The organism is Actinoallomurus spadix, assembly GCF_024055725.1.
In the GTDB taxonomy this organism is placed as follows: Bacteria; Actinomycetota; Actinomycetes; order Streptosporangiales; family Streptosporangiaceae; genus Actinoallomurus; species Actinoallomurus spadix.
Map to the genome: position 1 here is coordinate 114,277 of NZ_JAMXMX010000009.1, position 56,226 is coordinate 170,502.

53 protein-coding genes (2 of these 53 cut by a window edge) are annotated in these 56,226 nt (G+C 71.7%); 24 read left to right on the forward strand and 29 right to left on the reverse strand.

Annotated features, from left to right (window positions below):
- The 3 genes in view from NE235_RS15645 to NE235_RS15655 are tightly spaced (at most 54 nt apart) and all read right to left on the reverse strand, a layout consistent with a single transcriptional unit that may run on beyond the window.
- Positions 1-413, reverse strand: the 5' end (the start) of a protein-coding gene (locus NE235_RS15645; RefSeq protein WP_252803375.1) for an acyl-CoA dehydrogenase family protein. It extends 757 nt beyond the left edge of the window; 413 of the gene's 1,170 nt are visible here — the first part of the coding sequence; the start codon lies at positions 411-413; the stop codon falls past the left edge of the window.
- An 8-nt stretch (positions 414-421) separates the two neighbouring features.
- Complete coding sequence (locus NE235_RS15650) at positions 422-1,015, reverse strand: TetR/AcrR family transcriptional regulator (protein ID WP_252803377.1); 594 nt, start codon at positions 1,013-1,015, stop codon at positions 422-424.
- Between the two features lie 54 nt (positions 1,016-1,069).
- A complete protein-coding gene (locus NE235_RS15655) occupies positions 1,070-2,071 on the reverse strand; it encodes a hypothetical protein (RefSeq protein ID WP_252803379.1) in 1,002 nt (333 codons plus the stop codon).
- 99 nt (positions 2,072-2,170) lie between these two features.
- Here NE235_RS15655 and NE235_RS15660 point away from each other — a divergent pair, with 99 nt between their 5' ends.
- Both NE235_RS15660 and NE235_RS15665 read left to right on the forward strand, forming a co-directional pair.
- A complete protein-coding gene (locus tag NE235_RS15660; RefSeq protein WP_252803381.1) occupies positions 2,171-2,758 on the forward strand; it encodes a TetR/AcrR family transcriptional regulator in 588 nt (195 codons plus the stop codon).
- A gap of 434 nt (positions 2,759-3,192) precedes the next feature.
- Complete coding sequence (locus tag NE235_RS15665) at positions 3,193-3,951, forward strand: hypothetical protein (protein ID WP_252803383.1); 759 nt, start codon at positions 3,193-3,195, stop codon at positions 3,949-3,951.
- A gap of 91 nt (positions 3,952-4,042) precedes the next feature.
- Here the strand turns inward: NE235_RS15665 and dapF are convergent, their stop codons facing one another.
- Entirely contained in the window at positions 4,043-4,858 is an 816-nt protein-coding gene (dapF, locus tag NE235_RS15670; RefSeq protein WP_252803385.1) for a diaminopimelate epimerase, read from the reverse strand.
- Positions 4,846-5,745 (reverse strand): tRNA (adenosine(37)-N6)-dimethylallyltransferase MiaA, encoded by a 900-nt coding sequence (miaA, locus tag NE235_RS15675; protein ID WP_252803741.1) that lies wholly within the window; start codon positions 5,743-5,745, stop codon positions 4,846-4,848. The genes dapF and miaA overlap by 13 nt, the downstream gene beginning before the upstream one ends.
- 171 nt (positions 5,746-5,916) lie before the next feature.
- On the opposite strand from miaA, the gene NE235_RS15680 reads away from it, so the two are divergent.
- Positions 5,917-6,147, forward strand: coding sequence for an antitoxin (locus NE235_RS15680; RefSeq protein ID WP_252803387.1), 231 nt, complete (start codon positions 5,917-5,919; stop codon positions 6,145-6,147).
- On the opposite strand, the gene NE235_RS15685 is transcribed toward NE235_RS15680, so the two are convergent.
- Positions 6,142-6,819: a class III extradiol ring-cleavage dioxygenase family protein gene (locus tag NE235_RS15685; protein ID WP_252803389.1), complete on the reverse strand. Its 678-nt coding sequence runs from the start codon at positions 6,817-6,819 to the stop codon at positions 6,142-6,144. The genes NE235_RS15680 and NE235_RS15685 overlap by 6 nt on opposite strands.
- Positions 6,820-6,841: 22 nt before the next feature.
- The gene (miaB, locus tag NE235_RS15690; protein WP_252803390.1) at positions 6,842-8,338 is read right to left on the reverse strand and encodes a tRNA (N6-isopentenyl adenosine(37)-C2)-methylthiotransferase MiaB; all 1,497 of its coding nucleotides are present in this window, start codon (positions 8,336-8,338) and stop codon (positions 6,842-6,844) included.
- 189 nt (positions 8,339-8,527) lie between these two features.
- Between miaB and NE235_RS15695 the strand changes: the two genes are divergently transcribed.
- The 5 genes from NE235_RS15695 (at position 8,528) to NE235_RS15715 (ending at position 14,199) form a co-directional block, all read left to right on the forward strand.
- Positions 8,528-9,307 (forward strand): amino acid ABC transporter ATP-binding protein, encoded by a 780-nt coding sequence (locus NE235_RS15695; protein WP_252803393.1) that lies wholly within the window; start codon positions 8,528-8,530, stop codon positions 9,305-9,307.
- An 83-nt stretch (positions 9,308-9,390) separates the two neighbouring features.
- Complete coding sequence (locus NE235_RS15700; RefSeq protein ID WP_252803395.1) at positions 9,391-10,245, forward strand: glutamate ABC transporter substrate-binding protein; 855 nt, start codon at positions 9,391-9,393, stop codon at positions 10,243-10,245.
- Positions 10,246-10,317: 72 nt separating this feature from the next.
- Complete coding sequence (locus tag NE235_RS15705; RefSeq protein ID WP_252803397.1) at positions 10,318-11,007, forward strand: amino acid ABC transporter permease; 690 nt, start codon at positions 10,318-10,320, stop codon at positions 11,005-11,007.
- Positions 11,004-11,960: an amino acid ABC transporter permease gene (locus NE235_RS15710; RefSeq protein ID WP_252803399.1), complete on the forward strand. Its 957-nt coding sequence runs from the start codon at positions 11,004-11,006 to the stop codon at positions 11,958-11,960. The genes NE235_RS15705 and NE235_RS15710 overlap by 4 nt, the downstream gene beginning before the upstream one ends.
- Positions 11,961-12,195: 235 nt before the next feature.
- Positions 12,196-14,199: a S9 family peptidase gene (locus tag NE235_RS15715; protein ID WP_252803402.1), complete on the forward strand. Its 2,004-nt coding sequence runs from the start codon at positions 12,196-12,198 to the stop codon at positions 14,197-14,199.
- A gap of 30 nt (positions 14,200-14,229) precedes the next feature.
- Here the strand turns inward: NE235_RS15715 and rny are convergent, their stop codons facing one another.
- Together rny and NE235_RS15725 are read right to left on the reverse strand one after the other, a co-directional pair.
- Positions 14,230-15,801 (reverse strand): ribonuclease Y, encoded by a 1,572-nt coding sequence (gene rny, locus NE235_RS15720; protein ID WP_406567591.1) that lies wholly within the window; start codon positions 15,799-15,801, stop codon positions 14,230-14,232.
- 457 nt (positions 15,802-16,258) lie between these two features.
- Positions 16,259-17,035: a helix-turn-helix domain-containing protein gene (locus NE235_RS15725; RefSeq protein ID WP_252803406.1), complete on the reverse strand. Its 777-nt coding sequence runs from the start codon at positions 17,033-17,035 to the stop codon at positions 16,259-16,261.
- A 35-nt stretch (positions 17,036-17,070) separates the two neighbouring features.
- Here NE235_RS15725 and NE235_RS15730 point away from each other — a divergent pair, with 35 nt between their 5' ends.
- The gene (locus NE235_RS15730; RefSeq protein ID WP_252803408.1) at positions 17,071-17,517 is read left to right on the forward strand and encodes a VOC family protein; all 447 of its coding nucleotides are present in this window, start codon (positions 17,071-17,073) and stop codon (positions 17,515-17,517) included.
- Positions 17,518-18,133: 616 nt separating this feature from the next.
- Here NE235_RS15730 and NE235_RS38185 read toward each other — a convergent pair.
- The gene (locus NE235_RS38185; protein ID WP_308206086.1) at positions 18,134-18,871 is read right to left on the reverse strand and encodes a regulatory protein RecX; all 738 of its coding nucleotides are present in this window, start codon (positions 18,869-18,871) and stop codon (positions 18,134-18,136) included.
- A gap of 42 nt (positions 18,872-18,913) precedes the next feature.
- On the reverse strand, positions 18,914-21,346 hold the full coding sequence (gene recA / locus NE235_RS15740) for an intein-containing recombinase RecA (protein WP_252803410.1): 2,433 nt from the start codon (positions 21,344-21,346) through the stop codon (positions 18,914-18,916).
- A gap of 206 nt (positions 21,347-21,552) precedes the next feature.
- On the opposite strand from recA, the gene NE235_RS15745 reads away from it, so the two are divergent.
- The 4 genes from NE235_RS15745 to NE235_RS15760 all read left to right on the forward strand — a co-directional run bounded on the left by NE235_RS15745 (position 21,553) and on the right by NE235_RS15760 (position 24,580).
- Positions 21,553-22,413 (forward strand): ATP-grasp domain-containing protein, encoded by an 861-nt coding sequence (locus NE235_RS15745; RefSeq protein WP_252803412.1) that lies wholly within the window; start codon positions 21,553-21,555, stop codon positions 22,411-22,413.
- A 92-nt stretch (positions 22,414-22,505) separates the two neighbouring features.
- Complete coding sequence (locus NE235_RS15750) at positions 22,506-22,874, forward strand: hypothetical protein (RefSeq protein WP_252803414.1); 369 nt, start codon at positions 22,506-22,508, stop codon at positions 22,872-22,874.
- A gap of 3 nt (positions 22,875-22,877) precedes the next feature.
- Entirely contained in the window at positions 22,878-24,083 is a 1,206-nt protein-coding gene (locus NE235_RS15755) for a glutathionylspermidine synthase family protein (protein WP_252803416.1), read from the forward strand.
- A 47-nt stretch (positions 24,084-24,130) separates the two neighbouring features.
- Positions 24,131-24,580: a DUF350 domain-containing protein gene (locus NE235_RS15760; protein WP_252803418.1), complete on the forward strand. Its 450-nt coding sequence runs from the start codon at positions 24,131-24,133 to the stop codon at positions 24,578-24,580.
- A gap of 97 nt (positions 24,581-24,677) precedes the next feature.
- On the opposite strand, the gene NE235_RS15765 is transcribed toward NE235_RS15760, so the two are convergent.
- Together NE235_RS15765 and NE235_RS15770 are read right to left on the reverse strand one after the other, a co-directional pair.
- The gene (locus NE235_RS15765; protein WP_252803420.1) at positions 24,678-25,097 is read right to left on the reverse strand and encodes a rhodanese-like domain-containing protein; all 420 of its coding nucleotides are present in this window, start codon (positions 25,095-25,097) and stop codon (positions 24,678-24,680) included.
- Positions 25,094-25,288 carry a DUF3046 domain-containing protein gene (locus NE235_RS15770; RefSeq protein WP_252803423.1) on the reverse strand — a complete coding sequence of 65 codons (195 nt, stop codon included), beginning with the start codon at positions 25,286-25,288 and terminating at the stop codon, positions 25,094-25,096. Before NE235_RS15770 ends, NE235_RS15765 begins: the two co-directional genes overlap by 4 nt.
- Positions 25,289-25,356: 68 nt before the next feature.
- Between NE235_RS15770 and NE235_RS15775 the strand changes: the two genes are divergently transcribed.
- Positions 25,357-29,841, forward strand: a complete 4,485-nt coding sequence (locus NE235_RS15775) for an ATP-dependent helicase (protein ID WP_252803425.1) — start codon at positions 25,357-25,359, stop codon at positions 29,839-29,841.
- Between the two features lie 187 nt (positions 29,842-30,028).
- On the opposite strand, the gene NE235_RS15780 is transcribed toward NE235_RS15775, so the two are convergent.
- Both NE235_RS15780 and NE235_RS15785 read right to left on the reverse strand, forming a co-directional pair.
- Positions 30,029-30,370: a hypothetical protein gene (locus NE235_RS15780; protein ID WP_252803427.1), complete on the reverse strand. Its 342-nt coding sequence runs from the start codon at positions 30,368-30,370 to the stop codon at positions 30,029-30,031.
- Between the two features lie 225 nt (positions 30,371-30,595).
- On the reverse strand, positions 30,596-31,396 hold the full coding sequence (locus tag NE235_RS15785) for an alpha/beta fold hydrolase (RefSeq protein WP_252803429.1): 801 nt from the start codon (positions 31,394-31,396) through the stop codon (positions 30,596-30,598).
- A 368-nt stretch (positions 31,397-31,764) separates the two neighbouring features.
- Between NE235_RS15785 and NE235_RS15790 the strand changes: the two genes are divergently transcribed.
- The 3 genes from NE235_RS15790 to NE235_RS15800 all read left to right on the forward strand — a co-directional run bounded on the left by NE235_RS15790 (position 31,765) and on the right by NE235_RS15800 (position 32,832).
- Positions 31,765-32,097 (forward strand): DUF6247 family protein, encoded by a 333-nt coding sequence (locus NE235_RS15790; protein ID WP_252803430.1) that lies wholly within the window; start codon positions 31,765-31,767, stop codon positions 32,095-32,097.
- The gene (locus tag NE235_RS15795; protein ID WP_252803432.1) at positions 32,098-32,343 is read left to right on the forward strand and encodes a hypothetical protein; all 246 of its coding nucleotides are present in this window, start codon (positions 32,098-32,100) and stop codon (positions 32,341-32,343) included.
- 186 nt (positions 32,344-32,529) lie between these two features.
- Positions 32,530-32,832 carry a TetR family transcriptional regulator C-terminal domain-containing protein gene (locus NE235_RS15800; protein ID WP_252803434.1) on the forward strand — a complete coding sequence of 101 codons (303 nt, stop codon included), beginning with the start codon at positions 32,530-32,532 and terminating at the stop codon, positions 32,830-32,832.
- A gap of 51 nt (positions 32,833-32,883) precedes the next feature.
- Here NE235_RS15800 and NE235_RS15805 read toward each other — a convergent pair whose 3' ends face one another.
- A complete protein-coding gene (locus tag NE235_RS15805) occupies positions 32,884-34,611 on the reverse strand; it encodes a serine/threonine protein kinase (protein WP_252803436.1) in 1,728 nt (575 codons plus the stop codon).
- 143 nt (positions 34,612-34,754) lie between these two features.
- Positions 34,755-35,942, reverse strand: a complete 1,188-nt coding sequence (locus NE235_RS15810; RefSeq protein WP_252803439.1) for an ROK family transcriptional regulator — start codon at positions 35,940-35,942, stop codon at positions 34,755-34,757.
- 216 nt (positions 35,943-36,158) lie between these two features.
- On the opposite strand from NE235_RS15810, the gene NE235_RS15815 reads away from it, so the two are divergent.
- The 6 genes from NE235_RS15815 to NE235_RS15840 all read left to right on the forward strand — a co-directional run bounded on the left by NE235_RS15815 (position 36,159) and on the right by NE235_RS15840 (position 42,104).
- Entirely contained in the window at positions 36,159-37,445 is a 1,287-nt protein-coding gene (locus tag NE235_RS15815; protein WP_252803441.1) for an extracellular solute-binding protein, read from the forward strand.
- Between the two features lie 13 nt (positions 37,446-37,458).
- Positions 37,459-38,430 carry a carbohydrate ABC transporter permease gene (locus NE235_RS15820; protein WP_252803443.1) on the forward strand — a complete coding sequence of 324 codons (972 nt, stop codon included), beginning with the start codon at positions 37,459-37,461 and terminating at the stop codon, positions 38,428-38,430.
- Complete coding sequence (locus tag NE235_RS15825; RefSeq protein ID WP_252803445.1) at positions 38,427-39,269, forward strand: carbohydrate ABC transporter permease; 843 nt, start codon at positions 38,427-38,429, stop codon at positions 39,267-39,269. Before NE235_RS15820 ends, NE235_RS15825 begins: the two co-directional genes overlap by 4 nt.
- Entirely contained in the window at positions 39,269-40,729 is a 1,461-nt protein-coding gene (locus tag NE235_RS15830) for a glycoside hydrolase family 3 protein (RefSeq protein WP_252803447.1), read from the forward strand. Before NE235_RS15825 ends, NE235_RS15830 begins: the two co-directional genes overlap by 1 nt.
- Before the next feature lie 107 nt (positions 40,730-40,836).
- On the forward strand, positions 40,837-41,304 hold the full coding sequence (locus NE235_RS15835) for an RrF2 family transcriptional regulator (RefSeq protein WP_252803449.1): 468 nt from the start codon (positions 40,837-40,839) through the stop codon (positions 41,302-41,304).
- 5 nt (positions 41,305-41,309) lie between these two features.
- Entirely contained in the window at positions 41,310-42,104 is a 795-nt protein-coding gene (locus NE235_RS15840) for a DNA-formamidopyrimidine glycosylase family protein (RefSeq protein WP_252803451.1), read from the forward strand.
- A gap of 70 nt (positions 42,105-42,174) precedes the next feature.
- Here the strand turns inward: NE235_RS15840 and NE235_RS15845 are convergent, their stop codons facing one another.
- The 12 genes from NE235_RS15845 to NE235_RS15900 form a co-directional block, all read right to left on the reverse strand.
- Entirely contained in the window at positions 42,175-42,642 is a 468-nt protein-coding gene (locus NE235_RS15845) for a Dps family protein (RefSeq protein WP_252803453.1), read from the reverse strand.
- Between the two features lie 245 nt (positions 42,643-42,887).
- Positions 42,888-43,259 carry a helix-turn-helix domain-containing protein gene (locus tag NE235_RS15850; RefSeq protein WP_252803455.1) on the reverse strand — a complete coding sequence of 124 codons (372 nt, stop codon included), beginning with the start codon at positions 43,257-43,259 and terminating at the stop codon, positions 42,888-42,890.
- A gap of 111 nt (positions 43,260-43,370) precedes the next feature.
- Entirely contained in the window at positions 43,371-44,645 is a 1,275-nt protein-coding gene (locus NE235_RS15855; protein WP_252803457.1) for a CinA family nicotinamide mononucleotide deamidase-related protein, read from the reverse strand.
- Positions 44,617-45,225 (reverse strand): CDP-diacylglycerol--glycerol-3-phosphate 3-phosphatidyltransferase, encoded by a 609-nt coding sequence (gene pgsA / locus NE235_RS15860; RefSeq protein WP_252803459.1) that lies wholly within the window; start codon positions 45,223-45,225, stop codon positions 44,617-44,619. Before pgsA ends, NE235_RS15855 begins: the two co-directional genes overlap by 29 nt.
- Complete coding sequence (gene rimO / locus NE235_RS15865; RefSeq protein ID WP_252803461.1) at positions 45,222-46,664, reverse strand: 30S ribosomal protein S12 methylthiotransferase RimO; 1,443 nt, start codon at positions 46,662-46,664, stop codon at positions 45,222-45,224. The genes pgsA and rimO overlap by 4 nt, the downstream gene beginning before the upstream one ends.
- A 106-nt stretch (positions 46,665-46,770) precedes the next feature.
- Positions 46,771-47,508 (reverse strand): helix-turn-helix domain-containing protein, encoded by a 738-nt coding sequence (locus tag NE235_RS38190; protein WP_252803463.1) that lies wholly within the window; start codon positions 47,506-47,508, stop codon positions 46,771-46,773.
- A gap of 142 nt (positions 47,509-47,650) precedes the next feature.
- On the reverse strand, positions 47,651-50,230 hold the full coding sequence (locus tag NE235_RS15875) for an FtsK/SpoIIIE family DNA translocase (protein WP_252803465.1): 2,580 nt from the start codon (positions 50,228-50,230) through the stop codon (positions 47,651-47,653).
- Between the two features lie 192 nt (positions 50,231-50,422).
- Positions 50,423-52,102, reverse strand: coding sequence for a ribonuclease J (locus tag NE235_RS15880; RefSeq protein ID WP_252803466.1), 1,680 nt, complete (start codon positions 52,100-52,102; stop codon positions 50,423-50,425).
- Positions 52,103-52,217: 115 nt separating this feature from the next.
- Positions 52,218-53,156: a 4-hydroxy-tetrahydrodipicolinate synthase gene (gene dapA / locus NE235_RS15885; RefSeq protein WP_252803468.1), complete on the reverse strand. Its 939-nt coding sequence runs from the start codon at positions 53,154-53,156 to the stop codon at positions 52,218-52,220.
- Between the two features lie 413 nt (positions 53,157-53,569).
- The gene (locus NE235_RS15890) at positions 53,570-53,761 is read right to left on the reverse strand and encodes a hypothetical protein (RefSeq protein WP_252803471.1); all 192 of its coding nucleotides are present in this window, start codon (positions 53,759-53,761) and stop codon (positions 53,570-53,572) included.
- A 331-nt stretch (positions 53,762-54,092) separates the two neighbouring features.
- Positions 54,093-55,109: a glycoside hydrolase family 18 protein gene (locus NE235_RS15895; protein WP_252803473.1), complete on the reverse strand. Its 1,017-nt coding sequence runs from the start codon at positions 55,107-55,109 to the stop codon at positions 54,093-54,095.
- A 112-nt stretch (positions 55,110-55,221) separates the two neighbouring features.
- Positions 55,222-55,683: a MarR family winged helix-turn-helix transcriptional regulator gene (locus NE235_RS15900; RefSeq protein ID WP_252803475.1), complete on the reverse strand. Its 462-nt coding sequence runs from the start codon at positions 55,681-55,683 to the stop codon at positions 55,222-55,224.
- A 94-nt stretch (positions 55,684-55,777) separates the two neighbouring features.
- Between NE235_RS15900 and NE235_RS15905 the strand changes: the two genes are divergently transcribed.
- A protein-coding gene (locus tag NE235_RS15905; protein WP_252803477.1) for an alpha/beta fold hydrolase crosses the window boundary here: on the forward strand, positions 55,778-56,226 show its 5' portion. 379 nt of this gene lie beyond the right edge of the window; only the first 449 of its 828 coding nucleotides appear in the window; it begins with the start codon at positions 55,778-55,780; the stop codon falls past the right edge of the window.

Consider the following 56,226-nt stretch of genomic DNA (forward strand, 5'->3'; position numbering starts at 1 on the left):
CGGCCGGCGGCCAGGTCCGAGCCGGAACCGGGCTCGGAGAACCCCTGGCACCAGATCTCCTCGCCGGACAGCAGCGGCTTGAGGTACCGCTGCTTCTGCTCGTCGGTGCCCCAGGCGATGATCGTGGGACCGGCCATGTTCAGGCCGATGACCCCCGGGTGATTGGGCGCGTCGGCGCGGGACGCCTCCTCCAGATAGATCGCCTGGTACGTCGGGGACAGGCCCCGCCCGCCGTACTCCTCCGGCCAGGTGATCCCGACATAGCCGGCGTCGTAGAGCCGCCCGCCCCACGCGCGCAGCGCCTCGAAGTCGCCGCGGCCTCCCTCGACCGCGCGCTGCGGCGCGTTCTCCTGCAGCCACGAGCGGAGCTCCGCGCGGAACGCGGCCTCCTCGGGTGTGTCGCGAAAGTCCACGCTGCCTCCTACAGGCCGATCGCCCGGCAGTAGAGCCGGGTGAGCTGTTCGACGTCGCCGTCGTCGTGGGGACGGCCGAGGACGTACCAGGTGTACGCCGTCCGGCCGATCATCGTCGCGAGCGCGACCGCCGCCGTGCGCGGGTCGACGTCGCCGGGAACGACCCCGGCCCGCTGCCACTCGCGGATGGCGCGCTCCTGACGGTCGTAGAAGACCCCCCAGGCCCGCAGATAGGTCTCGCGCATCGCGGGCGAGAACGTCGCGACCTGCTCGAACACCGCCATCAGCGGAGCGTTCTCCCGGTACGCGCGGAGGTAGGCGCGGTTGGCGCTCGCGATGCGCGCGGCCGGGCCGTCCCCGTTGAGGGGCTCGGCCCGCATCACGGCGAGCAGGCCGGCCAGCATCTCGTCGATCAGCTCGGCGAAGATCGCGTCCTTGTCGGCGAAGTGGGTGTAGAAGCTGCCGTACGCGACGCCGGCCCGCTCACAGATCTCACTGATCTTGGCGTCGAGAAAACCGCGCTCCTCGAACACCTGCCGGGCGGCGGTCAGCAACGCCGCCCGGGTGCGCTCGGCCCGAGCCTGGCGCTTCACGGGGGTCATGGCGGCCATCGTAACCGAAACCGATTCGGCAATCGACGAATCGCCTTTTCCCCTTCATCGCCGCTCGGGCACCGGCGTCCCCGGTGCGGACACATCGCTTCGGGCGACGTCGTGGAGACCGGCCCGCCGAGCCCGCGAAGCGCCCAGGCCGAGCAGCAACAACCCGATCCCGGCCCACGCGATCAGGACGATGAGCGGCCCGCCCGCCCGCGCGCCGTCGAAGAACGCGACCGAGCGCAGCAGCGTGCCGCCCGCTCCCGCCGGCATTCCCTGGCCGATCGATCCCCACGGCCGGGGCAGCAGCTCCGGAGCCGAGGTCACGCCCGACAACGGGTTGGCCAGGAGCATCATCACGGCTCCGCCGACGCCGAGCCCGCGCCCGCCGATGGCCGCCCCCAGGCCGACGACGGTGCCGGACACGGCGAGCACGGTCAGGCCGAGGACCCCCGCGATGGCGAGATACGCCCCGGGCACGATCGACAGCCAGCCGCCGACGATGACGGCCGTGACGGCTCCGCCACCGGCGGCGAACAGCAACAGCCCGGCCGGCCGCTCCCACGCCGCCCCGATCAAAAGCGTGAGGAGGACGCCGCCCACGAGGCTCGACATGACCAGTGGCAGCACGAGTGCCCCGAAGGCGGCGCCGCGCGGATCGTCGGCGTCCGCCGGCACGACATCCTGTGGGGCCTGCACTGGCCGCCCGGACATCCGCTGCGACAGTTGCGTCAGCAACTGGGCCACCGCCGGGCTCGCGGCCGACGCGACGAGCACGCGCGGACCGGCCGGGCCGGCGACGATCGCGCCGTACGCCTCGCGGTCGGCGAGGGCCCGGCGGGCGGCCGCCTCGTCCGGCCGCCGCCGTACCTCGAACGCCCCATGCCGCTCGGCGTCGAGCCGCCGCGCGACCGCGGCGGCCGCAGGTCCGGGACCCGCGACGACGATCGGGACGTGCCGGGGCGCGACACGCGCGGCAGGCCACGTGAACGCCGTCACCATGACGGCCTGCACGCCCACCGCCAGCAGGGCCAGCAACACCGTACGGAGCTGGATCCTCATCGACCACTCCAAAAAAGCGAATGTCCGTTCTCTTTCATGTCACGCTGGCACCGGCGCTCTGGATTGTCAAGAACGAGCGTTCGTTTTATTGTGAGCCTCATGCCCAAGGTCAGCGAGGAGCACCTCGAACAGCGTCGGCGGCAGATCCTTGACGCCGCTCGGCGGTGCTTCGACCGCAAGGGGTTCCACCAGACGTCCATGCAGGACGTCTTCACGGAGTCGGGGCTGTCGGCCGGTGCCGTCTACCGCTACTTCAGGAGCAAAGAGGACATCGTCCGCGCCATCGGGGTGGAGAACCAGCGCATCGTCACCGGACTGTTGGAGGAGATGCTCAACGAGGACACCCTCCCCAAACTGGAGGACGTGATCGGCCGGTTCGCCGAGCGCGTCGAGTCCCTGCTCGGGAGCGACGGCCCGCTCCGGCTCGCCCCCGCCGGCTGGGTGGAGGCGATGTACAACCCGGCGCTCGGACCGACCGTCCGGGACCTGTTCACCGACACCCGCACCTGGTGGACCAAACTCGCCGAGCGGATGCGCGACGTGGGCCGCCTGCCCGCCGACGCCGACCCCCGGGCCGTCGGCGCCACCCTGTTCTGCCTCGTGCCCGGCTTCGTCATCCAGAGGCTCCTCCTCCAGGACGTCGACGCCGCCACCCTCCGCGCCGGAATCCGCGCCCTGACCAACTGACGAGCCCCTCCCCGACTGGACCACCAAGATTTCCGCTGACCCGCCCACCCCGCCGCCGCCCCTGCCACATCACCGTCTGAACATAGGCGAGGTGACGCTCTCAGGCATGCCCCGTATCGAACCGGCCCGAGGCCGGAAACGGCAATACGGCCAGGGCGCCGTGGGGCGGTCGAGGTGGACTCGGCCTTCGGCGAGCCGCGCTGCACTCGACCGCGCCCTGACCGACGCGGCGCGCCGGCCCTGAGCCGGGGCCCTGAGCCGGGGCCCTGAGCCGGGGCCCTGAGCCAGGAGGCCGCGGATTCCGGGCCCGATCGCGCTCGGCCATGATCGGGTGGCAGATCGTCAACGGTTCCGGCAAGGGCCGTCAGGCGCGGCCGCAGGGCGGCGTGGATGTGATGGCGTCGATCTCTGAGACGAACCCACAAGGAGCTCAGATGATCAGATTGACCGGCCGGGGCGCCGCCGCGGTCACGACGGCGGTTCTCGCGGTCAGTGGCCTCGGGGCCGCAGGGCAGACGTCCGCACGGGCGCAGACGAACCCGCGGGCCGCCACGCTGTCCGCCGACCTCACCTGCAACATCGGCGACCTCGGGCAGACGGCCGCCGTTCTCGACGGCTGGCTGACCCCGCCCGGGAACAGCTACGACGCGCCGGCACGCTTCTGGCTGCACATCTCGAACCTGAACCTGCAGGCGCCCTTCCCGATCGACTCCTGGAACGGCACCGCCTGGGTCGACGTCAGCGGCACCGAGAACACGACCTTCCAGGTGAGCGGCTCCGGGGGCGCGGTCCCGGAGCAGGGGGCGCTCACCGGCGACCTGGCCGGCGACTGGGCGCCGGCCGTGGCCGGGACGCACTTCCTGAGGGTCGGCGGTATCGAGGTCACCGTCAACAGCGCGCAGGCCGGCACCGTCGTCGTGCAGTGCGTGCCGAACGGCAGACCGAGGGCCGAGGTCCTCCAGGTCGCCGCTCCGTACCGGGGATCATGGGCCCGCCCACCGGTTCGGGGCTTCCGTCCCGGACCGTGGTACCGCCCGGGCATGATCCTCCATCGTCCCGTGTGGGATCGGCCGGGCTGGCAGCGTCCCGGCTGGCATCGTCCCGGCTGGCACAGCCCGCCGGTGTACCACCGGCCGGTCGGCCCGGGAGGCGGCTGGCATCGCCCCGGCTTCCCGATTCACCACGGCGGCTGATCGCGCCACCCTGAGGGTTCAGAGCCCCGCCGTCCGCATGCGCGGCCGGCGGAGGCTTTGGAACGGGCCCGAGGCCGGAACGGCGATACGGTCAGCGCGCGATGAGGCGGTCGAGGTGGACGTCGCCTTCGGCGAGGAGGACGGCGGGACCGCGCAGGAAGCTGGTCGTGCCGTCCAGGATGACGGTGAGGACGCCGCCCGGGACGGCGACCTCCCAGGTGCCGGTCGTGCGGCCTTCGGCGTGGGCGGCGGCGACGGCCGTGGCGACCGTGCCCGTACCGCAGGAGCGCGTCTCGCCCACTCCCCGCTCGTGGACCCGCATCTCCACCCGGCCGTCGCCGACCGGCCGGAAAAGCTCGACGTTGACGCCGTCGGGGAAGGCCGCCGCGTCGACGTCGGGGGCGTGCTCCAGGTCGAGGCCGGCGACCGGCTCGTCGATCAGGCAGGCCAGGTGCGGGTTGCCCATGGAGACGCGCAGGCCGGCGTACGACCGGCCGGACAGCGCCGCGTGTCCCTCCCCCAGGATCCGCGGAGCGCCCATGTCCACCGACACGTCGCCGGTCGCGCCCAGGCTCACCGCGCGCACGCCCGACCTGGTCCCGATCGTGAAGTCGCCGGGTGCGGCGAGGCCGGCGTCGACGAGGTAGCGGGCGAAGACCCGGACGCCGTTGCCGCACATCTCCGCGACGCTGCCGTCGGCGTTGCGGTAGTCCATGAACCACTCGGCGCCGAGGTCGTCGTGGCCCAGCGCCTTGGCGCGCACGACGCGCAGCACGCCGTCGGCGCCGATGCCGGCGCGCCGGTCGCAGAGGGCGGCGACCAGGGACGGGGTCAGGTCGAGGGAGCCGTCGGGGTCCGGCACGATCACGAAGTCGTTCTCGGTGCCGTGTCCCTTCACGAAGCGCATGGGCCGATCGTATCGAGCGCGGTCTCCACGGGCGCGTCGTAGGGGATCCATCGCACGCGGGGGTCGCGGCGGAACCAGGACTCCTGGCGGCGGGCGAACCGCCGGGTGGCCCGGATCGTCTCCTGCTTCGCCTCCTCCTCGGTCCACTCCCCCGCCAGGAAGCGGAGCACCTGGGCGTAGCCGAGTGCGCGGCTGGCCGTGAGCCCGTCGCGCAGCCCGTACGGCTCCAGCCCGCGGACCTCGTCGACGAACCCGGCCTTCCACATCCGCTCGACGCGTACGGCGATGCGCTCGTCGAGCTCGGGACGGGGGACGGTGAGTCCCAGCTGTACCGAGTCGCCGGTGTCGGCGTAGGACGGCATGGAGGCGGTGAAGGGCCGGCCCGTCATCTCGATCACTTCGAGCGCCCGGACGATCCGGCGGCCGTTGCTGGGCAGGATCGAGGCGGCGGCGGCCGGGTCGAGGCCGGCCAGACGGGCGTGCAGCGCGGCGGTCCCGTGCTCGGCGAGCTCGCCCTCCAGCCGTGCCCGCAGCTCCGGGTCCGTGCCGGGGAACTCCAGGTCGTCCAGGACCGCGCGGACGTACAGGCCGGACCCGCCGACCAGCAGCGGCGTCCGCCCGCGGCCGCGGACCTCCGCGACGGTGCGGCGGGCCAGTTCCTGGTACTCGGCGACGCTGGCCGTGCGGGTGACGTCCCACACGTCGAGCAGGTGGTGCGGTACGCCGCGCCACTCCGGCTCGGCGAGCTTGGCGGTGCCGATGTCCATGCCCCGGTAGAGCTGCATCGAGTCGGCGTTGACGACCTCACCGCCGAGACGCAGGGCGAGTTCGACCGCGAGATCGGACTTGCCCGCGGCGGTCGGGCCCACGACGGCGATCACCTTCATTTCCCCCACCGGTCAATTCTGCCGTTTCCCCCGAGGTGCCGCCGCCACTCGCCCGCTCCGGCCGGGCGCGAGGCCGGGCGGGGTACGCACGAGCGGGTTTTCCCGCCGGAAACGGGGCAGAGGGCCGGTAGAGGGTGCCGGCGGACGGCATCCCCGTATGAGGAGGCGCGGATGTCCTTCAAGGACAAGGTCAAGGATCTGCTGGGCCAGCACGGCGACAAGGTCGACAAGGTCATCGAGAAGGCCGGCGACATGGTCGACCGCAAGACCGGCGGGAAGTACGAGCGTCAGGTCGACACGGCGCAGGAGCAGGCCCGCAAGTACGCGGAGCGGGCCGGTGGCGAACACGAGCCCGAGACGCGTGAGGGAGGCGCCGATCCCCAGGGCGGCCGGCCGTCATAGCGCGCGGCGGGTCCAGCTCGCGACGAGGTACCCGACGCCGTACGGCGCCGTGTCGGCCAGCAGTTCGGCGTCGTAGGCCGCGTCTCCCGCCGCTCCGGCCAGCACCTGCCACGGCGCGCGCCCGGCCGCCCGCAGTTCGGCGGCGAGGCCGGGGGCGAGTCCCGCGAGTGCGGCACGGTTCGCGCCGGCCAGCGCGGCGGCCACCGCCGCGTCGAAGCCGGCGGCCCGCGGATCGAGGTAGCCGGGAGCCGCCGCCGTACGGCACGCCGACCCGTCGCCCATCACCAGCAGCGCGACCGCGGGGGCCAGGTCCGCCAGGTCGGCGCCCAGCCGGAGGCAGGCGGCGGGCGAGGCGTCCTCCGCGACGCCCTGGAACAGCGCCGGCCGGTCGCCGATCAGCCACCGTCCGATCGTCAGGGACAGGGGCAGCACCGGCTCACCCTGCCCCAGAGTCAGGTCGACGCCGTACGGCCGCAGGCTCCCCGCCGCGCCGGGCCCGAAGTCGCGGGTGGCCGACCCGGAGCCGACCACGATCAGCAGGTCGGCGGGAGCGAGCCGGCGTACGGCGGCGTCGCAGGCCGCCCGCACCGCGTCGAGTTCGGCGGCCGCGCCGCTCGCGACCTCCGGCACCAGCAGCGGCGGGTGCGGGCACACCGCCGCGGCGGTCAGCACGCCGCCGCCCCGGACGGTGCGGTCACGGGCAGGAGGAGACCGGGGGCGCCGCGGGCCGGCCGATGCCCGGCATGCCCAGCGAGACGCCCTTCTGCGCGGGCGCGGCCGTGCGCCGCTCCCAGGCGTCGCCCGCCCGGGTGCGCCGGAGATCGCGGACCGGTCCGTCCGCGACCAGGTGGTGCGGCGCGGCGTAGGTGACCTCGACGGTGACCATGTCGCCCGGCCGGGGGACCTTCGCGTCGTCCTCGCCGAGAGCGAAGTGGACGAGCCGGTTGTCGGGCGCCCGCCCGGACAGGCGGTGCGTGCGCTGGTCCTTGCGGCCCTCGCCCTCGGCGACGAGGACTTCGAGGGTGCGGCCGAGCTGCTTCTTGTTCTCCGCCCAGGAGATCTCCTCCTGCAGGGCGATCAGCCGTTCGTACCGCTCCTGCACGACCTCCTTGGGCACCTGGTCGGCCATGTCCGCCGCCGGTGTGCCGGGCCGCTTGGAGTACTGGAAGGTGAAGGCCCCGGAGAAGCGCGCCTCGCGGACCACGTGCAGCGTCTGCTCGAAGTCCTCCTCGGTCTCCCCCGGGAAGCCCACGATGATGTCCGTGGTGATCGCGGCGTCCGGGATCGCGGCGCGGACCCGCTCGATGATGCCGAGGTAGCGCTCCTGCCGGTAGGAGCGCCGCATGGCCTTCAGCACCCGGTCGGAACCGGACTGCAGCGGCATGTGGAGTGAGGGCATGACGTTCGGCGTCTCGGCCATCGCGGCGATGACGTCGTCGGTGAAGTCGCGCGGGTGCGGCGAGGTGAACCGGACCCGCTCCAGCCCGTCGATCTCCCCGCAGGAGCGCAGCAGCTTGGCGAACGCGCCGCGGTCGCCGAACTCGGCGCCGTAGGAGTTGACGTTCTGCCCCAGGAGGGTGATCTCACAGACGCCCTCGGCGACCAGCGTCTCGACCTCGGCGAGGATCTCACCGGGGCGGCGGTCCTTCTCCTTGCCACGCAGCGACGGCACGATGCAGAACGTGCACGTGTTGTTGCACCCGACCGAGATCGACACCCACGCGGCGTACGGGGACTCGCGGCGGGTCGGCAGCGTGCTCGGGAACGTCTCGAGCGCTTCCTTGATCTCGACCTGCGCCTCATCCTGGACGCGGGCGCGCTCGAGCAGGACCGGCAGCGAGCCGATGTTGTGGGTGCCGAAGACGACGTCGACCCAGGGCGCCCGCTTGACGATCGTGTCGCGGTCCTTCTGCGCCAGGCAGCCGCCGACCGCGATCTGCATGCCGGCGTGGCCCTCCTTCACCGGCCGCAGGTGGCCGAGGTTGCCGTACAGCCGGTTGTCGGCGTTCTCCCGTACGGCGCACGTGTTGAACACGACGACGTCGGGCGTCGCGCCGTCGTCGGCGCGGGCGTAGCCGGCGTCCTCCAGCAGCCCGGCGAGCCGCTCGGAGTCGTGCACGTTCATCTGGCAGCCGTACGTGCGGATCTCGTACGTGCGGGGCCGGTCGTCGAATGTCGTGGGCGCGCTCATCTCAGACGTAAGAGTACGCGCGCCGCGCGCCGGACGAGGACTCCGCGCCGAGCGCGCCGGTCAACGGGCACAAGATCGACTTCCCGGAGTGGCACCGCTCCAGCGGCGGGCAAGTGCCCGCCGCAACGTGACCGGATCGGTACCTCATCTCGGCTTTCTCTCCAGAGTGTTGACGTACGCTTTGCGCACATGACGGACGGCAAGGAGGCCCGGGAGGCCGAGGTGAGTGGCGGCGGACCTCTCGTCGTGCTCGAGAACGTGAACAAGTTCTACGGCGACCACCATGTCCTCAAGGACATCGACCTCACGATCCATCGGGGCGAGGTCGTGGTCGTGATCGGCCCGTCGGGCGGCGGCAAGTCGACGCTGTGCCGCACGATCAACCGGCTGGAGCCCATCGACGGCGGCACCATCCGCATCGACGGCAAGCCCCTGCCCGAGGAGGGCAAGGCGCTCGCGCAGCTGCGCGCCGACGTGGGGATGGTCTTCCAGTCGTTCAACCTGTTCGCCCACAAGACGATCCTGCAGAACGTCACGCTCGGCCCGATCAAGGTCCGCAAGGCGGACAAGACCGAGGCGGAGCAGCGCGCGATGGAGCTCCTCGAGCGGGTGGGCATCGCCTCGCAAGCCGAGAAGTACCCCGCGCAGCTGTCCGGCGGGCAGCAGCAGCGCGCCGCGATCGCCCGGGCGCTCGCGATGCGTCCCAAGGTGATGCTGTTCGACGAGCCGACCTCGGCCCTCGACCCGGAGATGGTCAAGGAGGTCCTCGACGTCATGATCAACCTGGCGGCCGAGGGCATGACGATGGTCGTGGTGACCCACGAGATGGGGTTCGCCCGCGCGTCGGCCAACAAGGTGGTGTTCATGGCGGACGGCCAGATCGTCGAGGAGAACACCCCCGGAGAGTTCTTCACCAACGCGCGGAGCGACCGCGCCAAGGACTTCCTGTCCAAGATCCTTACGCACTGACCGTGACCGGTCCGGCGTTTCAAGGTTCAGCCGAACCGAGGAACCGCGGCGCGCGGTCCTCCACGACACAGGGGATGAAAAGGATGCGAGTACGTCATTTCGGGGTCGTCGCCGCCGCGCTCGCGGTGGCCGGGATGGGCATCTCCGGGTGTGCCGCCAAGAAGAACACGACGGTGGCCGACAAGGCCAAGGACGGCAAGAAGATCGTCATCGGCGTGAAGTACGACCAGCCCGCGCTCGGCATGAAGACCGGCAGCGGGGTCGAGGGCTTCGACATCGACGTCGCCAAGTACATCGCCAAGAAGCTCGGCGTGAAGGACGACAGCAAGATCGAGTTCAAGGAGGCCCGGTCGGCCAACCGGGAGACCTTCCTGCAGAACGGCACGGTCGACATGGTGATCGCCACGTACTCGATCACCGACGCCCGTAAGCCGAAGGTCACCTTCGGCGGCCCGTACGTCGTCACCCACCAGGACCTGATGGTCCGGGCGAACGACAACTCGATCACGAGCCTGCAGTCGCTCAAGGGAAAGAAGCTGTGCGCGGTGTCCGGGTCGAACTCCTGGAAGAACATCACCGAGGGCACCAATAAGCTGAACGCCAAGGTCGCCGCGGTCACCGTCCCGGCCCAGGGCTACGAGGAGTGCATCACCAAGCTCAAGGGCGGCTCGGTCGACGCGGTCTCCACCGACGCGACCATCCTCGGCGGCTTCGCCGTCCGTGAAGGCTCCCCGGTCAAGGTCGTCAACGCGCCGTTCACCGACGAGAAGTACGGCGTCGGCCTGAAGAAGGGCGACACCAAGACCTGCAACGCCGTGAACGACGCCATCAAGTCGATGTACTCCGACGGCACCGCCAAGCAGCTGTGGGAGAAGTGGTTCGCCAAGGCGAACCTCCCGTTCGACGCGACCGCCCCCGCCCCGGAAGGCTGCAGCTGAGCCGCAGGTACGGGACCGGCGCCGGTGAGCCGCACGGCTCGCCGGCGCCGCTCGTAAGAGCGTAGGAGTGAGATGAACTGGAACGTACTCCTCGACTTCAGCCCGTTGGCGGACAACAGCGACAAGCTGCTCTCGGCGTTCTGGGCGAACATCCGGATCTCCGTGACGGTCGGCATCCTGTCCCTGGTGCTCGGCACGCTGATCACCGCGATGCGCGTCTCGCCCGTCCGGGTGCTGCGGGTGGCCGGCGCGTTTTACGTCAACACGCTGCGGAACACCCCGCTCACGCTGGTGCTGCTGTTCTGCAGCCTGGGGCTCAGTGACACGCTGAAGTTCAGGATCTCCCACACGCCGAGCATCAACTTCTTCTGGCTGGCGGTCCTCGGCATGTCGGTCTACACGGCGGCCTTCGTGGCCGAGTCCCTGCGGGCCGGCATCAACACGGTGCCGATGGGGCAGGCGGAGGCGGCGCGGGCGATCGGGCTCACCTTCACCCAGTCGCTGCGCATGGTGATCATGCCGCAGGCGTTCCGCGCCGTCATCGCGCCGCTCGGCAGCGTCATGATCGCGATGATCAAGAACACGACGGTGGTCCTGGTCGCCAGCTACTACGAGGCGGCGTCGCTGATGAAGGACATGTTCGAGCAGTACGGCGCGACCCTGCCGATCTTCATCGGTTTCGCGGTCGGCTTCATGTGCCTCACCCTGCCGACGGGCTTCTTCTTCAACTGGCTGGCCAAGCGGATGGCGGTGGTTCGATGAGCACCGTGACGGAGACCAAGCCGGCGCCCCCGCGCGCCGCGAAGCGGCAGGCGTCCGTCCTGTTCGACGCGCCGGGTCCCAAGGCTCGGATGCGGCACAACATCCTGACGCTGATCTCGGCGATCGTCATCCTCGCGATCATCTACGTCGTCGTCGCGCGGTTCGACAAGGAGGGCCAGCTCCAGGGCAAGCTGTGGAAGCCGTTCATCGAGGTATCGACCTGGTCGGACTACATCCTCCCCGGCATCGGCGGCACGCTGAAGGCGGCGCTCGCCGGCGCCGTCCTGGCACTGCTCTTCGGAGTGCTGTTCGGGCTCGGGCGCATGTCCGACCACCGGTGGATCAGGATCCCGGCCGGCGCGGTCGTCGAGTTCTTCCGCGCCATCCCGCTGCTGATCCTCATCTTCTTCGTCTTCAGCGGCCCGCCCACGATCGCCAACGCGCTGAACCGCGAGTTCCCCGAGGTGACCGCCTTCACCGCGCTGGTCATCTCGCTGATGCTCTACAACGGCTCCGTGCTGGCGGAGATCTTCCGGGCGGGCATCAACGCGGTGCCCCGCGGCCAGTCGGAGGCGGCCTACGCGATCGGCCTGCGCAAGAGCGGCGTGATGCGGCTCATCCTCATCCCGCAGGCCACGACCGCGATGATGCCCGCGATCGTCAGCCAGCTCGTCGTCCTGCTGAAGGACTCGGCGCTGGGCTGGATCATCTCCTATGAGGACCTGCTGAACACCGGGTACCGCCAGATCCCCACCCAGTACGGCAACCTCATCCCGGCCGCCATCGTCATCGCGCTGATCTACATCGCGATGAACCTCGCGCTCAGCTACCTGGCCACGTGGCTGGAGAAGCGCAGCCGGCGCAGCCGTAAGAGCGCCGCCAAGCCGATCGACGTGAGCACGGTGCCCGGCGCGGGCCTGACCGGCGAGGCCCCGGGAATGCCCTCCGCCTGACCGGCGAGGCCTCCCGGGGGCCCCTCCGCCTGACGGCGAGGCTCCCCTGAGGTCGTCGGCCTGACCCGCGAGGTGCCCCGGGACGCCCTTCGCGTGGCCCGGCGAGAGCCCGGAACGGGCCGGTGGAAATCCACCGGCCCGTTTCGTGTTTCCCCGGCCACACCCGGCGATGTTCAGGCGGGTCAAGTATCGGGTCGAGGTCCCATCGGCGTCCTGTTTGCGAGACGATTCCGATATGACCGCTCGCGCTACCGCCCCCTATGGATCCTGGTCCTCTCCGATCTCCGCCGCCGACGTGGCCCGCGCGCGCCTGCGACTCAGTTACCCCACCATCCACGGTGATCGCGTGTGGTGGCAGGAGACCCGTCCGGAGAAGGGCGGCCGGACGACGATCGTGCGGTCCGGCGTGGACCTGCTGCCCGCGCCGTGGGACGCCCGTACCCGCGTGCACGAGTACGGCGGGCGGTCCTACCTTCCCCTCCCCGACGGCGACTTCGTCTTCGCCAACTACGAGGACCAGCGGCTGTACCGCCTCACCCCGGGCGAGCTGCCCCGGCCGCTGACCCCCGAACCCGCGCAGCCCGCCGGTCTGCGCTACGCCGACTTCGCGCTCTCCCCCGACGCGCGGCACCTGTGGTGCGTCTGCGAGGGCCACACCACCGCGGGCGTACGCCGGGCGATCGTCGCGGTCCCGGTCGACGGCAGCGCCGCGGAGGACGCCACGGCGATCCGCGAACTCGTCAGCGGCTCCGACTTCTACGCCTACCCGACCCCGTCCCCGGAGGGCGGCCACCTCGCCTGGATGCAGTGGAGCCACCCGCGGATGCCGTGGGACGGCACCGAGGTGCGGGTCGCCGCGTTCGACGAGACGGGCGCGCTGGACGCCCCGCGGCCGGTCAAGGGCGGGCTGAGCGAGTCGGCGCTCGCCCCCACGTGGCTGAGCGAGTCCCGGCTGTACGTCGTGTCCGACTGGCCGGGCTGGTGGAACCTGTACGAGGTCGGCCTGCACGGCGAGTCGCCGCAGGCGCTGTACCCGGCCGAGGAGGAGTTCGCCGGGCCGCTGTGGCAGCTCGGCGGCCGCCCGTACGCCGTCCTGGACGACGGCCGCATCGCCGTGCTGCACGGCCAGGGCGACCAGCGGCTCGGCCTGTACGACCCCGAGACCGCCGACCTCGTCGACTTCGACCTGCCCTACACCGACTGGAAGCCGCAGCTGTCCGCCGACGGGACGAGCATCGTGGGCATCGCCGGCGCGCCCGACATCCCCTGGTCGGTGGTCGTCGTGGACGCCGACAGCGGCGAGGCGAAGGTGCTGCGCAGCGAGTTGGACTCCCCGCCCGAGGCGGCCTACCTCCCGCTGCCGCGCGCCCAGGAGCTCGAAGGCCCGTTCGGGCGTCCCGTGCACGCCTACGTGTACCCGCCGTCCAACCCGGCCTTCCAGGCCCCCGAGGGTGAGCTGCCGCCGTACGTCGTGTTCGTACACGGCGGCCCGACCGGGCACAGCACGAGCGTGCTGGACCTGGAGATCGCCTACTTCACCAGCCGGGGCATCGGCGTGGTCGACGTGAACTACGGCGGCTCGACCGGGTACGGCCGCGCCTACCGCGAACGGCTGCGCCGCCAGTGGGGGATCGTGGACGTCGAGGACAGCGTCGCCGCCGCCGAGGCGCTCGTCCGCGGCGGCGCCGCCGACCCCGCGCGGCTGGCCATCCGCGGCGGCAGCGCCGGCGGCTGGACGACGCTGTGCGCGGTCACGCACACGGACCTGTTCAAGGCGGGCACCTCCTACTTCGGCATCTCCGACCCGCAGAACTGGCTCAAGGAGACCCACGACTTCGAATCGACCTACCTGTACGGGCTGATCGGGCCGATCCCCGGCTTCGAGCGCACGTACGAGGAGCGCTCCCCCATCGCGCGCGCGTCGGAGGTCGCCTGCCCCGTGCTGCTCCTGCAGGGACTGGACGACCCGATCGTCTCCCCGCCCCAGTCCGAGCGGTTCGCCGAGGCCATGGCGGGCAAGGGGACGCCGTACGCGTACCTGACGTTCGCGGGTGAGTCACACGGGTTCCGGCGGGCGGACACCGTCATCGCCTGCCTGGAGGCCGAGCTCGCCTTCTACGGGCAGACGCTCGGATTCGAACCGAAGGACGTCGCGCCGATCGAACTCACCGCCGGCCGCCCGCCGGCCGGGTCGCCGGAGGAGGCCGCCGGTGCGGAGGAGGCGGACACGACGTCGTGAGGAGCGCGCCCCGGTCGCCGCGCCGGTCGCTCAGCGGGCGAACTCCGTGGCGCGCGACTCGCGGACCACGGTGATCCGGATCTGACCGGGGTAGGTCAGCTCCTCCTCGACCTGCTTGGCGATGTCGTGCGCGATGACCTGCGCCTGCAGGTCATCGACCGAGTCGGGCCGCACCATCACCCGGATCTCGCGGCCGGCCTGCATGGCGAAGACCTTCTCGACGCCCTCGCGGGTGGCCGCGATCTCCTCGAGCCGTTCGAGGCGCTTGACGTACGCCTCCAGCGACTCCCGCCGCGCGCCCGGACGGCCCCCGCTGATGGCGTCGGCCGCCTGGGTGAGCACCGCCTCCACGGTGCGTACCTCGACCTCGTTGTGGTGCGCCTCGATGGCGTGTACGACGTCCTCGTCCTCACCGTACCGCCGGGCGATCTCCGCGCCGATCAGCGCGTGGCTGCCCTCGACCTCGTGGGTCAGCGCCTTGCCGATGTCGTGCAGCAGCGTGCACCGCTTCAGCAGCGGAACCGGCAGCTTCAGCTCGGCCGCCATGATTCCGGCCAGGTGCGCCGACTCGATCAGGTGCGCCAGGACGTTCTGCCCGTACGACGTGCGGTATCGCAGGCGGCCCAGCAGCGTGATCAGCTCGGGGTGCATGTCGGTGAGCCCGAGTTCCATCAGGGCGTCCTCACCGGCGCGCACGCAGCGCTGCTCGACCTCGGCCTTGCTGTGCTCGTAGATCTCCTCGATCCGCTGCGGATGGATCCGGCCGTCGAGGACGAGCTTCTCCAGCGTCAGCCGGCCGACCTCCCGGCGTACGGGATCGAAGCAGCTGAGCAGCACGGCCTCGGGCGTGTCGTCGATGATGAGGTTCACGCCGGTCGTCGTCTCGAAGGACCGGATGTTGCGGCCCTCGCGGCCGATGATCCGGCCCTTCATCTCGTCGCTGGGCAGGTGCAGCACCGACACGACCGACTCGGCGGTCTGCTCGCTCGCGACCCGCTGGATCGCCAGCGTCACGATCTTGCGGGCGCGCTTCTCGCCCTCGTCGCGCGCCTCGTTCTCGATCTCCCGCGTGATCAGCGCGGCCTCGCGCTTGGCCTGGTTCTCGATCAGGGAGACAAGCTCGGTCTTGGCCTGGTCGGCGGTGAGCCCGGCGGCCTGCTCGAGCACGCTCTTGCGCTCGTCGTCGAGCCGGTCGAGTGCGGCCCGCCGTTCCTTCAGCGCCTGCTTGGCGTCGGCCAGTTCCCGGGCCCGCTCCTCGAGGCGGCGCACCTCATCGTCCAGCCGGTGCTCACGCTCGGCGAGCCGGGCCTCGCGGCGTTCGAGGTCCTCGCGGAGCGCCCGCAGGTCCTCCTTCAGCGACCTGATCTCGTCCTCGACCTCGGACCGGGCCGCCGCGGACAGCTCCCGGGCCCTCGCCTCGGCGTCGCTGAGGATCTCCTGGGCGTCGGAGCGGGCCTTCGCGACGATCTCGTCCGCGCCTCGCTGCGCCTCCGCCTGCTCCTCGTCCGCCGCCACGCGGCGCGCGGCGGTGTCGAGGCGGCGGAGCACGACGAGGACAAGGACGACCAGTGCCAGGATGACCACCAGTGCCGCACCTGTCACGACGTAGATCACGGCACTGACCCCTCTCCTCGACGCTGCGCCACCAGGAGGCCCTGATGTCGGCGACGCGAGGCGTTACGGGCGCGCCGTGCGGTCGTCCCGGGACGGCCGCGACCAGCACCCCCGGCGAGCCGCCGGACGCGCGCGGTCAAGCGGGCTCCGGAGCGTTCCAGAACCCTGCTATGCGAACCACCGGCCGCGGGAGCCGGACACAACACTCTTCAGCTGGTCGAACGCGGTCAGTCCTATGGCAATCCGCACTGCGCGGAGTAACACCTCACTGCCGTAACCGTAAGCGGCCAAGAGGTAATGGGCAAGAAAAGACCCCACGATCCGGACGATTCGCTCGATCTTTCTTGTAACGGTCCATGTCAGGGCCGGACCGGGGTGTGGGCGGGTCACCGCCATGATCGACTATGTGCAGCACGCCCGGTGAGGGCACGCAGTCATGATCGTGTCACCGAGCCGGCGCCGCGCCGCCTCCGGAGGCGCGGCGTTCGGCCAGCAGCCCGGATGGCGTCAGCCCCGCCAGAGCCCGCACCTCACGGCTCAGATGCGCCTGATCGGCGTACCCCGCGGCGGCCGCGAGCCCGGCCAGCGAACGCTCCGGGCCGGGCAGCGTTCCGGCCCGGTCGGACAGCGCCAGGAAACGCTGGAGGCGCGCCACGCGCCGCAGTGTGCGCGGCTCCAGCCCGGTACGGGCCAGGATCAGCCGGCGCAACTGCCGCTCGGACAGCCCGGCCTCCTCCGCGATGCCGGCGACCCGCGCTCCGGTCCCCATGAGACGGCGAACGGCGTACTCGGCCCGCCGGTCCTCCGGCCGGCGGGCCACGGCGGACGGCCAGGGCCGGCCACGCCGCACGGCGTCCGCGATCCGCCCGGCCTCCGCGGCCGGGAACACCTCGCCGAGCGGCACCTGGAGATCGCGCAGCTCGTACGCCGGCAGGCCGAGCACCACGCCGATCATGGCGGGGCGGATGCGCAGCCCCCGCAGCCGCTCCCCACCGCGCAGCCACGGCAGGACGGGCTCCGTCGCGGCTCCGACGACGACCGCGCTCCCGTCCACGGAGACGATCACGTCGGCGCAGGCGTCCGGCAGCACCCGCTGCACGTAACCGTCCACACGCTCATCGACGCGCTGCTCCCACCGGCACCGCGCGAACGGATGCGGTTCCGCCGGGGCGACCTCCCAGTAGACCGACCCGGTGTCCGAACCGGTGTCCGAACCGTTCAAGACCACCCTCCCCCGCCCGCGCCATGCTGGGACGCATGGAACAGCAGGCACACTTCATCACCCTGTCGACGCCCGACCTCGGCGCCGCCCGGGCCTTCTACCGCGACGGGCTCGGCTGGACACCGCTCCTGGACGTGCCCGGAGAGATCATCTTCTTCCAGATCGCCCCCGGCCTGGTCCTCGGCCTGTTCGATACAGCCAAGTTCGTCGCCGACCTGCAGGGCCGGCCGAACGACGGGAGACTCGGCGGCCTCACCCTCTCCCAGAACGTTCCGACCCCCACGGACGTCGACGCCACCGTGAAACGCGCCGTCGAGGCCGGCGGCAGGCTCGTCAAGAGCCCGCAGACCGCGGCGTTCGGCGGCTACCACGGCCACGTCGCCGACCCGAACGGCGTCGTCTGGGAGATCTGCCACAACCCCGGCTGGCGGGTCGACGAGACCGGCCGCGTCCACCTGGAACCGATCGCGGACACCCCTTAGGGAACCGGGCTCGGCCGTGGAGCACAAATTCGGAACGTCCTCGGCGCCTTCGACCCCCTCAACGTGTCAGCGACAGACATTGCCGATAAGGGCGAAATAGGCAATGTTGCCGATATTCCGGCCACCTACGCCGATGCCATACTCGGCCACATTCGTCACTCGACGTGGCCGAACCAGTCAGGCGAGTCGACATCCCCGACAAATCTGTCAAAACAAGGAGGACAAGTGCAACGTAGGGTACTCGGTAGATTGGGCATCGCCATCGGCGTCGCAGCCGCGGGAGCGGCGCTTTCCCTCTCCAGCGCGGCATCCGCTTTCGCGGACGACCCTGGGGTGCCGATCTCGCACGCACCGTTGGGTGCCGTGGGCCCCTACGCGACGTACACAGACTGTGTGTACGCGGGGAACTCCGCTGCCCAGCAGGGCCTGCTTTGGGGATTCTCCTGCACCCAGCGCTCCGACGGTTGGTATTACCTGAACCCGCGGTGATCGCGCCCTTCGGGTCGCAGCGACATCATCGCACACGCCCCTGAGCCGGCATGGTCAGGATCGGTGAGATCCCGACCATGCCGCTTCAAGGACCGCTTTCGTATCCCGGCCTGAAGGCACTACGGACTCAGTCGTCGAACGACAGATCCGGAAGCTCCCCGGCGCCTTCGGCCTCCAGTGCCTCGCGGACGACGCGGTAGGCGAGGCCGCCGGAGTAGCCCTTGCGGGCGAGCATGCCCATCAGCCGCCGGGTCCGCTTGACCGGGTCCAGGTTTCGGGTGCCGGGCAGCCTGCGGGCCACCAGCTCGCGGGCCGCCGCCTCCTCCTGCTCGGGGCCCAGCTCCTCCACGGCCTCGCTGACCGTCTCGTCGGCGACGCCGCGCCGCCGCAGCTCGGCGGCGAGGGCCCGGCGGGCCAGTCCACGGCCCACGTGCCGGGACTCGACCCACGCGCGGGCGAACGCCGCGTCGTCGATCAGCCCGACCTCGGAGTAGCGGCTCAGCACCCGCTCGGCGACGTCATCGGGCACGCCCTTGCGGCGCAGCGCGTCGGCAAGCTGCGCGCGCGTCTTCGGGGAGAACGACAGCTGCCGCAGGCAGATCTCGCGCGCCACCGCCTCCGGATCGGCGGGCGGGCCCTGCGCCGCCGGGCTGCCCGGCGTCGGGCCCTCGGGAGAGCGGCCCCTGCCGCGTCTGCGCCCACGCCGCCCCGACCGCCCGTCCTCCGTGGCCTCACCACTCGCCGGGGTCTCCGCCGCGCCGGCCACGTCATCCTCCTGAGCGGGGCCGGCGTCACCAGGGAAGGTCTCCGCGCCGGGGTCGGCCTGGCGCGGAGCGGGACGCCGCCACCCTTCAGGAGCGTTCACGGGTCATCCCCCCGACCGATCCCGCCGCGGGGCGACCCGGGATCACACGTCTCCCGGCTTCGGGGTCTTGGCGGCCCGCTTGGCCGGAGCAGCCTTGCCCGCCGGGGCGGCGGCCGCCGCCGGAGCCGCCGTGGGAGCGCCCGCCGGCTCGTCCGCCGGGGCGTCGACGCGCGGCCCCACGCCGAGCTTCTCCTTGATCTTCTTCTCGATCTCGTCGGCGATGTCGGGGTTCTCCTTGAGGAACCGCCGTGCGTTCTCCTTGCCCTGGCCGAGCTGGTCGTTGCCGTAGGTGTACCAGGCGCCGGACTTGCGCACGAAGCCGTGCTCGACGCCCATGTCGATCAGGCCGCCCTCGCGGCTGATCCCGACGCCGTACAGGATGTCGAAGTCGGCCACCTTGAACGGCGGGGCGCAGTTGTGCACCACCACGTCCTCCGCGACGAGGTTATGCAGTTCCTCCACCTCTACATCGAAGGTGCGGACCTTCTTGGCCGGCAGGACCTCCCGAATCGAGGAGAACCACAGCTGGTCCGCGAGGATCTCGTGGAGGAAGGTGTCGTCGAGAGCGTCGGCAAGACGCTGCACCCTGTCGCGCCGCAAGCGCTGCTTCCCGAGCACTTGGCGCATTCCGCCCCTCGGGTTCCCGGACATCTCTCCGAGAAAGCGCGCGGCGAGCGCTGGCGTCACGCCGCGGTTCTCCAGGTGCGCGAGTACAGGCTCGATGACATCTTCGGAGAGATATCCGCGACGCGAACCATGGTGCCGCCCCTCGACCGCGCCCAGCTCTCGAACGAGGACCTGGCCACGGGGTCCCCACATCGGGATCGCCTGCGCGAAAGCCTCGGCGTTGTCGGCTCCACTCACCCGTACCTCCCACGTGGGGAGCTTGCCGCTGATCCGGCGTCCCTTGATCAGGCCGCCTCGTTGCGCACGGGGGTCCCGTTTCCGGACACTGCTTCCGATCCCCCAACGCAGCAGGAGCCAGTGGATCTGATGGGCGAGTTGTTCAGACGTGGTGGTGAACCCTATACGGATGCCGCCGGTCTGCTCCCGTGAAATGTGTCCGTCGGACTCGAAGAGCCCAAAAATCAAGTTACCGACGACGTCCGCCGAGATGCCAGGAGAGAAGAAGAACCCGGGAAGCTTCTTTTCTGAAGCGAGCTTCCCCCAGACATCCGCCTCACGACAGAGCTCCAGGACTCCGTTCTTTTCTCCTGAACGATGAGAAAAACTGACGGCGATGCCACCATCTTTCGGCTTCGCCTCGCATCCGAGAGTGGATGCGATTTTCGCAGCATCCTCTTGCAGGGACTCTGCGACGTTGATGAAGGTAATCGGAGTCTTGCCGCCGACGTATCCGTCGCCGATGAGATAGCCGAGCAGTCGAGCCTTGTCTGCTGTGATCGGCTCTTCCTGCCCGAATCCCGTAAGTGCCCTGGGACGTGCGACCCGAACACCTGGCGCAAGCTCGCCGGCGAGTCTCCATCCCCGCTCGGTCAAGACCTTGTGATCGGGAGTGACCCACAGTTCGGTATTGTCGCCGAGCTTGAGGCCGATCACTTCTTGCTCCCCCTGGTCGAACCAGGAGGCGACCTCGCGGACTTGCAACTCCCCCTTCTTGTCGACGGCCACCACATGAATGGGCAGCAGCCCATCGACCACATCCTCGATACGGTGTGTAACTCCGGTCAAGGGATCAAAGATTCGAGTGCCCTCGGCCAGGCATTTGTTTTTGACGACCTTGACGCGCGTACGGTTCCCGACCGCATCCGTGCCGTCCTTCATTGTTTCGATTCTACGAACGTCCAGTCGAATGGATGCGTAGAACTTGAGCGCCTTTCCGCCAGTAGTGGTCTCTGGACTTCCGAACATCACACCTACCTTTTCCCGCAGCTGATTAATGAAAATCGCTGTGGTCCGGGTCTGGTGAATGGCGCCGGTGAGCTTGCGGAGGGCCTGGGACATGAGGCGGGCCTGGAGACCGACGTGGCTGTCGCCCATCTCGCCCTCGATCTCGGCGCGGGGCACGAGGGCCGCGACGGAGTCGATGACGACGACGTCGATCGCGCCGGAGCGGATCAGCATGTCGGTGATCTCGAGGGCCTGCTCACCCGTGTCGGGCTGGGAGACGAGGAGGGCGTCGATGTCGACACCGATCTTCTTGGCGTACTCCGGGTCGAGCGCGTGCTCGGCGTCGACGAACGCGGCGATGCCGCCCGCCTTCTGCGCGCTCGCCACGGCGTGCAGGGCGAGGGACGTCTTACCGGAGGACTCCGGACCGTAGATCTCGACCACGCGGCCACGCGGGAGACCGCCGATGCCCAGGGCGACGTCGAGGGCGATCGAACCGGTCGGGATCACCTCGACCGGGGGGCGTCCCTCCTGGCCCAGCCGCATGACGGAACCCTTGCCGAACTGCCGCTCGATCTGCGCGAGCGCCGCCTCGAGGGCCTTCTCGCGATCGTTTGCTGCCATGTGAGGTGTCCCTGTCGGGTCGATGCCTGTTGTTTGTCGGAAGCGACGTTACGGGGACCCGCCGACAGTTTTCGAGGATCCGGTCCACCACTGTGGACAACGCCGTCGCTTCCTTCACTCTAGCCGAACACGTGTTCGATCATGAACCAACGCGCCGATTCACCCGGGAAAGACGCGGCGTCTTGCCTTACGCTGAGGTCAGGATCATGCCGGTGACCATCCTCATGTGCGCCGACCCGCTGAACCCCCGGCGGGTCGACGAGCACTACGCCCGGGAGGCCGAGGCCGTACGCGCGCTCGGCGGGTCGGTCGCGCTCATCGACCATGACGCCCTGCAGCGCGGCGACGTGGCCGAGGCCGTGCGCTGGGTGCCGGACGGGCTGGGGACCGCGTGGTACCGCGGCTGGATGACCACGCCGGCGCGGTACGCCGCGCTCGCCGGCGCGCTGGCCGCTCGCGACGTCGTCCTCGCCGTCCCGCCGGACGGCTACGAGAAGGCCCATGAGCTGCCCGGCTGGTACGAAACGTTCGCGGGCGTGACGCCGGCCAGCGTGTGGCTGCCGCTGTCCCCCGGGGTGAGGCCGGCGGCGGACGAACTGGCCGAGCTCGTACGCCCGCTGCGTCCCGGGGCGGCGGTCGTGAAGGACTACGTGAAGTCGCGTAAGCACGAGTGGGACGAGGCCTGTTACATCCCCGACCTCGCCGACGCCGAGCGGCTGCACGCCGTGGTCGCGCGATTCGTCGAACGCCAGGGCGAGTTCCTGGCCGGCGGTGTCGTCATCCGCGAGTACGAGCGGTTCGACGGCGGGGAGGCCCGCGTGTGGTGGATGGACGGCGAGCCGGTGCTGATGGGCCCGCACCCGGACACGCCGGACCGGTACCCACGCCCGCAGGCGGACCCGATCGCCCCGTGCGTGCGCGCGCTGGGCTGCCGGTTCATCACCACGGACCTGGCCCGGCGCGAGGACGGGGCCTGGCGGGTCGTCGAGGTCGGCGACGGTCAGGTGAGCGACCTGCCGTCGGTGTCCGAACCCGCCGATCTGTACCTCAGCTTCCCGATCAGGTAGTGCTTTCGGCGGGATCTTGGCTCTAGACTTACCGGTCATTAGTCTCGACCCCGGAGATGCGACCGCAAATGCCCCCAAAGGACGCGCGCAGGATGATGCGCTCCCACGTCGTCCAGCTGAGCGCGGTGAGCCTCCTGTCGCTGTCCATCGTCGGCTGCTCCCACCGCAGTGAGACCGCCTACTGCGTCGACGGCTGGGCGCCGGTCCACAGCTCCTACCGCGTCGTCCCCGACTACTACTGCGACAACGGCGGCTCGTACGGGCGTTACTACTGGTACTACGGCGGCAGCTACCGCAACGGGTACATCTCCCACGGCACGACCATCCGCCCGCGCGGCCCCCGCATCGTCTCGCGCGGCGGCCGGGTGATCTCCCGCGGCAGCAGCCGCAGCAGCCACAGCGGCCATGGCGTCTCGCGAGGCGGGTTCGGCCACCACGGCAGCAGCTCGCGGGGAGGCTGAGCGGTGCGGCGCGGGCGTTCGGCGCCCCGGGAGCGCTGGGACCAGATCGTCGAGTCGCAGGGGCTGGCCTACCACCGCACCTCGCACCCCGGACATCTGCCCCGGCCGTACTGGGACGAGTCAGTGCACTACACGTTCGAGATGGACGAGGTGCTGGCCCTCGAGGAGACGGTCGAGGAGCTGCACCGGATGTGCCTGGCGGCGGTGGAGCACGTCGTCAGCACCCGCCGGTACGCCGTGTTCGGCATCCCGCCGTGGGTGTGGCCGCTGATCGAGGCGTCGTGGCGGCGCCGCGACCCGCACCTGTACGGGCGGTTCGACCTGTGGTACGACGGCTCGGGCCCGGCGAAGCTGCTGGAGTACAACGCCGACACCCCCACCTCGCTGCTGGAGAGCTCGATCGTCCAGTGGTACTGGGTGCGCGACACGCACTCCGACGACGACCAGTGGAACTCCATCCACGAGCGGCTCGTCGACCGCTGGAAGGAGATCGCCCCCACGGTCCTGTCCGGTCCGCCGGGGCTGCCCGGAGGGCCGGCCGTCCACTTCGCCTGGACGAACGAGGACGAGACCGGCGAGGAGGTCATGACGATCGCGTACCTGCAGGAGACCGCCGAGCAGGCGGGCGTGCCGGGCATCGCGATCGCCATGGAGGACATCGGCTGGCACCACGACCGCGGTCGGTTCGTCGACCTGGAGAACCGCGACATCACGGCGTTCTGCAAGCTGTACCCGTGGGAGTGGATCGTCGGCGAGCCGTTCGGGCGGCAGGTGCCGCGGGCCGGCTGGGTCGAGCCGATCTGGAAGATGCTCCTGTCCAACAAGGCGCTGCTCGTCCTGCTGTGGGAGCTTTACCCCGGCCACCCGAACCTGCTGCCCGCCTACCTCGGCACGCCCGGCCCCCTCACCTCGTACGTCCAGAAGCCGCTGCTGGGACGCGAGGGCGCGAGCATGCGTATCGTCACGCCGGACGGCGTCCACGCGGACACGCCGGGCGAGTACGGCGCCGAGGGTTACGTCTTCCAGGAGTTCCGCCCGCTGCCGGACTTCGCGGGCGAGCACCCGGTACTCGGGGCCTGGGTCGTCGGCGACGAGGCGGCCGGCCTGGGCATCCGCGAGACCTCCGGCCTGATCACCGACGACACGTCGTCGTTCGTCCCGCACCGCATCCCGGCCGAGCCCGAGGACGGCGGAGTGGGCCCCTCGTGACCGTTTCCCCGGGCACTTCCCCGACCTCGGCTAAGGAGAGTAGACAGATGGTCCTGGCGTTCTCAGACGGCTTCGGCACGGCGCTGGGCAAGGGCGCGGGCGCGATCGCCGCGTACACCGCCGTCGGCCTGGTGCTGCTGCTCATCGGCTTCTTCGCGGTCGACGTCACCACGCCGGGACGGCTTACCTCGATCATCCGGCACGGGCGGAACACGAACGCCGCGCTGCTGGCCGTCTGCGGCGTCGTGGGGGTCGGGCTGGTCGTCGCGTCCTCGATCTACGCCTCCGGCGGCCGGCTCAGCGAGGGCCTGATCGCGACGCTCGTGTGGGGCCTCGTCGGCATCGTGGCCCAGCAGGTCGGCGCGCTGATCGTCCGGGCGCTGTTCCGCGTCGACGTGGCGGCGCTCATGCGCGCGGAGTCCCTCGAACCGTCCGCCGTGCTCCTCGGCGCGACGCAGGCGACGATCGGCCTGATCACCGCCGTCGCCGTCATCTGAGGGCGGCGGCGTCACCTCACGGCGGGGGCGTCGTCGCCCGACGGCGGGCGGCGTCACCTGACGGCCCGCCGGGACGGCCGTGGACCGGCCGGAACGGTCACCGGGCGTCGTACGGGGCGAGCCGGGGCCGTACGGGCGACGCGCCGCGGTGCACCGGCAGCCCGGCGGCCCGCCATTCCTGGAACCCGCCGATGACGTCGGTGGCGTTGACCAGCCCGAGCGCGCGCAGCGACGCGGCGGCCAGCGAGGACGAGTAGCCCTCGTCGCAGATCACGATCCACCGCACGTCATGGCCGGTGGCCTCCGGGATGCGGAATTCGCCGTCCGGATCGAGCCGCCACTCCAGATGGTTGCGCTCGACGACGATCGCGCCGGGAACGTCCCCGTCGGCCCGCCTCTGGTACTCCGGGCGCGTGTCGACGAGACGAGCCCCCTCGCGCACCGCCTCCGCGGCCTCCAGCGGCTTGAGCCGGACCAGCCGCGCACGCGCCTCGCCGAGCAGCCGGTCGACGCTCACCGGAGCCGTTGCGGCACGTCGAAGGTGGCGCAGACGGCCCGCCAGACGTTCTTGGCGTCCTCGCCGTCGGCCAGCGCCTGCTCGACGGTGCGACCGCCGAGTTCGGACAGGACGTAGTCCTTGGCCACGCTCTCGGCGTAGCCCGCGCCGAACTGCTGGTTCATCCGATCCCAGAACACCGTGAGTCGCACGGTCCCCACGCTACCGTTCCGGTCTCGCCGCGGCCGATTCGGTCGGTGGGGCCGTGCACACTGGCAGCATGAACCCCGTCGACCGTTTCTCGGCCCCGACCCGGGCCTGGTTCACCGGGGCCTTCGCCGCGCCCACGGCGGCCCAGACGGGCGCCTGGGAGTCGATCGCCCGGGGTGACAACACCCTCGTCGTGGCGCCGACCGGGTCCGGCAAGACCCTCGCCGCGTTCCTGTGGTCGCTGGACCGGCTGGCCTCGATCCCCCCGCCGGAGGACCCGAAGCGGCGCTGCCGGGTCGTGTACGTCTCGCCGCTCAAGGCCCTGGCCGTGGACATCGAGCGGAACCTCCGCGCTCCGCTGACCGGCCTGCGGCAGACGGCGCGGCGGCTCGGGCTGGACGAGCCGGACATCGGCGTCTCGCTGCGCTCCGGGGACACACCGGCCGACGAGCGCCGCCGCTTCGCGACGAAGCCGTCCGACATCCTGATCACGACGCCGGAGTCCTTGTTCCTGATCCTGACCTCGCAGGCCCGTGACGCGCTGCGCGGCGTGGAGACGGTGATCGTCGACGAGGTGCACGCCGTGGCGGGCACCAAGCGCGGCGCGCATCTCGCGCTGTCCCTCGAACGGCTGGACGCGCTGCTGGAGCGCCCCGCGCAGCGGATCGGGCTGTCGGCGACGGTGCGCCCGGTGACGGAGGTGGCGACGTTCCTCGGCGGGACGCGGCCCGCGACGGTGGTGCAGCCGCCGCACGAGAAGGAGGTCGACCTGCGGATCTCGGTGCCGGTGGAGGACATGACCGAGCTTCCGCCCGACCCCGGCGCCGAGGACGGCTCCCCGCTGCGGGGCCGCAACCTGTGGCCGCACGTCGAGGACGCCGTGCTCACTCTCATCGAGGAGCACCGGTCGACGATCGTGTTCGCCAACTCCCGGCGCCTGGCCGAGCGCCTGAGCGGCCGGCTGAACGAGCTTTCCTGGGAACGGCGGAACGGCGAGGCGCGGCCGCAGGACTCCTCGCCGGCGGAGATGATGGCGCAGGCGGGGGCGGCGCGCGGGGCGCCCGCCGACGTCGTGCGCGCGCACCACGGCTCGGTCTCCAAGGAGGAGCGGGCCGGCATCGAGGAGTCGCTGAAGGCCGGCCGGCTGCCGGCCGTGGTGGCGACCTCCAGCCTGGAGCTGGGCATCGACATGGGCGCGGTCGACCTGGTCGTGCAGGTGGAGTCGCCGCCGTCCGTGGCGGCCGGACTGCAGCGGATCGGCCGGGCCGGGCATCAGGTCGGGGCCGTCTCCAAGGGCGTGATCTTCCCGAAGTACCGCGGCGACCTCGTGCAGACGGCCGTCGTGGCCGAGCGGATGCGCGACGGGCGGATCGAGGAGCTGCGGTATCCGCGCAACCCCCTCGACGTGCTGGCCCAGCAGATCGTGGCGATGACCGCGATGGACGAGTGGCCGGTGGACGAGCTGGAGACGCTCGTACGCCGGGCGGCGCCGTTCGCGACGCTGCCCCGGTCGGTGCTGGAGGCGACCCTCGACATGCTCGCGGGCCGCTACCCCAGCGACGAGTTCGGCGAGCTGCGCCCCCGCCTGGTCTGGGACCGCGTCGCCGGCGTGCTGCGCGGCCGTCCCGGGGCGCAGCGGCTGGCGGTGACCAGCGGCGGCACGATCCCCGACCGCGGTCTGTTCGGCGTGTTCCTCGTCGGCGAGAAGGCCTCGCGGGTCGGTGAGCTCGACGAGGAGATGGTGTACGAATCGCGGGTCGGCGACGTGTTCGTCCTGGGCGCCAGCTCGTGGCGGATCGAGGACATCACCCCGGACCGGGTGCTGGTCTCCCCGGCGCCGGGGCATCCGGGGAAGCTGCCGTTCTGGCACGGCGACGCGCCGGGACGTCCGGCGGAGCTGGGCCGGGCGCTGGGCGCGTTCAGCCGCGAGCTGTCGGCGCTGGAGCCGGACCGGGCGCGCGAGCGGCTGCGGGCGAGCGGCCTGGACGACTGGGCGGCCGGGAACCTCGTGGCGTACCTCGCCGAGCAGCGGGACGCCACCGGCTACGTCCCCGACGACCGGACCCTGGTGGTCGAGCGGTTCCGCGACGAGCTCGGCGACTGGCGGGTGGTGGTGCACTCGCCGTTCGGCGCGCGGGTGCACGCGCCGTGGGCCCTGGCCATGGCCGCGCGGCTGCGGGAGCGGTACGGCGTGGACGCGCAGGCCGCGCACTCCGACGACGGCATCGTGCTGCGCATCCCCGACACGGGCGCCGCGTTCGACGAGACCGGCGCGGCCCCGCCGGCGGGCGACCTGGCGGTGTTCGATCCGGAGGAGATCGAGCGGATCGTCACCGACGAGCTGGGCAACTCCGCGCTGTTCGCGTCGCGGTTCCGGGAGTGCGCGGCGCGGGCGCTGCTGCTGCCGCGCCGCAATCCGGGCAAACGGATGCCGCTGTGGCAGCAGCGGCAGCGGGCCGCACAGCTGCTGTCGGTCGCGAGCCGGTACCCCTCGTTCCCGATCGTGCTGGAGACGGTGCGCGAGTGCCTGCAGGACGTCTTCGACGTGCCGGGCCTGGTCGCGCTGATGCGTGAGCTGGCGAGCCGCAAGGCGCGGCTCGTCGAGGTCGAGACGCCGGTGCCGTCGCCGTACGCCCGGTCGCTGCTGTTCGCCTACATCGGCGCGTTCATGTACGAGGGCGACGCGCCCCTGGCGGAGCGGCGCGCGCAGGCCCTCGCCCTGGACTCGACGCTGCTGGCGGAGCTGCTGGGCCAGGCCGACCTGCGGGAGCTGCTCGACCCGGAGGTGGTCGCGGAGGCCGACCGTGAGCTGCGGCGGCTGACGCCCGAGCGGCGCGCCCGGGACCGGGAGGGCACCGCCGACCTGCTGCGGGAGCTCGGCCCGCTGAGCACCGGCGAACTGATCGAGCGGGGCGTCGACCCGCACTGGCCGGCCGAGCTGGAAGAGGCGCGCCGGGCCATCCGGGTGCGGATCGGCGGCGTCGAGCGGTGGGCCGCGATCGAGGACGCCGCCCGGCTGCGCGACGCGCTCGGCGTCCCGCTGCCGGTGGGCATCCCGGAGGCGTTCCTGGAGCCGGTCGCCGATCCCCTCGCCGACCTGCTCAGCCGGTACGCCCGTACGCACGGGCCGTTCCACGCGGCCGACGTGGCGGCACGGTTCGGGCTGGGCGTCGCGGTGGTCACCGACGGGCTGCGGCGGCTCGCCGCGGCGGGCCGGGTCGCCGAGGGCGACTTCACGCCCGGCGAGCGCGGCACGGAGTGGTGCGACGCGGGTGTGCTGCGGATGCTGCGCCGCCGGTCCCTCGCCCGGCTGCGGGCCGAGGTGGAGCCGTCGCCGCCGGAGGCGCTCGCCCGGTTCCTGCCCGCCTGGCACGGGATCACATCGCGCGGCTCGCTGCGGGGCATCGACGCCCTCGTCCACGCGATCGAGCAGCTGCAGGGCGCGGCGGTGCCCGCCTCCGCCCTGGAGTCGCTGGTCCTGCCCGCGCGCGTGCCCGGCTACTCCCCAACGATGCTCGACGAGCTCACCGCCTCCGGCGAGGTCGTGTGGGTCGGGCAGGGCGGCCTGCCGGGCGGTGACGGCTGGGTGTCCCTGTACCTCGCGGACACCGCGCCGCTGCTGATGCCCGAGGCCGCCGAGATCACGCTGACGCCGCTGCACGAGCGCGTGCTGGAGTCCCTCTCCGACGGCGGCGCGGTGTTCTTCCGCACGCTGTCCGACCGCGTCGGGTCGCTGAACGACACCGAGCTCGTCACCGCGCTGTGGGACCTGGTGTGGGCCGGCCGGCTCACCAACGACACCCTCGCGCCGCTGCGCGCCCGGCTCGGCTCCACCCGTACGACGCACCGGTCCCGGACCCGGCGACGGCCTGCCCTGCCGTCACGCACCGGCCCGCCGGCCGCGGCGGGCCGCTGGTGGCTGCTGCCCGAGGCGGAGACCGACACGACACGACGCGGCCACGCACTGGCCGAGACCCTCCTCGACCGCTACGGCGTCGTCATCCGCGGGGCCGTCATGGCCGAGCGGACACCCGGCGGCTTCGCGGCGGTGTACCCCGTGCTCAAGGCGTTCGAGGAGTCCGGCCGGGCCCGGCGCGGCTACTTCGTCGAGGGCCTGGGCGCGGCGCAGTTCGCGCTGCCCGGGGCCGTGGACCGGCTGCGGGCGACACGCCCCGACGCCGACGCGCCGCGCGCGGTGGTGCTCGCCGCGACCGACCCGGCCAACCCGTACGGCGCGGCGCTGACCTGGCCGGAGCGGTCCGGTGAGGTGGCGAGCGGGCACAAGCCCGGGCGTAAGGCGGGCGCGCTCGTCGTGCTGGTCGACGGCCGGCTCACGCTGTACGTCGAGCGCGGCGGCAAGACCCTGCTGTCCTGGGACGAGGAGGGCCTGCAGCCCGCCGTGGACGCCCTCGCCCTGGCCGTACGCGAGGGCGCGCTGGGCAAGCTCACCGTCGAACGCGCCGACGGCACGTCGATCGTCGACTCCCCGCTCGCGGCCGCCCTGGAGGCCGCCGGCTTCCATCCCACCCCCCGCGGCCTCCGCCTCCGCGCCTGACCGCCCGCCCGAGAGAATGAGCCCGACGGCGGGAATTTCGAATACCAATACGCGACATGATCTGCAAGGGCCGGGTATCGACGCCCGACCGATCTCGGGAAGTCGATACGGTGCCCCTGAGGATTCAGGTGCGCGACAGGAAAAGATACGTGGCGGCGGGAGCACGCGGAGCGCCGCCACGCGAGAATCAGTTGAAGTGGATTGCTTCGAACACGACTCCGGCCGGACCGAAGTACATTTCCTGGTGGTTCCCGAAGCGCACGTGCCTGCCGTCACTCCCCCGGATGAGGTATCCGCTGGTGTTCCCGGCCCGGATCAGGTCGACGGCGAAGCCCATGTCGTACGTGATGTCGTGTCCCTCGAGGCACTCGCTCAGGGGCGTGCCGCCGTTGGTGGTCGAGGCGTGCAGGACGAAGAACGTGTCGGGAGTGCAGTTGACGTCCGCGTGCGCCGGGGAGCCGACCATCCCCGCCGACAAGGCGGCGAGACCCGCTGCGGCCAATCCGGCCGCGATCACTCGCTTGAACATTACGGCTCCTTCCAAAGCCTCCGTAGCCTTCAGGAAATAGGACGTGGACATATACAGGAGGGTTTACGCCGCATGACCACCATTTTCCGCGCAGTTCGCCGAAGGCCGACACCGCCCTGTCGCTTCTGGCGTGTCATGGCCGCCGGCGAAGTCTGTACCACTGCGGGTCGGTCCTGTTCATCGGCCGGCCCAGACCTGCGGTCTCCGCGGGTTCGACCGTGAGCCTCAGCCGAGGGTTTCCAGGAAATCCCTGACGGCGGTGGCGAAACCGTCCGGGTCGGTGGTGTGGGCGAAGTGGTCGCCGTCGAGTTCCGAGAGCCGGGTGCCGGCGCGGCGGCCGACGATCTGCCGGGCCTCCTCGGGAGTGATGACCTGGCTGCTGCGGGCGTGCACGAACAGGGCAGGGCAGCCGGTGGCGGTCCAGTCGGCCCAGTGGTCGCCGCGCGTTCCCTGCTCCGAGGCGATGGTGTCCTGGGGATGGAACGGCAGGCGCCAGCCGCCGTCGGCGGTGGGGCGCAGCTTGTCCCCCAGCATCGGGGCCAGCGGGCCCATGGCGCCCAGGAGCGCCTGCCGGTCGGGCGCCGTGTAGGGCATCGACAGGACGAACGACAGCGGACTGGGGCCCTCGTCGAGGTCGCGGACCGGGCCCTCGACGTTGACGATCGCCGGCACGCGCTCGGGATGCCGGGCGGCGATCTGGTAGGCGGTGATGCCGCCGCCGGAGTGGCCGAGCGTCACGGCCTGATCGATGCCGAGGTGGTCCAGGAGGGCGATCGCGTCGGCGACGTAGTCCTCGCGGGTGTAGGAGGCGGCGCGGTCGGAGTCACCGTGCCCGCGCTGGTCCGGTGCGATGATCCGCCACCGCGGCGCGAGCGCCTCGGCCAGCGGCGCCCAGGTCCGCCCCTCGTACAGGTGGCCGTGCAGGGCCAGCAGCGGCCGGCCGGTCCCGCCGAAGTCCAGGTAGGACAGTCGGCGGCCGTCGAGGTCGAGCTCGCCGCGGATTCCGGTGACGCTGGTGCCGTTCATGATCGAACCTCCATCGGGTTTCCGTCTCGATGAACGGCACTCTGTCCGCGCCCGCTGACCATCGGCGCACCGGCCGCTGACCACCCGCGGTATCTCGGCGTACGGTCGACCGGGAGGCTTCCGTTGGCTGCTGCAAGCGGGCACCGCTAGGCCACCAGCCCCCCGCTGGGGCGAAGCCAGCGGGCCCAGCCGCCCCTATCCACCACAGCCGACGGCCTGCCCCTGCCCCTTCCTCCTCATTGTCACGCTGCGGCTCTGTCACGCTGCGGCTCTGGCTTCCTCCCAGCCCTACGGAGGGGATGATCTCCCAGGTCCAGCCGCCATCGAGGCGAACTCTGTAAGCTCTGCGGCAGGGAGAGGAGGCAAGGATGACCGCGCAATCACACGATCCCGTCCCTGCCGGTGCGCCCGACCCAGCTAAGACTCTGCGTGCCATCAGGGCCGCCCTGGTCGTACCTCAAGACCGTGAGGCGTTCGATGCTGGGCTCAAAGCGGTACTTGATGAGGTGCGAGTCAACCTCGACCTCGGCGTGCTGAGCGACTTCGTGCATCGCTGGTGGATCTCAGCCTGCGACTCGACTCGAGACCCCGAAGGTCGACGGCGCATGCACGCCCGTGCTGACCGAATCCTTGCCGGGGAGCCGACACCGCAGACGAAGCCGTGGCGCGAGATCCTCGCCGAACGCGAAGGCAGCCGGTAGGTGTATCGACTCGACCTGGATTCGCTCGCCGAGGAGCAGATCAACGCCGTCCCGCAGGAAGCTCTGGGTCCACTCGCCGAGCTGTTCACCCTGCTCGAGACGGCACCCTGGAGCGGACAACCGTTCAACCCGGCCAACCCTCGGGGCAACATGCTCACCCACGCCTTCGGAGAGCTCGGCCTGGCGACCTATCTCGTGTTAGAAGAACATCGCGAGGTGTATCTACTCCGCATCGAATGGCCCTGAATCTCAACACCGATCAGCACGATCATCGGCGGCTTCTCGGCGGCAACGTCACCGACCGACGCCCACCCGCTCACGAACGGATCGCGCAGGCAGCTTACGGTCCAGCATGAAGCCTGCCACCGTCTGCATCGGCCTCACCGCCTGGGCTTGCTAGAGCCGGCGGCCCCCTCGTCGACCGACGGCACCGTGCAGCCCTGGCCTGAGGGAGTCGTGCACGGTTGCCCGTTCATCCACGCCGCGGCGGAGCATCCCGATCCCGCCGGCCGCGTGCGCGCCTTCGCCCGCGAGCAGAAGCTCGTCATGCTCGCGCTGGTGACCGGGCTCGTGGCCGAGCTGGGCATCGACGAGCCGGAACCACTCGCCGAGCAGTTGGTCACCCTCTCCGACGGCGCCGCGAGCCGCGCGATGGTGCTCAACGACCCTGACCATGGCCGCCATGCCCGCGCGGCCGCTGAGACCCTCCTCGACCACGCGCCACCCCGCGCCTGAGTCCCGCGGCGGGAACAGGCGACGAGGACGGCCGGGCGGCCGTACCCCTCGTCAGGTGCAGTGGGTCCAGCCGCTGTTCCAGGCGCCCGTCGGCGAGGAGCCGCCCCAGCGTACGCACTTGCCCTTGGCGGCCAGGCGTACCGGGCCGGCGAAGAACGGGCTGGTCGCCGACCGGGAGCCCTGCCCGCCGCCCTTGACCGCCAGCGACGCGCTCATCCGGGGCCTGTCGCCGTTCGACTTCGGGACCATCGTGACGACGCAGTTCACGCCGCTGCCGTCGTTGTAGAGCAGGTGAACGGTCGCCCCGCCGAGCCCGTGACTGTCGATCGTGTGGAAGCCGGGGCCGCACAGGCGCTCGGGGGTGTACGGGTTGGCCTTCGCGGTCTTCTTCGGGGTCGGCGAGTGCGACGGCGTCTTCTTCCGCGTCGGCCGGTGGGTGGGGGTGTGCCGCTTCGCCTTGTGCTTCTTGGTGCTGGGGCTGGGCTCGGCGGCGTTCTGGTCGTCCCCGCCGTTGTTCATCGCCGCGTACACGACGCCGCCGCCGGCCAGCAGGATGACGCCGGCGATGACCGCGGCGACGACGCCGCTCGTGCCGCCTCGTCTCCGCGCCGGCTCCCCGCCGTACGCGGGCGGCGGCGGTGTCACGGGCGGAAGGTTGTACGTGCCGCCGTCGGACGGGTGATGGCCGGCGGAGCCCGGGCCGTACGGGGGCATCCGCCGGGTGCCCGCCGTGGGCGGGCCGGCCGGGGGCATCCGCATCGTGCCGGCGCCCTGCGGGCCGGTCGGGGGCAGCACCCTGGTCCCGGCGCCCTGCGGGCCGGCGGGCGGGAGCACCTCGGTGGCGCCTCCGGGCCGGCCGCCCGGCGGCAGCACCTCGGTCGCGCCGCCCGTCGCACCGGCGGGCGGGACCGAGCCCATTCCGGGCATCGGAGTTCCAGGCGCGCCGGAGAGGTCGAGGAGCCCGGTGGCGCCCTGCTGGCCCATCAGGGCGTCCATGAGCTGCCGGGCGGTGGGCCGCCGCGCCGGGTCCTTCACGAGGCAGGCCGCGACGATGCCCCGCAGCCGTCCGTCGAGGGCGCCGAGGTCGGGTTCCTCGTGGAGGATCCGGTGGATCACCGTCGGGATGGACTTGTTGCCGAACGGAGGGGTTCCCGTCGCGGCGCAGACCATTGTGACGCCCCAGGCGAAGATGTCGGTCGCCGGGCCGACGCGCCCGTCGGCCAGCTGCTCGGGCGCCATGAAGGCGGGCGTGCCGACGACCTGGCTGGCGGCGGTCATGCCGGTCGCGTCGAGCGCGCGGGCGATGCCGAAGTCGATCACCACGGGGCCGTCGGGGCCCATGAGGACGTTACCGGGCTTGAAATCGCGGTGGACCACGCCGGCCTGGTGGATGGCCGCGAGCGCGGTGGCCGTGTTGACGGCGAGCCGGTCGAGGGCGGCGCCCTGGCGCGGGCCCTCCTGCCGGAGCTGCTCCTGCAGTGAGGGACCGGGAACGTACTCGCTGACGATGTAGGGGCGGTCGTCGGCCATGCCGACGTGCAGGACCTGGGCGGTGCAGAAGCGGGCGACCCGCTTGGTGGTCTCGACCTCGCGGACGAACCGGGACTTGGCCCCGGCGTCCTCCATCAGCTGCGCCTGCATGACCTTGATCGCGACGGACCCGGTGGCGCTGCGGCCGAGGTAGACGATGCCCTGACCGCCCTCGCCGAGCCGCCCGATGACCTCGTACTCCCCCAGCCGCCGGGGATCCCCGTTCGTCAGCGGCTGGACATTCGGCACGGCGCCTCCCGATTGATCACGATCACCGCCGCAGAACCTATCAACGCCGTCCGCGCGATCCGTACGCGACTGCGCAGAACGTACGCCTGCTGACGCTCGGTGATCGGTCCGCGCCGTTCGGCTCTGCCGGGAGGCCGCTCCCGTCAGGCGGAGGCGGAGAAGACGTCGTCGCGGGCGCGGTCGACCGCGGCGAACAGCGCGCCGCGCAGGACGGGGTTGCCCTCCACCTCGGTGAGGACCACGCGGGGGCGGGTCGGGCAGATCCGGCCGACGGCCTCCTCCACGAGCCCGGCGAGGCGTTCCCCGCCGGCCCGCCCGATGTCGCCGGCCATCACGACCAGCCCGGGGTCCAGCACGATCGTCACGGAGGCGACGCCGTACGCCAGGCGCGCGGCGAGCTCATGCATGAAGGGGTCGCCGGCCGCTCCGGCCTCGGCCGCCGTCCGCACGCACTCGGTCGCGGTCGGGGCGGCGAAGCCGTGCCGGCCGGCGAGTTCGCGGATCGCGTCGGCACCGACGAGCGCGCCGAGGCCGCCGCCGAGGGCTTTCATGCCCCAGGTCACGGACTCGGTGTCCCGCTCGGGCAGCGGCATGCCCGGGACGGGCAGGTAGCCGATCTCCCCGGCGCCGCCGGAGACGCCGCGGTGCAGCCGGCCGCCGAGCATGACGGCGAGCCCGATGCCGCGGGCGGCCCACAGCAGGGCGAAGTCGCCGGTGTCGCGGGCCGCGCCGTCGGCGCGCTCGGCGAGCGCGGCGAGGTTCACGTCGTTCTCGATGGTGACCTCGAGGCGCAGGTCGCGGCGGAGGGCCTCGAGGATGCCCGCGTGCCAGTGCGGCAGGTCGAAGACGAACTGCACGTCCCCGGTGCGCGGGTCGACGACGCCGGGGGTGCCGATGACGAGGGCGTGGAGTCTGCCGAGGGGGATCCGGGCCGAGCGGCACGCCTTGACGACGGCGTCGTGGATCACGGACACCGGGTCGTCGGCGCCGTTCGGGTCGACGGCCACTTCCGCGGTGACCTCCCCGGTGATGTCGGCGATGCCGGCCGTCACGCGGTTGGGGCCGACCTCGAGGCCGGCGACGTACGCGCTGGAGGGCACGACGGCGTACAGCGCCGCGTTGGGCCCCCGGCCGCCGGCCTGCTCGCCGACGACGGCCACGAGGCCGCGCTCCTGGAGCCGGGAGAGCAGCTGGGAGGCGGTGACCTTGGACAGACCCGTGTTCTGCCCGATCTGCGCCCGGGTGAGCGGGCCCGAGCTCACGAGGAGATCCAGGGCGGATCGGTCGTTGAGCTCGCGCAGCAGCCTCGGTGTCCCCGGGCGACTCGGCATCCGGGCCCCCTTCCGTATCGATTTGGTGACGGCCTATTACTTAGGAAAGTTTCTTGTTAGTTTACAGCACAAGCAACCCCGTATCTCGAGCCAGGGCACGAGCTCCTCCCGCGCCGCCCGCAGGAGTGCTCCACCACCAGTGCATACGACCGCCGCACGATTCCAATGCCCCGCGGCGGCGTTCGCGCCGGTGGCGTGACCGAAGGGAGTTCCATTATGCGGTTCACCAAGGCCGCCGCCACAGCCGCCGTCCTCACGGTCGCCGTCGCGGGCTGCGGCGGCAACGACAAGAAGGACGCCTCGGCCGGAGGGAAGGACCCAGCGAAGATCGTCGTTTGGCAGATGGGCGACGGCAGCCCCGAGCAGACGAAGTTCCTCGACGGCGTGAAGGCCGAGTTCCAGCAGAAGCACCCCAAGACCGACGTCCAGGTGCAGTACATCCCCTGGCCGCAGGCCACCCAGAAGTTCCAGACCGCGATCGCCGGCGGCTCCGGCCCCGACGTGACCGAGGTCGGCAACACCGACGTGCAGTCCTGGATCGAGCAGGGCGCGTTCGCCGACATCAGCGACAAGCTGAAGGGCTGGGCCGAGGGCAAGGACCTCAACAAGGGCGCCCTCGCCAACGACCAGGCGGACGGCAAGACCTACGCCGCTCCCTGGTACGGCGGCGTCCGGGCCGTCTGGTACCACAAGGACTGGTTCCAGGCGCTGGGCATCCAGCCGCCGACCTCCTGGGCCGGCCTCGTCGAGGCGGCCAAGAAGATCCAGGACAAGAAGAACGTGCCGGGCATCGCCGCGCCGAGCGACTGGACGAACGGCATCCTCAGCTTCGTCTGGGCGGGCGGCGGTGACGTCGCCGTCAAGCAGGGCGGCAAGTGGACGGGCACCCTCGCGCAGCCCCAGGCCAAGGAGGCCGTCCAGTTCTACGCGGGCCTCGTCACCAAGGACAAGGTCGCCCCGGACAAGTACGTCGGCAAGAACGAGCTGCAGGGCCCCCAGCAGGACTTCGCGCTCGGCAAGGTCGGCATGTACATGGACGGCAGCTGGGCCCTCCCCCAGCTGGAGAAGATCAACGGTAAGGACGCCAAGAACTGGGGCGTCTTCCCGATCCCCGGCAAGGACGGCGGGCTCGCCCCGGTCTTCTCCGGCGGCTCCGACCTGGCGGTCTGGAAGGACAGCAAGTACAAGGACGTCGCGTTCGACTACCTGACCGTGCTGGACAGCAAGAAGAACGCCCAGGCCTTCGCCTCGACCCTCAAGTTCCTCCCGCAGTTCACCGACGTCCTGCAGAGCGCGACGTACAAGAACGACCCGATCATGGGCCCGTTCGCACAGGCCGCCGCCAGTGGCGTCCGGTTCACGCCCACGAGCAAGGGCTGGGCCGACTACGAGGGCGCCAAGAAGGTGCTGCCCAACGCCGTCAAGGCCGTCATGCAGGGTAAGTCCCCCGACGATGAACTGAGGAAGGCCGACGAGCAGGCCGGCTCCCTGCTCAACCAGTAGAGGGACCGCCTCCATGCTCGACACCGCTCAGCCGGTGCGGCGGACGCCGGGCCGGGACACCACCCGCCCGGCCCGGCGTCGTCGCCGCCCCCGCTCCGGGCCGTACCTCCTCATCCTCCCGGCGCTCGTGGTCATCGGCGTGCTGCTCATCTGGCCCGTCGTCCAGATCGGCCGGATGTCGTTCGAGAAGGTCGGCGTGCGCCAGCTCCGCGGTGAGCCGGCCGAGAACGTCGGCCTCGCCAACTACCGGCAGATCCTCGGCGACGGGTTCTTCTGGACGACGTTCCGCCACACGGTCCTGTTCGCGGTCGTGGCGGTCGCCGCGACGCTGCTGGTCGGGACGCTCGTCGGCCTGCTGATCAACCGGCTCGGCACGAAGATGTCGGCCTTCGTCGCGGGAGGCGTGCTGGTCGCGTGGGCGACCCCGCCGATCACCGCCGCGATCATCTTCTCCTGGCTGTTCGGCACCACCGGCGGCCTGGTGAACTGGTTCCTCGACGCCCTGCCGGACGCGCTCGTGGGATCGGGCTGGGCGAACTACAACTGGTTCGGCACGCCGCTGCCGACGTACACCGTCCTGACGATCTGCGTCGTGTGGATGTCGTTCCCGTTCGTCGCGGTCTCGGTGCTCGCCGGGCTGCGGACGGTGCCGCGCGAGCTGTACGAGGCCGCCCGGGTGGACGGTTCCAGCGCCTGGCAGAGCTTCTGGGGCATCACCTTCCCGCTGCTGCGCCCGATCTTCGGCGTGCTGCTGGTGCTCTCGGTGATCTGGGACTTCCGCGTGTTCACCCAGCTGTTCGTCATGTCGGGACTGGCCAACCGCGACGCGTTCAACCTGTCGCTGTACGGCTACTCCGAGGCGTTCGGGTCGCTCAACGCGAGGTACGGCCTCGGCTCGGCGATCGCCGTGGTCCTCACCCTCATCGTCCTGCTCGTCACCGCGATGTACGCGCGGATGGTCATCCGTCAGGAGGGGACGTCATGAGGGCCCCGCTGTGGCGCCGTGTCGCGCTGAACGCCGCCGGCGTCGGCGTGTTCCTCGTGTCGGCCTTCCCGGTGTTCTGGATGATCTCCACGGCGTTCAAGCCGAACGGGGAGATCTTCAGCTCCACGCCGCACCCGCTGCCGGAGCATCCGACCCTGCGGCACTTCGGCTCCGTGGTGGACGGCAGCGTCGCCGGCGTCTCCTTCTGGAGCTACTTCGCCAACAGCGCGGCCGTGGCGATCGCGACCGTGGTGATCTCCGGGCTGCTCGCGCTCCTGGCCGCGACGGCGGTGGCACGCTTCCGGTTCCGCTTCCGCACGACCTTCCTGGTCCTGCTGCTCGTCGTGCAGATGGTCCCGTGCGAGGCGCTGGTCATCCCGCTGTTCATCGACCTCAAGCGGATGGAGATGCTGAACAGCCTCGTCGGCCTGATCGCCGTGTACGTCGGGTTCGCGCTGCCGTTCGGCGTCTGGATGCTGCGCGGTTTCGTCGCGGCCGTGCCGAAGGAGCTGGAGGAGGCCGCGGCGCTCGACGGCGCCGGCCCCCTGCGGATCTTCTTCCGCGTCCTGCTCCCCCTCGTCGCGCCCGGTCTCGTGGCGACGAGCGTCTTCTCCTTCATCACCGCCTGGAACGAGTTCCTTTTCGCCTACACGTTCCTCAAGGACCAGGACAAAGCCACCTTGCCCATCATGCTGCAGTTCTTCTTCGGCCGTTCCGGAAACGATTGGGGCCCGATCATGGCGGCGTCCACGCTGCTCACCCTGCCCGTCATCGCGTTCTTCCTCCTCGTCCAGCGCCGGATGGTGTCCGGCCTGGTGGCCGGGGCGGTGAAGGGCTGATGAGCGACCCGTCCCTCGAGCGCCTCGCCAACGCCACGCTGCTCGCCCCTTTCCCCGGTGCCGTTCCGCCGCGCTGGATCCTGGAGGGCCTGGAGCGGGGCATGACCGGTGTGACCCTCTTCGCCATCAACGGCAACGTGCCGGGCGCCGGCGAGCTGGCCGGGCTCACCGGCGAGCTGCGGCGGTACGCCGATCCGCTCATCTCCATCGACGAGGAGGGCGGCGACGTCACGCGGCTCGCCCATGACACCGGCAGCCCGTACCCGGGCAGCGCCGCGCTCGGCGCCTTGGACGACCCCGCCGTCACCCGGCGCGTGCACCGCTCGCTCGGCGCCGAGCTGCGGGAGGTGGGCGTCAACCTGGACTTCGCGCCGTCCGCGGACGTCAACACCGCCGACGACAATCCGATCATCGGCACGCGGGCGTTCGGCTCCGACCCGGAGACCGTCGCGCGGCACGTCGCCGCCGCGGTCGCCGGGCTGCAGGAGGCCGGGGTCGCCGCCTGCGCCAAGCACTTCCCCGGCCACGGCGCGACCTCCCAGGACTCCCACCTGGAGATCCCGACCGTGGACGCCGACCTGCCGCTGCTGGAACGCCGCGAGCTCGTCCCGTTCCGCGCCGCCATCGAGGCCGGGGTCGCCTCCGTCATGACGGGTCACCTGCGCGTCCCGGCCCTCACCGGCGACACGCCCGCGACCCTCTCCCACGCCGCGGTCACCGGGCTGCTGCGCGGCGCCCTCGGGTACACGGGGGTGGTCGTCACCGACGCCCTGGACATGCGCGCCGCCAGCGACGCGATCGGCATCCCCGAGGCGTCCGTCCGCGCCCTCCTGGCGGGCTCGGACCTGCTCTGCCTGGGCTCGAAGGAGTTCGAGGACAGCGTGCGCGCCATCCGCGAGCACATCGTCGAGGCCGTACGCCAGGGCCGGCTGCCCGGCGAGCGGCTCGAAGAGGCCGCGTCGCGGGTCGACGGCCTGAAGGCGTGGCTCACCAAGGCCGGGAGCGCCGAGGTCGACCGCGTGGCCGGGCTGGCGGCCGCCCGCCGTGCCGTCCGCGTCACCGGCACCCCGTCGCTCGCCCCGAAGCCCCTCGTCGTCGAGTTCCAGGCGCCGTCGAACATCGCGGTCGGGCCGGTCCCGTGGGGTTTCGGTCCCTGGGTGCCGGACGTTCTGCGCGTCGACGCCGACCAGGCCGACGCCCGGGAACTCCTGGAACGTGCCCACGGGCGCTCGCTCGTCCTCGTCGTCCGTGACGCGCACCGGTACGCCGGGCACCGCGATCTGGTCACGGCACTGCTGGCCGCGCGCCCGGACGCCGTCCTGGTCGAGATGGGGCTACCGGTCTGGCGGCCGGAGGCGGTCCCCTACGTCGCGACGTACGGGGCCACGCGCGCCAACGCCCGGGCCGCCGCCGAGGCGATCGGCCTGCTCGAACCGGTGACCGGTGACGCCCTGACGTAGGAACCGGCCCGAAACAGGGCCCCGAAACGGGAGAGAATTCCCGAACGCCGATCGGAAAACGGGGATGCGTGGCGTGATCAGCTCCGTCGAGGCGGGATAATCGGACCATGCGATTGTCCGCCCGGGTCGATTACGCGCTCCGCGCGTCCGCCGAGCTGGCCGTCGGCGGCGAACGCCCCGTGACGGCCGTCCAGCTGGCTGAGGCACAACAGATCCCCCCGAAGTTCCTGGAGAACATCCTCAGCCAGCTGCGCCGTTCGGGTCTGGTCCGTAGCCAGCGCGGTCCGGAGGGCGGCTACTGGCTCGCCCGCCCGGCGGACCAGATCTCGCTGGCCGACATCATCCGGGCCATCGACGGCCCGCTGGTCGGCGTGCGCGGGGAGCGACCGGAGCACCTGGGGTACGAAGGACCGGCCCGCGCGCTGCAGACCGTCTGGATCGCCCTGCGCGCCAGCGAGCGGGCGATCCTCGAGCAGGTGACCCTCGCCGACGTGGCCTCCGGCGAGCTGCCGCCCGCCGTGCAGAAGCTGACCGAGGACCCGGCCGCCTGGGACTCCCCCGCCTTCCGGAGTTAATCCGGGTGCCCGAGGGAGACGTCGTCTGGGCGGCCGCCAAGCGGCTGCACGCGGCGCTCTCCGGGCGTGTCCTCACCCGCAGCGACTTCCGGGTGCCGCGCTACGCCACCACCGACCTGACCGGCCGTTCGGTCCTCGAGACGGTCTCCCGCGGCAAGCACCTGCTCACCCGGGTCGAGGGCGACGTGACCGTGCACACGCACCTGCGGATGGAGGGGACCTGGCGGATCCGGCGGGCCGGCCCGCCGCCCCCGCGGAACCACCGTCTCCGGCTCGTCCTGGCGAACACCGAGTGGCAGGCGCTCGGGTACTCCCTCGGCGTGGTCGAGGTCGTGCGCACCTCGCACGAGGACCGCGTCGTCGGCCACCTCGGGCCGGACCTGCTCGGCCCGGACTGGGACGCGGCCGAGGCGGTGCGCCGCCTGCTGGAGCGCCCGGAGCGGGCGATCGGCGAGGCGCTGCTCGACCAGACCCGCCTGGCGGGCATCGGCAACGTCTACAAGGCGGAGGTGCTGTTCCTGCGGGGCGTGGACCCGTGGCGCCCCGTCGGCGAGGTGCCCGGCCTGGACGCGCTCGTCGAGCTCGCCCGGCGGCTGCTCGACCTCAACAAGGATCACCCCGACCAGATCACCACGGGCGAACGCCGGCCGGGCGCGCAGCACTGGGTGTACGGCCGGGCCCGCCGCCCCTGCCGGCGCTGCGGCACGCCCATCCGGCGGGCCGACCAGGGCGACCGGCCCGAGGAGCGGATCACCTACTGGTGCCCCTCCTGCCAGCCGGGGCCGGGCGCGCCGTCCTGAACGACCATGGCGGCGGAGACGCTCCGCCGCCATTCGATGTGGCGGGTTCCTCGCCCGCCGCGTCGCGCGCTCAGCGCTGGGCCTCGAACATCCAGTGCTGCTTCTCCAGGTCCTGCGCGATGTCGATGAGCAGGTCCTGGGAGACCAGGTCCGAGTCGTCCGTCGTCTCAATGCGGTCGCGGAACCGCTGGATCATCTGGGCGAGCAGGTCCGTGATCGCCGCGATCACCTTGTCGTCCTGCAGATGGCCGGCGTCCAGCTGGTGGACCTTGGTCGTGTCGGCGACCGTCCGCGCCCGGCCGTCCGGGTGCACCCCGATCGCCACCGCCCGCTCGGCCACCGTGTCCGCGTGCGTACGGGCCACCTCGACGAGCTCGTCGAGCTGCAGGTGGAGCGAGCGGAAGTTGCGCCCGGTCAAATTCCAGTGCGCCTGCTTGCCCAGCAGGTGCAGATCGACGAGATCCACCAGCGACTCCTGCAGAACGGCACCGGTGACCTTGCGCGCGTCGTCGGAAAGCGGGCTCTTCACGGTCGACATCGCCGAGTCTCCTTCTCCAGTACAGGTCGATATCCCCTTGTCAGGGGCGACCCTTCCCGGGAAGGCACCCGGTAACCGTGTGACCCGGCTCCCGTCGGCCCGCCCACCGGCGGACGGGCCCGTAGACGGCACACGCCGGCGGACAGGCCCGGTAGACGGCACACGCCGGCGGACGGGCCCGTGGACGCCAAAGCCCCGGCCGCGGGCTTCCGCGACCGGGGCGCTGCGTGCGTTCGGGACGGCCGTCAGGCCGCGACCATGTCGGCGCGAAGCGCGCTCTCGATCGTCTCGGGGGTGGCGGGAATGGCGTCGGCCGAGATCGCCTCGCCGTCGAGCCGCTCGTGCTCCGGCGGCGCACCGGCCATCACCGGCTCCTGCTGCAGCTCGGCCAGCGCCAGCTGATCGGAGACGTCGCGCAGCACGTGCGAGAGGGGCACGCCGAGGGCTTTGCAGATCGAGGCGAGCAGCTCCGAGGAGGCTTCCTTCTGTCCCCGCTCAACCTCGGACAGATAACCCAGCGACACGCGTGCCGCCGCGGAAACTTCCCGGAGGGTACGGCCTTGGCGCAGCCGCAGCTGCCGGAGTACGTCGCCGAGCAGCTGACGAAGCAGGACCATGTCTCGCTCCCTCCGTGTGTCCTGACTCATCTACCGGTTCCACCGTACCTGTCTTCACGATGCACGTGGCAGACCGAAACTTTCATGTTCGCTTCGGACGTAACGCTGTAATCACCCCGGTTCTTCCCGGTTGCCCGCCGTGACGACCCAACCATCACTGGCTTCCAGTGTGAGCAGATGACGCCGCAGCAGGTCAAGTGCGTGGACGACCGTCATCCGCCGAATCGGGCCGCGGGCGCGCTCACCATCGCCGGCGACCGGCAGCCGGACCGAGCGGACCACCGGCGGACCACCGGCCTCGGCCACCCCGATGTGCACCGTGCCGACCGGCTGCCCGTCCTGCGGGTCCGGCCCGGCCACGCCGGTCACGGCAAGGCCGTAGGAGGCGCCCAGACGCTCACGGACCCCGGTGGCCATGGCGGCGGCGACGTCCGGATGGATGGCGCCGTGCGCGGCCAGCAGGTCCGCGGGAACGCCGAGAAGCGAATGTTTGAGAGGAGTCGCGTACGCGACCACACCTCCTAGGAACGTCGCGGACGACCCGGGCATTCCCGTGAGCTCCGCGCCGAGCAGGCCGCCCGTGAGCGACTCGGCCACCGCGACGGTGGCGTTCCGCGCCGCCAGCAGGCGATGGACGACGCGGTCGAGGTCGAGGTCCTCCTCGGCGTACACCGCGCCGCCGAGCAGGTCGCGTGCCATCGCGGCGGCCTCGGTGACCCGTTCCTCCCCGGCGGCCGTGATCCGCACCCGGACCTCGCCCGGCGACGGGTAATAAGCCAGCCGCACGCCGGGGAGCGCCTCGACCGGCGCGAGCCGCGCGGCGACCACCGACTCCCACACCGTGGCCGTGCGCAGCACGCGCGCCGCCACCGGGGTTCCGGTCAGCTCGGGCAGCACCTGCTCGTCGACGATGGCGCGCATCTCCTCCGGCACGCCGGGCACGGCGTACGCCACGCCGCCGTGGAGCTCCACGCGCAGGCCCGGCGCGGTCCCGGCCGGGTTGGGCAGCCGCCGGGCGCCCTCGGGGACGTCGGCCATCCGCAGCGCCGACTCCCCCATCGGCACGCCGCGCGTGACGGCCCGCTCGCGGATCCGGGCCTCCAGCGCCGGATCGCGGCGCAGGGCGACCCCCGCGGCGCGGGCGAGCGCGTCCCGCGTCACGTCGTCGGAGGTGCCGCCGAGACCGCCCGTGACGATGACGGCGTCCGCGCGCTCCAGGGCCTCCCGCAGCGCCGCGACGATCGTCTCGGTGTCGTCGGGGACGACGACGTCCCGGACGACCTCCACGCCCGCCTCCGTGAGGCGCCTGCCGAGCCACCCGGCGTTCCCGTTGGAGATGTCGCCGCGCAGGATCTCGTCACCGACGTTCAGCAGCTCGACTCGCACGCCCGTCCCTCCAGAGTCTCCATGCCTTGACGAGGTAGTCCAGGCCCGTCACCACGGTGACCACCGTCGCGGCCCCCATGACGACCCAGCGCAGCGGATCGATCGGGCCGGGCATGACGTACAGCCCGATCGCGATCACCTGCAGCATGGTCTTGAGTTTCCCGCCGCGGCTGGCGGCCATCACGCCGTACCGGATGACGACGAACCGCAGCACCGTGATGCCCAGCTCGCGGACGAGGATCGCGATGGTCACCCACCACCACAGCCGGCCGAGCAGCGAGAGCGCGACGAGCGCCGACCCGACGAGCGCCTTGTCGGCGATCGGGTCGGCGATCTTGCCGAAGTCGGTGATGAGGTTGCGCCGGCGGGCGAGCTCCCCGTCGACGCGGTCGGTGAGCGACGCCACGACGAACATCCCCAGCGCGGCGACCCGCCACCACGTGCCGTCGAGGAACAGCAGCCAGACGAAGAATGGGACGAGCACCAGGCGGACGACGGTCAGCAGGTTCGCGACGTTGAGCACGCCCGCCTGCGGGGCCGCCGGCGGGGGGAGCGGGTCGTCGCCGGCGGAGGCCGTCATGCGCCTTCCACGACGGCGAGGAGGTCGACGCCCATCGCCTCGACCACACGCGCGCGGACGATCCGCCCCACCGGCGCGTCGCCCTTGAGCGTCACCACGCCGTCGATCTCGGGCGCCTGGTGCGCGGCCCGCCCCTCGCCGGGCTCCTCGACCAGCACCTCCACCGTCGAGCCGATGCGCTCCTCGGCGCGCTGGGCGGTGAGCTCCTCCGCGAGCGAGGACAGGTCCGCGACACGGACGTCGATCTCGGCCGCGTCGAGCTTGCCGTCGAAACCGACCGCCTCGGTGCCCTCCTCGTCGGAGTAACCGAACACGCCGATCGCGTCGAGGCGGGCGGCGGTGAGGAACTGCGCCAGCTCCTCGACGTCCTCCTCGGTCTCGCCGGGGAAGCCGACGATGAAGTTGGAGCGCACGCCGGCCTCGGGGGCCAGGGCGCGGATCTGCTCGAGCAGCCCCAGGAACCGCTCGCGGTCGCCGAACCGCTTCATCCGGCGCAGCAGCGGCCCGCTGGCGTGCTGGAACGACAGGTCGAAGTACGGCGCGACGCCGGGCGTCGTCGCGATGGCCTCGATCAGCCCGGGCCGCAGCTCGGCGGGCTGCAGGTAGCTGACCCGGACCCGCTCGATCCCGGGAACGGCGGCGAGCTCGGGCAGCAGCGTCTCCAGCAGGCGGAGGTCGCCGAGGTCCTTGCCGTACGAGGTGGAATTCTCGCTGACCAGGACGATCTCGCGGACGCCCTGACCGGCCAGCCAGTGGGCCTCGTCCAGGACGTCGGTGGGCCGGCGCGAGACGTACGCGCCGCGGAAGGCCGGGATGGCGCAGAACGTACATCGCCGGTCGCAGCCGGAGGCGAGCTTGAGCGGGGCGGCGGGGCCACCGCCGAGGCGCCGGCGCAGCACGCGCGGGCCGCTCGCCGGGGCGACGCCCTCGGGCAGGTCCGGCGCGTCGAGGGCGGCCGGCGGATCACCGTGGCCCGGGACGTGGACGTCGGCCCCGGACCGCTGCACCGGGCTGAGCGGCAGCAGCTTGCGCCGGTCCTGCGGCGTGTGGGCCCGGTGCGGCCGGCCGGCGAGCACGTCGTCGAGGCGTTCGCCGATGGCGGCGTAGTCGTCGAAGCTCAGCACCGCGTCGGCCTCGGGCAGCGACTCGGCCAGCTCCGCGCCGTACCGCTCGGCGAGGCACCCGGCCGCCACGACGCGGGCGCCGGAGTCGGACGCCGCCAGCAGGGTGTCGATCGAGTCCTTCTTCGCGGCGTCGATGAAGCCGCAGGTGTTGACGAGGACGACCGAGGCGTCACCGGAGTCGTCGAGCGTCCAGCCCGCGCTCTCCAGGCGTGCCGCGAGCTCCTCGGAGTCGACCTCGTTGCGGGCGCAGCCGAGGGTGACGAGGGAGACGGTCCGGCGATCCGCCGAGTCGGTGGAATGGTCGGCGGTGGTCACGCGCGGCGCTCCCCTCTCGCGGGGCGCGTGCGGGGCGCGACCGCGGGCTCAGTACGCGGGGTGGACATGCCCCATACGGTACTGGCCCGCGGAAGACGGGTGGCCCTCAGCCTTTCTGCGGATCTTTCGGGCCGAGGTCGAGCCGGACGACCTGGCCGTCCTGACCGGGCGAGCCGACGTCCTTGCCGTTCACGGTGAGGCGCACTCCGCCGCCGTTGCCGATGACCAGGCGGATGTGCTTCTTGGCCGTCCACTCCTGGGACTGACCGGGGCGGATGACGCCGCTGAACAGCTGCTTGCCCTTGTCGTCCTGGACGCTGAGCCAGCTCGCCCGCTTCGCCTTGAGGCGTACGGTGACCTCTTTGCGGGGCGCCTGGGCCACGGCTGCGGTGTGCGAGGGGCGGACGGTCGCCGACGGGGTCGCGGCGGGCGCGGCGGCCCGTTCGGCGGTCTTGTGCCGGTCCGGTCCCGTGACGACCCGGAAGATCCCGTACGCCACGATGAGGACCAGGGCGGCGGCCATGGCGGCGCTCCAGTTCGGCGAGCGCCGCTCCAGGATCTTGACCGGGGTCTTCGCCTCGAAGGCCAGCCGGGCCGAGATGGCCTGCGGCGCGCCCCCGTGCGCGTCGTCGTACTCCTGGACCAGCGGCTCGGGGTCGATCCCCGTGGCGCGCGCGATGCTGCGGATGTGGCCGCGGGCGTAGAAGTCCCCGCCGCACATGCTGTAGTCGTCGCGCTCGATGGCCTGGATCACCGTCTCGCGGATCCGGGTCCGGCCGGCGACCTGCGGGACGCTGAGGCCCGCCTCCTGGCGGGCCTTCGCGAGGGTGCCACCGATCGTCACGACACGCCTCCTGGGAACCTCGTGGCGGTGTTCAGGTCCACGCCGCCGAGTCGCCTCCCCGATCCGTGATCAGTCTATGAAGACGGGGCGTGAGAAGCGATGTGCAACGCGCAATAAGTCAGCTACCCCAAGATCTCGATCGCTACTCTCCGCGCAGGGATGCCAGCACACCGGGTAGATCGTCGGGTTTGACCAGGACGTCACGTGCCTTCGACCCCTCGCTGGGCCCCACTATGTCCCGGCTTTCCAGCAGGTCCATGAGGCGTCCGGCCTTCGCGAAGCCGACGCGCAGCTTCCGCTGCAACATCGAGGTCGAGCCGAACTGCGTCGAGACGATCAACTCGGCCGCCTGGATCAGCAGCTCCAGGTCGTCGCCGATGTCCTCGTCGATCTCCTTCTTGCGCGTCTCCCCGGCGGCGACGTCCTCGCGGTAGTCGGGCTCGGCCTGCTTCTTGCAGTGCTCGACGACCTCGTGGATCTCCTTCTCGGAGACGTAGGCGTTCTGCAGGCGCATGGGCTTGCTCGCGCCCATCGGCAGGAACAGCGCGTCACCCTGGCCGACCAGCTTCTCGGCGCCCGGCTGGTCGAGGATGACGCGGCTGTCGGCGAGGCTGGAGGTCGCGAACGCCAGCCGCGACGGGACGTTCGCCTTGATCAGGCCGGTGACGACGTCGACGCTGGGCCGCTGCGTGGCCAGCACCAGGTGGATCCCCGCCGCGCGGGCCAGCTGGGTGATGCGCACGACCGAGTCCTCGACGTCACGGGGCGCGACCATCATCAGGTCGGCCAGCTCGTCGACGATCACGAGGAGATAGGGGTACGGCTGGTAGACGCGCTCGCTGCCCGGCGGCGCGGTGAGCTTACCCGCGACGACGGCCTTGTTGAAGTCGTCGATGTGGCGGTACCCGGAGGCGGCGAGGTCGTCGTAGCGGCGATCCATCTCGCCGACCACCCACTGCAGCGCCTCGGCGGCCTTCTTGGGGTTGGTGATGATCGGCGTGATCAGGTGCGGGATGCCGGCGTACGAGGTGAGCTCGACGCGCTTGGGATCGACGAGGACCATGCGGACCTCGTCCGGCGTCGACCGCATGAGGATCGAGGTGATCAGGCCGTTGATGCACGTCGACTTACCGGCGCCGGTGGCGCCCGCGATGAGCATGTGCGGCATCTTGGCGAGGTTGGCCACGACGGTGCGGCCCTCGACGTCCTTGCCGAGGCCGACGACCATCGGGTGGTGGTCGTTCGCCGCCACCGGGGACCGCAGGATGTCGCCCAGGCTGACGATGTCCTTGTCGGTGTTGGGGATCTCGACGCCGATCGCGGACTTGCCGGGGATCGGGGAGATGATCCGCACGTCGGCGCTCTTCACGGCGAGCGCGATGTTCTTGGCCAGCGCGGTGATCCGCTCGACCTTGACGGCGGGGCCGAGCTCGATCTCGTACCGGGTGATCGTCGGGCCCCGCGTGAAGCCGGTGACCTGGGCGTCGATGTTGAACTGGTCGAGCACCTCGGACAGGGCGTTCACGACGACGTCGTTGGCCTTGGTACGCGGTTTGACGACCGATCCGGCCTTCAGAACACCGGGTGCCGGCAGCGTGTAGGACCCGTCGCCCGGCGGCGACGTCGACAGGGTGAGCTGCTCGGTGATCCGCGGCGCCGGCGTCGGGTCCGGCGGCGCCGGGATGGCCGGCGGCTCCGGAGGCTCCAGCAGCTCGTCGGCGAGGCTCGGCCGGTCGTCCTCCTCGAAGATCTCGTCGGCCCGGACGACCTTGGTCTCGGCCATGACCGGCGTGTCGTACGGCTGGTGGTGCTCGCCGACCTCGACCTCGGTCTTGCGGGACCGTTTCCCATTCTTTGCGGTCTTTCGCCCCGGCTCCGGCTCGAGATCCAGCGCCTCCGCCTCGCGCAGCAGCATCCGGTCGCGCAGCTCCATGAGCCGGTCCGGCACCCGGTGCACGGGCGTCGCGGTCACCACGAGAACGCCGAAGCCGACCAGCAGCAACTGCAGCGGGACCGCGACGAAGGCGGTGACGGTGCTGGTGAGGGGCGCGGACAGCAGCCAGCCGAACAGGCCGCCGCTGCCTTGCAAGGCGTGCTCGCCCGCGCTGGGGTACGGCGTGCCGTGCGCGATGTGCACGATGCCGACGATTCCGCCGACCAGGGCCGCGCAGCCGATGAGGATGCGGCCGACGTCGCCGTTGCGCTCGGGGTGGCGCAGCAGCCGCCAGGCCGGCAGCAGGCAGATCAGCGGCAGCACCATGGCCAGCGAGCCCAGGCAGTCGCGGATCAGCCGGCCGAGGTTCTTCAGCACCCACGTCTGCGGGTCGAACCAGGTCGCCGCGGCCAGGACGATGGCCAGGCCGAGGAAGGCGAGGCCCTGTCCGTCCCTGCGGTGCTCCACGTCCAGCTCGCGGGCGCCGCGCCCGAAGGCCCGCGCCAGCCCGCCGACGCCCCGCGCCAGAAGCAGCCACACCTGGGCCACGAACTGCCAGAAGCCGAGGAACAGGGTGCTGATCGGGTCGGGCCGCTGCGGGGCGCGGGAACGCGCCGCCGGCCGGGACGCGGCCGGTGCGCGCTTGCGCGCGTTGGACGAGCGCGCCGGGGTCTTCGCGGCCGATGCCCTGCCCCCGGCCGCCGGTTTACGGGCGGCGGGCCTTCGCGCCGTGCCGCCACGCGTACCTGAGGAGGAGCCCTTCGCACCTCCGGGCGTACGTGTGGCCATGATGGCGAGACTAGCGGCGGCCCGCCCGCTCGCCGGTGAACCTCGCCGTACGGCGTGTCGCCGGCCGGCGGTCGGGCGAACCGAACCGCCCCGTCCCGTCCCCGCCCCACCTGCCGAACCGCCCGGTCCCGTCCAGGCCCCACCTGCCGAACCGGTCCGGTCCGTGTGGACCGGACCGGTTCGCGGGCGCGATCAGACCTCGACGATCACCGGGATGATCATCGGGCGGCGGCCGAAGGTCTCGTTGACCCAGCGGCCCACCGCGCGGCGTACGAGCTGCCGGAGCTGGTGGATGTCGTTGATGCCGTCGGCGGCCGCGGTGTCCAGGACATCCTCGATGCGCGGGATGACCGGCTCGAAGCTGTCGATGCCGGCCCCACGCGCGTGGATCTCCGGGCCGCCGAGGGGCTTGCCGCTCTCGGAGTCGACCACGACGACGATGGAGACGAAGCCCTCGTCGCCGAGGATGCGGCGGTCCTTCAGCGACGTCTCGGTGATCTCACCGACCGACAGGCCGTCGACGTAGACGTACCCGGCGCGGACGGCTCCGGCGACCTGCGCCTTGCCGTCCACCAGGTCGACCACCACGCCGTCCTCGGCGATGATGATGTTCTCGTGGGGGACGCCGGTGAGCTCGGCCAGCCGGGCGTGCGCGCGCAGGTGACGCCACTCGCCGTGGACCGGCATGAAGTTGCTCGGCCGGGTCATGTTCAGGACGTACAGCAGCTCACCGGCCGGGGAGTGGCCGGAGACGTGCACGAGCGCGTTGCCCTTGTGCACGACCCGCGCGCCCCAGCGGGTGAGGCCGTTGATGACGCGGTTGACGGCGTTCTCGTTACCGGGGATGAGGGACGACGCGAGGATCACCGTGTCGCCCTCCTCGATCCGGATCTGGTGGTCCCGGTTGGCCATCCGCGACAGCGCCGACATCGGCTCGCCCTGTGAGCCGGTGCAGACCAGCACCACCTTGTCCGCGGGCAGGTTGTCGATCTCCTTCTGGTCGACCATGATCCCGCCGGGCACGTTGAGGTAGCCCAGGTCCCGGGCGACGCCCATGTTGCGCACCATCGACCGGCCGACGAGGCAGACCTTGCGGCCGCAGGCGTGCGCGGCGTCCAGGACCTGCTGGACACGGTGGACGTGCGAGGCGAAGCAGGCGACGATGACGCGCTTCTCCGCCACGCGGATCACGTCGCTCAGGACGACGCCGATGTCGCGCTCGCTGGTGACGAAGCCGGGGACCTCGGCGTTGGTGGAGTCCGACAGGAGAAGGTCGATGCCCTCGGCGCCGAGGCGGGCGAACCCGCCGAGGTCGGTGAGCCGGCCGTCCAGCGGCAACTGATCCATCTTGAAGTCGCCGGTGGCCAGGACCAGGCCCGCCGGCGTACGGATCGCGACCGCGAGGGCGTCGGGGATGGAGTGGTTGACCGAGAGGAACTCGCAGTCGAACGGTCCAAAGGACCGCTGGTCGCCCTCGGCGACGCGGACCAGGACCGGCTTGATGCGATGCTCGGCGAGCTTGGCCTCCAGCAGCGCGAGGGTCAGCCGCGAGCCCACGACGGGGATGTCCGGCCGCTCGCGCAGCAGGTACGGCACGGCGCCGATGTGGTCCTCGTGTCCGTGGGTGAGGACCACCGCGTCGACGTCGTCGAGACGGTCCCGGATGTAGTCGAAGTCCGGCAGGATCAGGTCGACGCCGGGCTGCTCGGTCTCGGGGAACAGCACGCCGCAGTCGACGATCAGCAACCGGCCGTCGTACTCGAAGACCGTCATGTTGCGGCCGATCTCGCCGAGGCCGCCGAGCGGCACGATGCGCAGGCCGCCCTGGACGAGCGGTCGCGGCGCACCGAGACCGGGATGCGGATGACTCATCGCCACGCCCCTTCGCGGGTTCGCACGGGGGCGTGGTCATGCGCGTTGGTCACGCGCCCTCCTACCTATTCAGCGGCTCGCCTCTCCGGCGATGCCTGGGGAACCTGTGGTCCGCTCACGGACCCTCCACGATCTTGACGCCGCCGGCGATGAGGTCCTCGCGCAGCGCGGCGGTGAACTCCGGCGTCGCGTCCACCAAGGGCGGGCGGACGGTGCCGCCGGGCAGCCCGAGCAGGGACAGCGCGGCCTTGGTGGCGATGACGCCCTGGGTGCGGGTCATGATGGCGGTGATGACGGGCACGAGCCTGCGGTGGATCTCCGTGGCGCGCCGGACGTCGCCGCCGAGGAACGCGTCGATCATCTCGCGCAGGTCGGCGCCGACGACGTGGCCGACCACGCTCACGAACCCGACGGCGCCGACCGACAGCCACGGCAGGTTCAGCGCGTCGTCACCGGAGTAGAAGGCCAGGTCCGTCTCGGTCATCAGCCTGGAGGCCCCGAACAGGTCGCCCTTCGCCTCCTTCACCGCGACGATGCGCGGGTGGCCGGCGAGCCGCAGCAGCGTCTCGGGCGCGATGGCCGTACCGGTACGGCCGGGGATGTCATAGAGCATCACCGGCAGGCCGGTCGCGTCGGCCACGGTGGCGAAGTGGCGCGCGAGTCCTTCCTGCGGCGGCTTGTTGTAGTACGGGGTGACGACCAGGAGGCCGTGGGCGCCGGCCTGCTCGGCCTGGCGCGCCAGGCGCAGCGTGTGCTCGGTGTGGTTCGTGCCGACGCCGGCGACGATCGTCGCGCGGTCGCCGACCGCCTCGAGGACCGTGCGCAGCAGGCGGTCGTCCTCCTCGTCGCTCGTCGTCGGCGACTCCCCCGTCGTCCCGCTGATGACGAGGCCGTCGTTGCGCTGCTCGTCCACCAGGTACGCGGCCAGACGCGCCGCCCCGTCGTAGTCGATGGTGCCGTCGGCGGCCATGGGGGTGACCATCGCGGTCAGCATCCGCCCGAAGGGCGCGGATTCGTCACGTCCCTGCGGCAGGGCGTTCGTGCTGGGTGCCATGTTCCGAACTTACCGGGCATCGGCGGTGGCCGGGAGCCGCGGGGACCTCCGTGTCGCCCCGCCCGGCCCTCGTCCCGGAGCGCGGGACGGCCCGTGCCGGCGGGCCCTCGGACCCGCCGGTACGGCCGTGACGAGGAAGACGCCGCCAGAACACGCTCGGGGGTACGCGTTCTGACGACGTCACCTTCAGCATCGGAATTCAGAAAACCGGCGTTACCGGAGAACCTTGACGGCCTCTCGTACGTTGGAGTGATTGGGACGGGGTTCCGCCGGGGTCTGGCGGGGCTGGCGGAGCTCCTCCCGGCGGAGGATGCGCGCCTCGGTGGCAGGGGTCTGGGGCTCTCCGCGCCGGTCACCCACCCGACCGGCGCACCGGCCACCGAGGCGCGCGCATCCGCGCCTTCGCCCGCCCGTCAGGCGTCCTGCCGGGCGTCGAGATGCTCACGCAGCTTCAGCTCGAGCTCTTCCCTGCTCGGCGCGCGCAGGCACTCGTTGCGGCGTACCGCCCACCAGTGCCCTGAACCCCCGAGCCCGAACCGCCAACCGGAGTAAACGGCCGTCAGCTGCTGCAGCTGAAGGGCCGTCCCCTGGACAGTGTCCTCCATGTGCATCTCTCCCGAACCTCCCACACCGCCAGCCGAGGCGATCCGCGCCACGGTCGCCGGAAATCCTTCCCCGCGTGAGGACGAATCGACCACATGGCCGCGAGCGGTCAGGAGGCCTGCGGGGAAGGTGCTTCACCTGCGAAGACGAGTCATTTAATCAGCTTTTGCGGCATGTATCGCAAGGGTCAGATTTAGTTGTCCGCCGGCGTCCCGCCCGCACTGACGGACGGTTGCCGCGCGCGTACGGTGGGAAGTGGCCGTACGTCCGCCTGCGCGTTCTCGCCCGGACAAGAGTCAGCGCGGTCCACCCGGGCGCCCGGCGCGCCTCCCCTCATCCGGGTCGGCGCGGTTCACCCAGCCACCCGGCGCGGTACGCCGCCCACTCCCGGTCGTCCGTCGTCCAGTCGGCGTAGATCGCGACTCCGTACGGCCGCCGGGGCGGGCGGCGCAGCCGCGCGACGCCCTGCCGCACACCGCGCAGCGCGGTGGGCAGGTCCTCGGCCCACGGGGTCGGCGACCGGTAGGTGGGCACCCCCATGAACACGGTCACGCGGTCCCCGATCAGCGAGAGCGTCCGCTCGGTGTGGTGGGCGAAGTGCCATCCGGCGAGCGCCCGGGTCGGCGCCTCCGAGTCGTACGTCATGATCGCCACCTGGTCGACGCGGTCCGCGACCGCCGTCAGGTACGCCGCCGTCGGGCGCGGCGGATAGTGGGCCGCCCCGCGCGGCAGCACGAGGCGGAACAGCGGCTCTGTCCGGTCGGTGAGCCCCGGCTGCTCCAGCGCGACCGACAGCAGCCGCCCGCGGGCCCGGGTGAGCTCCCGGGTGCGCGTCAGGAGGTCGAGGAAGTCCCGGTCACCGGGGTAGACCGGCTCGATGTCGTAGTGGATGCCGGCGAAGCCCGTGTCCAGGAGGGCGCGGTCGGTGTCCAGGATGTTCGCCCGCGTCGCCGCCGCGCGCAGGTTCAGGGGGCCGCCGCCGGAACGCTCGACCTGCCCGACGTACGCCTGGGCGCGCACGCCCGGCGCGAGCCGGCGCAGCGCCGCGAGCAGTTCTCCCGCGTGGGCGTACCGCGCCGGCGGGATCCTCCCGTCCCCGGTCAGCGGGCCGACGTGGAAGAAGACGTCGGTGATCCGGCCCCGGGCGAGGGTGCCGGCGAGCGCGCGATACTCGCCCTCGGTGTGCGCGTCCCCCGCCCACTGGTGCCGGGCCCACAGCGCGTTGGCGGTGCCGCCGTACACCGGCGGTTCCGGCTGCCAGCGGAACCAGGCGTACCCGAAGAAGATCACCGATGCGCCGAGCAGGGTCGCGCAGACCCACGCCACCGCGCGGACGAGTCGCCGCGTCATGCCCCTCCTTGATCAGGAGTTCGGACGCCCTGGACCGCCCGCGGGTTCGCCGAGGCGCGTGATCAGCGTTCGGCGGCGCCGGCCCGGCACGTACGGTCGGCGCCGGCCGAGGTCAGCTCGGCTCGGACCGCAGGCGGGCGAGCGTCTCCGGCGTCAGCCGCCGGGCCAGCGTCTCGAGCAGGGCGGTGACCTCGGCGACCTCCTCGGGTTCGTCGGTGCCGAGGGCGGCGGCGAGGGCGCCGTCGATGGTCGTCGCGCGGACCACCGACACCCGTTCGGACGCCTGGGGCGCCTGCCGGACGAGCATCCGCCGCCGGTCCCGGGGGTCGGGCTCCGTCACGACGGACCCGGCCTCGCGCAGGCGGGCGACGGAGCCTGAGACCTGGCTCTGCGGCAGGCCCGTGCGGGCGGCGATCTCGCCGATCGCGCTGCCGGGGTGCGCCAGGATGTCGCTCGCCACGATCAGGACCGTCCGGACGCTGGTCGAGTACTCCGGCAGCCCCTCGGTCGGCATGGCCTCTTCGCCGATCTTCATCAGCGTCCTGCCCAGCAGGAACAACTCAACTCCGTTCACCCGGCGAGAATACATCGGAAAAGATGCATCTATCTTGATACATCTGTTTCGATGGTTTACGGTCGTGATCATCGACCTGATCGAAGGAGCGCACATGAAGACCGCCACCTCCGCCGTTCCGGGAGCCACGCTGTACTACGAGATCCGCGGCGCCGGCCCGCTGCTGCTCGTCCTCCAGGGCGGCGACGGCGACGCGGGGCGCAACGCCGACCTCGTCCGCCGGCTCGCCGACGACTACACCGTGGTCACCTACGACCGCCGGGGGCTGTCCCGCAGCCGCCTCGACGACCCCGAGGCACCGGTGACGCTGGAGACCCACGCCGACGACGCCCACCGCCTCCTCGCCGAGCTCACCGACCGCCCGGCCCTGCTGTTCGGCTCCAGCTTCGGCGCCCTCGCCGGCCTCATGCTGGCGCGCCGCCACCCCGAGCAGGTCGACACGCTGGTGGCCCACGACCCGGCCACCGCCCGCCTCCTGGACGACGCCGGAGTGGCCCGGATCACCGGGGAGCTCGCCGACCTCGACGAGATCTACCGCCGCGA

Bases quoted from the DNA above. Each gene is read 5' to 3' on its own strand.
- NE235_RS15695 (WP_252803393.1), top strand. From the start codon at position 8,528: ATGACGGACGGCAAGGAGGCCCGGGAGGCCGAGGTGAGTGGCGGCGGA.
- NE235_RS15830 (WP_252803447.1), top strand. From the start codon at position 39,269: ATGAGCGACCCGTCCCTCGAGCGCCTCGCCAACGCCACGCTGCTCGCC.
- NE235_RS15785 (WP_252803429.1), bottom strand. From the start codon at position 31,396: ATGAACGGCACCAGCGTCACCGGAATCCGCGGCGAGCTCGACCTCGAC.
- NE235_RS15845 (WP_252803453.1), bottom strand. From the start codon at position 42,642: ATGTCGACCGTGAAGAGCCCGCTTTCCGACGACGCGCGCAAGGTCACC.
- NE235_RS15815 (WP_252803441.1), top strand. From the start codon at position 36,159: ATGCGGTTCACCAAGGCCGCCGCCACAGCCGCCGTCCTCACGGTCGCC.
- NE235_RS15890 (WP_252803471.1), bottom strand. From the start codon at position 53,761: ATGGAGGACACTGTCCAGGGGACGGCCCTTCAGCTGCAGCAGCTGACG.
- NE235_RS15655 (WP_252803379.1), bottom strand. From the start codon at position 2,071: ATGAGGATCCAGCTCCGTACGGTGTTGCTGGCCCTGCTGGCGGTGGGC.
- NE235_RS15835 (WP_252803449.1), top strand. From the start codon at position 40,837: ATGCGATTGTCCGCCCGGGTCGATTACGCGCTCCGCGCGTCCGCCGAG.
- NE235_RS15810 (WP_252803439.1), bottom strand. From the start codon at position 35,942: ATGCCGAGTCGCCCGGGGACACCGAGGCTGCTGCGCGAGCTCAACGAC.
- NE235_RS15660 (WP_252803381.1), top strand. From the start codon at position 2,171: ATGCCCAAGGTCAGCGAGGAGCACCTCGAACAGCGTCGGCGGCAGATC.
- NE235_RS15750 (WP_252803414.1), top strand. From the start codon at position 22,506: ATGATGCGCTCCCACGTCGTCCAGCTGAGCGCGGTGAGCCTCCTGTCG.
- NE235_RS15895 (WP_252803473.1), bottom strand. From the start codon at position 55,109: ATGACGCGGCGACTCGTCCGCGCGGTGGCGTGGGTCTGCGCGACCCTG.
- NE235_RS15780 (WP_252803427.1), bottom strand. From the start codon at position 30,370: ATGTTCAAGCGAGTGATCGCGGCCGGATTGGCCGCAGCGGGTCTCGCC.
- NE235_RS15680 (WP_252803387.1), top strand. From the start codon at position 5,917: ATGTCCTTCAAGGACAAGGTCAAGGATCTGCTGGGCCAGCACGGCGAC.
- NE235_RS15880 (WP_252803466.1), bottom strand. From the start codon at position 52,102: ATGAGTCATCCGCATCCCGGTCTCGGTGCGCCGCGACCGCTCGTCCAG.
- NE235_RS15760 (WP_252803418.1), top strand. From the start codon at position 24,131: ATGGTCCTGGCGTTCTCAGACGGCTTCGGCACGGCGCTGGGCAAGGGC.
- pgsA (WP_252803459.1), bottom strand. From the start codon at position 45,225: ATGACGGCCTCCGCCGGCGACGACCCGCTCCCCCCGCCGGCGGCCCCG.
- miaB (WP_252803390.1), bottom strand. From the start codon at position 8,338: ATGAGCGCGCCCACGACATTCGACGACCGGCCCCGCACGTACGAGATC.
- NE235_RS15715 (WP_252803402.1), top strand. From the start codon at position 12,196: ATGACCGCTCGCGCTACCGCCCCCTATGGATCCTGGTCCTCTCCGATC.
- NE235_RS15650 (WP_252803377.1), bottom strand. From the start codon at position 1,015: ATGACCCCCGTGAAGCGCCAGGCTCGGGCCGAGCGCACCCGGGCGGCG.
- NE235_RS15745 (WP_252803412.1), top strand. From the start codon at position 21,553: ATGCCGGTGACCATCCTCATGTGCGCCGACCCGCTGAACCCCCGGCGG.
- dapF (WP_252803385.1), bottom strand. From the start codon at position 4,858: ATGCGCTTCGTGAAGGGACACGGCACCGAGAACGACTTCGTGATCGTG.
- NE235_RS15730 (WP_252803408.1), top strand. From the start codon at position 17,071: ATGGAACAGCAGGCACACTTCATCACCCTGTCGACGCCCGACCTCGGC.
- NE235_RS15700 (WP_252803395.1), top strand. From the start codon at position 9,391: ATGCGAGTACGTCATTTCGGGGTCGTCGCCGCCGCGCTCGCGGTGGCC.
- NE235_RS15790 (WP_252803430.1), top strand. From the start codon at position 31,765: ATGACCGCGCAATCACACGATCCCGTCCCTGCCGGTGCGCCCGACCCA.
- NE235_RS15850 (WP_252803455.1), bottom strand. From the start codon at position 43,259: ATGGTCCTGCTTCGTCAGCTGCTCGGCGACGTACTCCGGCAGCTGCGG.
- NE235_RS15705 (WP_252803397.1), top strand. From the start codon at position 10,318: ATGAACTGGAACGTACTCCTCGACTTCAGCCCGTTGGCGGACAACAGC.
- NE235_RS15775 (WP_252803425.1), top strand. From the start codon at position 25,357: ATGAACCCCGTCGACCGTTTCTCGGCCCCGACCCGGGCCTGGTTCACC.
- NE235_RS15875 (WP_252803465.1), bottom strand. From the start codon at position 50,230: ATGGCCACACGTACGCCCGGAGGTGCGAAGGGCTCCTCCTCAGGTACG.
- dapA (WP_252803468.1), bottom strand. From the start codon at position 53,156: ATGGCACCCAGCACGAACGCCCTGCCGCAGGGACGTGACGAATCCGCG.
- NE235_RS15825 (WP_252803445.1), top strand. From the start codon at position 38,427: ATGAGGGCCCCGCTGTGGCGCCGTGTCGCGCTGAACGCCGCCGGCGTC.
- miaA (WP_252803741.1), bottom strand. From the start codon at position 5,745: ATGAAGGTGATCGCCGTCGTGGGCCCGACCGCCGCGGGCAAGTCCGAT.
- recA (WP_252803410.1), bottom strand. From the start codon at position 21,346: ATGGCAGCAAACGATCGCGAGAAGGCCCTCGAGGCGGCGCTCGCGCAG.
- NE235_RS15710 (WP_252803399.1), top strand. From the start codon at position 11,004: ATGAGCACCGTGACGGAGACCAAGCCGGCGCCCCCGCGCGCCGCGAAG.
- NE235_RS15665 (WP_252803383.1), top strand. From the start codon at position 3,193: ATGATCAGATTGACCGGCCGGGGCGCCGCCGCGGTCACGACGGCGGTT.
- NE235_RS15820 (WP_252803443.1), top strand. From the start codon at position 37,459: ATGCTCGACACCGCTCAGCCGGTGCGGCGGACGCCGGGCCGGGACACC.